Raw genomic sequence first — 57,671 nt, 5'->3', positions numbered from 1 at the left:
CGATATACTCGCGATGCAGTTCCGCCAGGTGCGGCTCATCCTCAACAATCACAACATCAAGTGCTCGGGTCGTGGTCATGCGTTAGCCCTGTCGAACGGGGAGTGGATTGGGAATAAACACAGAGAATATCGTGCCTTGAGGAGCGTTATCCGTTATCTCAATGCTGCCGCCCGCCTTGTTGATATAGCCTGCCACCAGAAACAGGCCAATACCGTGCTCTGTGCCCACAATGTCGTTCTCGCTTTCCGGCTTACTGCTGAATCCCTGGCGGAAAAGATGCGGTTTCATCGCCTCATCCACCCCGCAACCCCGATCGGCCACCTCTATCAGCAACTCCTGGTTGCGATCGGAAATGTAAAGCTCTACAGGTGCGGGAACCGGGGCTTTCAGGGTGGCGTCAACGGCGTTATCCAGCAGGTTGCCAATCACCGACACCAGCTCCGTTTCCGTGATGCTGGCAGGCATGCGGGTGAGCTGGCAGGCGGGATCAAACTGCAGTTCAACGCCCTTTTCCCGGGCGCTGACATATTTCCCTAGCAGCAATCCGCACAGGGCCGGCGAGACAAAATGGGCTGAGACGAAGTCCAGCACGCGCTGCGCTCCTTCTGACTGTGCCTGGATGTAACGGATCGCCTCGTCATAGTGTTTCATCTGCAGCAACCCCACCAGCGTGGCGGTCCAGTTCAGCTGTTCATGACGCATAATGCGCAGGTTATCCGCATAGCGTTTAATCTGGCTTAGCTGGCTGCTGAGAGTGTTGATATCATTCTTGTCGCGAAAGCTATAAACCCAACCGCTTTCAACACCAGGTTCAACCTCAATCGCCACGCGGTTCACAATCACCTCGCGCTGGTTAAGCACCGCAATCTGGTCGTGGCTGCCGCGGCTAACCGAGGCGTAGCGCTGAGATAAAAAACCGGGGGACGTTTGCAGAACGTCTTCCAGCGGTTTGCCGATAAGCGCTTTCTCACTTTGATGAATATCCAGCATCTCTCTGGCGGCACGGTTAATTAAAATCAGCTGCTTTTCTTCATTGACGGCAAATACCCCTTCATACATTGCTTCCAGCAGCGCGCGTTGCTGTAAGACCAGTTGCGCAATATCTTTTGGCTCAAGGCGGAACATCTGCTTTTTAAGATTGCGGGTAAACAACCAGGAAAAAATAAACAGTAACAGCAACAGACCCATACCGTATAACCCGGACTGCCAGAGAATACGCGCATTGATATTCGCAATGTACGACGTCAAATAACCGACCGAGACAATCCCAATCACCTGATGCTGCGCATTAAAGATGGGCGCTTTGCTGCGCAGTGAAACCCCAATCCCACCCTTACGCACCGAAATAATTGTTTTGCCTTGTAATACCTCCGCATTATCCCCGCCGATCATCGGTAAATTGATGCGTTCCGGTGATTCTGAATGATAGAGATGCTGTTCCCGGGTATCGCCAATGACAATATAACTGGCATCACTTTCGGCCCGTATAGGCTGAATTAAACGGGCGATGGCGGGGATATTTCTGGCCGCGACGTTTTCCGCCAGACCCGGCATCAACGCGATTTCGCTGGCCTGAACCCGGGCGCGCTGGCCGAGATCGTGATGCAATTGCCGGTCAATAAAATGAAACAGGATGGTTCCCAGCAGAACTAACAGCAGGCAGGAGAAGCACACCAGCGCTAAAAAAAGTTTTACCTGAAAAGAGAGTCTGCGTTTCATACGACCTGACGCGGGGAGTCTGATTAGAGCGGTCTGCGCAGACTGACATGAGGAAATGGGGGATGCAATCTGGCGAAAACAGAGTTGTGACCTGGCTTTTCGTTTTGGGGGTTATAGCTATCAGGATCGCGTAAGGCTATGCTTCATTCAGCACCCGAATAATTACAGAGGCAATGTCGTGGATAAAGCGCTACTGGATGCAGGCTACCGGGCCTATACCGGAGAGAAAATTGACGTTTACTTCAACACCGCGATCTGCAAACACTCAGGAAATTGCGTGCGCGGGAGCGCTAAGCTCTTCAACCTGAAACGTAAACCGTGGATTATACCGGATGAAGTGGACGTCGAAACGGTTGTACATGTGATTGATACCTGCCCGAGCGGTGCGCTGAAGTATCGCCAAAAATAAGCGAGGAACCATGGATATTCTGGAAGGCCATAACAAGTTTTACGTCAACGATGCTGACGGTAACCAGGTTGCAGAGATTGTCTTCGTACCGACCGGTGAACATCTGAGCATTATCGAGCACACCGACGTGGATCCGAGCCTGAAAGGGCAAGGTGTGGGTAAACAGCTGGTGGCAAAAGTGGTCGCGAAGATGCGCGGTGAAAACCGAAAAATTATCCCGCTATGCCCGTTTGCCAAACATGAGTTTGATAATACGCGGGAATATGACGATATTCGGGCGTAGAAACACACCGGCGATGGCCGGTGTTTTTTCATCTGATCTGTTCAAACAGCAGCACCACCGCAATCACTACCATCATTCCCCCTGATGCTCTGCTCACCAGACGCGCGGCCTGCGGGCGGGTGGCCAGGATGGCTTTTGAACCGTATCCCACCAGCAGATAGACCAGCGTACAGGTGATGAGGTGTAGCAAGCCCAGCGCGGACATCTGCATCGCAACCGACCAGCTTCCCTTCGGGTCAGTAAATTGTGGAAGCAGGGCCAGGAACAGCAAAAAAACTTTCGGGTTAAGGCCGCTGATACATAATCCCTTCACCGCCCACTGTTTCCAGTTTGCCGCCGAGGTTGTGGCGCTTTCCGGTGCGCCAGGAGCGCGTAACAGTGAGATACCAAGCCACAGCAAGTAAAGTGCTCCCGCTATCGTCAGCCCGGATAATGCCAGCGGATGTTGCGCCATCATGACGCCCACGCCCGCGACCACAATCAGTGTCGCCAGCAGATGCCCGGACATGAGGCCCATCACTGCGGGTACCACGCGCCGCCCGTGGATGCCGGCGCTAATGGCGTAAGCCCAGTCGGCGCCCGGCGTCATGATGAGCAGGAAAGACACCACCCAAAACCCAGCCACAATACTCATTTCCATCGTCTGTAAAACTCCAGAATTTCACCCGTCAACAGGGAGAAAGCATATCGGTATCCGGACGAAATGAGTTTTCAATGTTATGCTCAAAAGACGGTGAAATTGACAAAATCTTCCACATGGACAGCATTGATCGAAAAATTCTTGCGCAGTTGCAGGCTGATGGCCGTTTATCTCTTACGGAGCTGGCTGAACGGGTGAACCTGAGCCTCTCGCCGTGTCACCGGCGCGTGCGGGCACTGGAGCAGAGCGGGGCCATTACGGGATACCGGGCCAGTCTCGATCCCGCCAAAATGGGGTTTAACTTTCTGGCGATCGTGTTTGCAACGCTGAAAGAGGGCGACAGAAAAGCGGTGAGCGCCTTTGAGGAGGCGGTGGAAGAGATCCCGCAAATTGTGCTGGCGCAGCGTTTATTTGGCGATCCTGATTATCTGATGCACGTCGTGACCCGCGACCTGCCGGCTTTTCAGAAACTCTATGATGAGAAGCTCTCTGCGATGCCCGGCGTTCAGCATCTTCGCTCAACGCTGGTCATGAAAACGGTCGTGCAGGACAGGCCGTTTCCGCTCGACATCTCAGGGCGTGACGAATAACGCGCCCGGCAGAACGCCGGGCGCAGGGGCGTTTAGCCTACAAACATCACTGACACGCACAGTACGCCAACGATCAGCGTCAGCAGGTTGCCGACAGATCGGTACGGTTTCAGGGACGGGATCAGGTACGTCGACAGCGTCGGCATGATAAACAGGATCATGGCGATAAGCGGACCGCTGATGGCATAAATCATCGAAATGGCATTCGGATTAATGCAGCACACCGCAAAGGTGATTAACGACACCCCCATGATGGAGATCGCGCGGTTAAAGGCGCGGCTCTTTTTCACGCCCACCTGGTTCAGCGATGACTTCACAATCTCCGTCGCCCCTTCGATCACCCCAAAATAGGTGCCGAGGAACGATTTCGACATGGCGATAATCGCCACAATAATCCCGGAAATCCCCAGCCATGCCGGAGAAGAGGGCATCATCGACAGCGCCGACAGAATGGTTACCCCTTCCTGTTTTGCCGAAACGATATAGGACGGTGGAATAGAGAGCAGGCAGCTGAACACGAAGAACAGCACGCTCAGGCAGATAATCAGGTACGCCACCTTCATGATTTTCTTGCACTTGTCCATGGCGGCGTCGCCAAACTTCTCACGGCGGTCAACGGCAAACGTCGAGATAATCGGCGTATGGCTGAAAGCGAATACCATCACCGGGATCGAAATCCAGACCTGATGCAGCGTATGGCGGTCAAATGCCATCTGGCTTGTGAGCAGCGCGGGTTGCCAGCTTCCGGTCAGATAGAGCGAGACAAACAGAAAGTAGGCGATCAGCGGAAACACCAGGAAGCCCATCACTTTTATGGTGATATGCCGTCCCATCAGGAAGATCAGATTTAACACCAGCACCACGCCAAAACTGACCAGCACGCGAACGGCGGTATCCACCGTCATGTGTTTTGCCAGCTGCTCAGTTAACGAGTTGGTGATGGCCACTGCATAAATCTGCACCACCACGAAGAAGGCGATGAAATAGAGCGTGGTGATCAGGTTGCCTATCTTCCTGCCGTAATAATGGGAGACGGCGCCGGTGATCCCTTCATTGCCTTTTGTTTTCGACGACAGGATGAATTGTGCCAGCGCGCGGTGCGGCCAGTAGGTTAATGGGTAGGCCACAAGGGCAGTGATAAACAGGACGATAGCGCCTGCGGAGCCCAGCTGAATGGGCAAGAACAGCGTTCCTGCGCCCACGGCCGTGCCATAGAGAGCGAAACTCCAGAGAGTCTCATCTTTTGACCAAATTTTCGACATTAGAGCAACGTATCAACTATCAAACCAACAGAATGGAGCGCAATTTACCATAATTATGGGTTGAGAGCGCAGCTGCTTCGAAGGAGTTTGGCCGGAGCGGGCGTCCGGCCAGAGGGAATTAGCCTGCGAGGGCGCGTCGCTGCTGGCGACGTTTAAGGAATTTCTCGCGCAGCGTATCGTAAGCCCAGTTATAGAACATGGTGTACGGCAGGAAGAACAGGAAGAAACCAATTTCCAGTGTGAATGCCTGCAGCAGCGTGACGCCCAGCACCGCGGCGACTATCGACACGCCGATCACAATAAACCCGCATTCGAATCCCAGCGCATGCAGTGCGCGGATTTTTGCCGTGCGTGTGATGCGGTGAACCGGCCAGAAACGGTCGAAGCCGACGTTATAGATAATGTTCCAGAGCATGGCCGTGGTTGCCAGGATAATGGTCAATCCACCCATCTCCACCACGGAACGTTGCATAAGCCACGCCGCCGTCGGGGCGAGGATCGCCGTGGCAATCCCTTCGAAACAGACGGCATGAAAGATCCGCTCCGGCAGTTTACGTTGGAGTGCATCCTGATGTTGCATAGTTTTTGACCTCGTGAATACGCATTTTGGCGTTGATGCGGCCTATTGTTATCGCTAAAGGTGATATATTAAAGATGGTATCCATCGATAAAGTAGATAGTGCATGCGTTATTCACCTGAAGCCCTTACCGCATTCGTTGAGACCGTTGCGGCGGGCTCTTTTTCTGCCGCCGCGCGTCGGTTACGTAAAAGCCAGTCGACCGTGAGCACATCCATCGCCAATCTTGAAGCCGATCTGGGCTTCGATCTGTTTGACCGTTCGGCCCGTCAGCCGGTGTTAACAGCGCAGGGCGAACAGGTGCTGGGTTATGTGCAGGCGATCCTCGCGGCCAGCACGCGGCTTGACGAGCTGGCGGTGTCGTTAACGGCACAAACGGAGGCGCGCCTGACGTTTGTTCTTTCCGATACCCTCAACCCGGACGTGCTGGAAGACCTGATGAACCAGTTCGACCAGCGCTTTCCCCATACCGAATTTGAATGCCTGATTGGCGAGGAAGAGGACGTTATCGATCTGCTGCAGAAGTCGCGTGCGCAGGTTGGTCTCACGGAAGCGCGTGACAGTTATCCGACCGATATTGGGTTTACCCGGTTGCCGATACAGACCCGGATGGCAATCTATGTCGCGACCAACCATCCTCTGGCCGGGCAGCAAGAAATCCAGGCCGATGAGCTGCACGGCTGGCGGGAATTGCGGCTCAGCACCTATCTGGAGCGGGAGGCAACGCTCGCACGCGGACCCGTCTGGTCGGCACCCAACTACCTGTTACTGCTGAGTATGGCGGTTCAGGGGTTTGGCTGGTGCGTGCTGCCGTGCGCGCTGGTGGATGAATTTGCCGCCGCGAAATCGCTGGTGCAGCTGAATGTCCCCGGCTGGCCACGGGCGATCGGTATCGATCTGCTCTGGAATAAACGATCCCCTCCCGGCGTTGCCGGAAGCTGGCTGCGGCAGTATCTGCAGGATGCGCGCTAATCCTTGTGATTAAACTCACTATTTTTAAACAATTAAGATAATTGCCAATAACAATCCACTACTATCGTCATGTCATTTAACACAGAGGTTGTGATGAAAGATGTCGTTATAGTGGGTGCGTTGCGTACGGCTATCGGCTGTTTTCAGGGGGCGCTTGCACGCCACTCGGCTGTTGATTTGGGCAGCGTAGTGGTGAAAGCGCTGGTGGAACGCAGCGGGATTGCAGCACATGAAATTGATGAGGTGATCCTGGGACAGGTGCTGACCGCCGGTGCCGGGCAAAACCCTGCCCGTCAGGCGGCGCTCAAGGGTGGCCTGCCCAATACCGTCTCCGCTATCACCATCAACGACGTCTGTGGCTCAGGGTTAAAAGCGCTGCATCTGGCGACGCAGGCCATTCAGTGTGGTGAAGCGGATGTCGTGATTGCCGGCGGACAAGAAAATATGAGCCGGGCACCACACGTGCTGACCGACAGCCGTACCGGCGCGCAGCTGGGCAACAGCCAGTTGCTCGACAGTCTGGTGCATGACGGTCTGTGGGATGCGTTCAATGACTATCATATGGGCGTGACGGCGGAAAATCTGGCACGTGAGTATGGTATCAGCCGTGAGTTGCAGGACGCTTACGCGTTAAGCTCGCAGCAAAAAGCGCGCGCGGCGATTGATGCCGGGCGCTTTCGGGATGAAATCGTCCCGGTCAGCACGCAGCGTCAGAACGGTGAGGTTGCCGTGGTGGATACCGATGAGCAGCCGCGCACCGACGCCAGCGCTGAAGGGCTGGCGAGGCTCAATCCTGCGTTTGAAACTCAGGGCTCAGTGACGGCGGGAAACGCCTCCTCCATTAATGATGGCGCTGCGGCCGTGATGATGATGAGTGAAAGCAAAGCCCTCGAGCTGGATCTGCCCGTCCTGGCCCGCATTAAGGCATTTGCCAGCGTGGGTGTTGATCCTGCGTTAATGGGTATCGCCCCGGTTTATGCTACCCGTCGCTGCCTGGAACGCGCAGGGTGGCAACTCTCTGATGTGGATCTGATTGAAGTCAACGAGGCCTTTGCCGCACAGGCAATCTCGGTTGGCAAAATGCTGGAATGGGATCCCCTGCGGGTAAACGTGAACGGTGGGGCAATCGCACTGGGTCATCCTATCGGCGCGTCCGGTTGTCGAATTCTGGTATCGCTGGTGCATGAGATGAAAAAGCGCAATGCCCGCAAAGGCATTGCGACGCTCTGTATCGGTGGTGGACAAGGTGTCGCCCTCGCCATTGAACGCTAAAATCCGCCCGCATAAAAGAGCCTCCCTTCAGGAGGTTTTTTTTACATAACGTATGACGAATTAACCGTTATTAGCACATTCTCACTCTGTTATTGAATAATTACGGCCTTAATTATTATCGTTGTTAATGTCTTAGTGTGATCCCCCTCCGATAATTTCACGCTAATACACCCTGTTTGTTGATGGGTGTCACGTCCATCTTTGCCAAAAAAAATGAAACAAATAATTACGATCTTTGTCACTAAAATAATGTTCTTTAAAAAATAAACTTCAGTTTCATAAATAAGAAACATTATTTCAGTTGAGGGTTTTTTCATGTTTAAGAAATCTCTGGTCCTTACTTCCCTTATCGGTACGTCCTTCATGGCTCAGGCCGTTACCGTCGATCTGCGCCATGAATATATCGACAGTGGTGCCAATGCTGACCGTATCTCGGTCTCACATCGCTTTGCTAACGGGGTCGGTTTTTCTGTAGAAGCTAAATGGAAATCCGGCGGTGATAAAGCCGACCAGCCGTTTGCGGATGTGGTGGGTAACGGGCATGAAGATCAAATTAGCTGGCGCTGGAAAGCGACTGAGAATATTGCACTGACGCCGGCGTTTACCCTTGAAAGTAACGACAGCCGCACAATATATAAACCGAATCTGCATCTGCAATATAGTTTCGACAACGGCTTCTACGTTGCCGCGCGTTATCGTTATGAATATACCCGCTACCCGTCAAGCTCGAATAAAGATGACGACAAAGTTAACCGTGGTGATGCCTGGGTTGGCTGGGTAATGGGTGACTGGCGTACCGAACTCAATTATGTTTATGCGAAGAGTTCTGAAGGTATGGTTCGTAATAATAACAAAGATTATTCCAACGAATATAACGCCAAGCTGGCGTATAAATGGGATAAAAACTGGGCACCGTATGTTGAAGTGGGTAACATCGGCGTGAAAGACACCGATGAACGCCAGACCCGCCTTCGTTTAGGCGTGGCCTATTCTTTCTGATATCACGTTATTCCGATGAACATTGCCGGGTAGCGCCAGTGCCTACCCGGCTTACCCATGTCTGATAAGCGCCGCCCAACGGGCAAAAGCCCACTGAAAAAAAAGCCCTCCGAAACGGAGGGCAAGGCCAGTTACAGAAACACAAACTCAAATCATGCATGCAACATTTCAGGTTGCTCAGGAAGTTTCGCGATATAGAGGGCGGGTTGACCGTCTTTATCGGAACTGAACAGCACCGCTTTCTCGTCCGGAGTAAAGGAGGGATGCGGGTGGGTGACCTGGCGGCTATTTGCCACCGTTGCCCAGGAGGTGTCGTGACGGGCAATGCGGAAGTAGCTTTTTTTCGCCACGTCAAAGGCGTACAGATACGGATCGTTATCGATGGTGTAACCGTGCGTATCCTTCACATCAACCGGCGTGCCTGAACCGTCGCCCACCAGCAGGGAGCCATCAACGTTGCTCATCAGATGGGAACAGGCGGGCATTGGCATGACTGCCTCATTGACGCCCGTATCCGGATTGAAGCTGCAGATGGTGCGGCCCTTTTGGCCCTTCAGATAAGAGACATACACAAGGGCAGAACCGTTCGGCACCCAGAATTCATGGGTACAGCTTTCGCCTTCCGCATGCGTTTTCACTTTGCGCACGTGCGTACCATCTTCGTTGACCAGCCACATGCGGGCGTCAACCAGGTCGTGCGGCCCTTCATGGCAAAACGCCACCGTGTTGTCATCAAACGGACGATAGATAGGGTGGCCAAGCCAGTTTTTCTCTTCGTGGATTGTGGTGCTTAAACCGGTTTTCAGATCCACCCGCAGCAGTCGACAGTGCGGCCCCTTATGGAAGAAGTCGTGGAAAATTTTCCAGTCGTTGAGCGGCATCCAGTCACGTCGGGCAATTTCTATCCCAACCAGTTTGGTGCAGTCGCTGTTGGCGACCCAGGTACCGTAACCAACCCAGTCATCGGGGACACGGTACACCTCCCGTTCTACCAGGGTATGGAGATCCACCTCCAGCAGCGTGCGGTCGTTCTTCACATAGTAGAAGGATTTATCATCCGGAGAGAGGAACCCGCCAAAGGTATTATCCCCCGCGCCTTCCGTCAGCTGTACCGCTTCGGCCTTCTGCAGATCCAGCAGGTAGTAGTTCCAGTGACCGTCAAACGCTCCTGCGAACAGCAGGTGGCTGCCATCATTAAAGAAGCACTTCTGGTAGAAGTAGTTGCGGTGACAGGTCACGTCGGGTGGGGTCAGGCGGGTGACTTCCACGCCTGTATCCGGATCGTGGCTGACCTCGTAGTTCAGCTTGACCCGCATACCTTTAGCCATAATGCACTCCTTTGAACGATAAAAGTAGATTAAAAAGTGAGTATTAAATTATCAAAACAATGTTTCATTATGTGTGACTGATGGCGCACTTTGTCTGTTTCATTGGCGAGATTAATGTCTGGCTCTCTTTATCGTGATCCGAACGCCATTTCTGGTATAAACAAACAGAAAAAATGAAACGTTGTTTTAAATGTAATTGAAAACCCCCTTCTCTGGGGCTAGACTGTGCTCATCATGAAAACGGAACGTCGTTTCGTTAATTTTCTGCCTGCGGGCACGATCATTTCTGGAGGTTACGGTGGACGTCAGACAAAGCATCCACAGTGCGCACGCCAAAACGCTGGATACTCAGGGGCTGCGCAATGAGTTTTTAGTCGAGCAGGTGTTCGAGGCCGATAAGTACACCATGGTCTACAGCCATATCGACCGTATTATCATTGGCGGGATTATGCCGGTGACGCAGACCGTCTCCGTGGGCGGTGAAGTGGGTAAACAGCTTGGTGTGAGCTATTTCCTTGAGCGTCGCGAGCTGGGCGTGATTAACATCGGTGGCCCCGGCACCATCACCGTAGACGGACAGTGCTATGAGATAGGTCATCGCGACGCGTTGTATGTCGGTAAAGGGGCGAAAGAGGTCGTGTTCGCCAGCATCGACAGCGGTAAACCGGCGAAGTTTTACTACAACTGTGCGCCCGCACATACCCCGTATCCCACCAAAAAAGTGACCCCGGCGGATGTCGCCCCGGTGACGCTGGGTGACAACCTCACCAGCAACCGTCGCACCATCAATAAATACTTTGTTCCGGATGTGCTGGAAACCTGCCAGCTCAGCATGGGGCTGACCGAGCTTGCTCCGGGCAACCTGTGGAACACCATGCCGTGCCATACCCACGAGCGCCGTATGGAAGTGTATTTCTACTTCAACATGGACGAGGACGCCTGCGTGTTCCACATGATGGGGCAACCGCAGGAAACGCGCCATATCGTGATGCATAACGAGCAGGCGGTGATTTCGCCGAGCTGGTCTATTCATTCGGGCGTAGGCACGAAAGCGTACACCTTCATCTGGGGTATGGTCGGTGAAAACCAGGTCTTTGATGACATGGACCACGTCGCGGTTAACGATCTGCGCTAGCCGCAGGCAGTTAAGCATAAACCTGCCTGTTGGTGACAGGCGCTGAAAGATTAAGGAACAAACATGATTCTGGATGCATTTTCTCTGCAGGGTAAAGTGGCTGTGGTGTCCGGTTGTGACACCGGACTGGGCCAGGGTATGGCGTTAGGGCTGGCGGAAGCGGGCTGCGATATCGTCGGGATTAACATTGTTGAGCCTACTGAAACCATCGAGCGCGTCACCGCGCTGGGGCGTCGTTTTCTGAGCCTGACCGCCGATCTGCGTAAAATTGACGCCATCCCTGAACTGCTGGATCGCGCGGTGGCGGAATTCGGCCATATCGACATTCTGGTGAACAATGCCGGACTGATTCGCCGTGAAGACGCGATTAATTTCAGCGAGCGTGACTGGGACGACGTGATGAACCTGAACATTAAGAGCGTGTTCTTTATGTCCCAGGCGGCGGCGAAACATTTCATTGCCCAGGGGAAAGGCGGCAAGATCATTAATATCGCCTCTATGCTCTCCTTCCAGGGCGGTATCCGCGTGCCGTCTTATACCGCATCCAAGAGCGCGGTGATGGGCGTTACCCGTCTGCTGGCAAACGAGTGGGCGAAGCACAACATCAACGTCAACGCGATTGCGCCGGGGTACATGGCGACGAATAATACTCAGCAGTTGCGTGCTGACGAACAGCGTAGCGCGGAAATCCTCGACCGTATCCCGGCAGGCCGCTGGGGCCTTCCGGACGATCTCAAGGGGCCGATCGTGTTCCTGGCCTCTCCGGCATCCGATTACATCAACGGCTATACCGTGGCGGTCGATGGCGGCTGGCTGGCGCGTTAATTGCGTATTCCGTCTTAAACCTCTGCCGGTGGGTGGAGGTTTTTTTTGCCTAAAAATTGCCATTATCCATATGGCTCAAGACGAAAAATCCATACTAAAAAATCATAAATGATATGCATCACAGTTTTATTGCTTAAAAATTAAATGATTAATAAAAACTGGCGGTATTTCATCGTTAGTTGAAATTGTAATGTCCATCACAGATCGCTATGCCACAGCGAAATAATCCATATTTTCGCGAATTACGGCCTGACACTTTTCCGCGCTATCTCGTAATTTCAGTTAACGAATTTCGCTGTTCAGGCAGGAAAATATGACATCTATAAATGACTCTACCCTTATGCCCGCCGCGTTGCGTGATACCCGACGCATGAATCAGTTTGTCTCCATCGCGGCTGCAGTGGCCGGTTTACTGTTCGGTCTGGATATTGGTGTGATCGCCGGGGCGCTGCCCTTTATCACCGATCACTTTACGTTGAGTAACCGCCTGCAGGAGTGGGTGGTCAGCAGCATGATGCTGGGTGCGGCCATCGGCGCGCTGTTTAACGGCTGGCTTTCGTTCCGCCTCGGGCGCAAATACAGCCTGATGGTGGGGGCGATTCTGTTTGTCGCCGGCTCTATTGGGTCAGCATTTGCCACGAACGTGGAAATGCTGCTGCTCTCCCGCGTGCTGCTCGGCGTGGCGGTGGGGATTGCCTCTTACACTGCGCCGTTGTACCTCTCCGAAATGGCGAGCGAGAACGTGCGCGGCAAGATGATCAGTATGTACCAGTTGATGGTGACGCTGGGTATCGTGCTGGCGTTTCTGTCTGACACTTATTTCAGCTACAGCGGCAACTGGCGCGCGATGCTGGGCGTGCTGGCGCTCCCGGCGCTGGTGCTGATTGTTCTGGTGATTTTCCTGCCAAACAGTCCGCGCTGGCTGGCGCAAAAGGGCCGTCATGTGGAAGCGGAGGAGGTGCTGCGGATGCTGCGTGATACCTCAGAAAAAGCACGTGAAGAGCTGAACGAGATCCGCGAAAGCCTGAAGCTGAAGCAGGGGGGCTGGGCGCTGTTTAAGATCAACCGCAACGTACGTCGCGCGGTGTTCCTCGGCATGTTGCTGCAGGCGATGCAGCAGTTCACCGGGATGAACATCATCATGTACTACGCGCCACGTATCTTCAAAATGGCGGGGTTCACCACCACGGAACAACAAATGGTTGCCACGCTGGTGGTGGGGCTGACCTTTATGTTCGCCACCTTTATCGCGGTGTTCACCGTGGATAAAGCCGGACGTAAACCGGCACTCAAGATTGGCTTTAGCGTCATGGCGCTCGGTACGCTGATCCTTGGCTACTGCCTGATGCAGTTTGATAACGGCACGGCCTCAAGCGGTCTTTCCTGGCTCTCTGTTGGCATGACCATGATGTGTATTGCCGGATATGCGATGAGCGCTGCGCCCGTCGTGTGGATCCTGTGTTCCGAAATTCAGCCGCTCAAATGCCGTGACTTTGGCATCACCTGTTCCACGACCACCAACTGGGTGTCGAACATGATCATCGGCGCGACCTTCCTGACGCTGCTGGATTCAATTGGCGCGGCAGGAACCTTCTGGCTCTATACGGTTCTCAACGTCGCGTTTATCGGGGTCACGTTCTGGCTGATCCCTGAAACCAAAGGCGTCACGCTGGAGCATATCGAGCGCAGGCTGATGTCCGGCGAGAAGCTGCGTAATATTGGCGTGTAATCTGTTGCCGGGTGGCGAAGAGGCCACCCGGTTTTCGTTAGCGCATCGCGCGTTTCAGAATACGTTCAGCCTGACGCTGGAAGTCAGCGGCGGTCTCTTCCACGGATTTCTGTCCATAATCGATGTACTGCAGAGAGGTGCCGAACTGGGCCACAATCTGCGGATCGTCAAAGTAAGGTGACACGGAAAGTTTGGCCGGCAGAGACTGCGCCAGACGCAGCCCCGCAACCGACGGATCGCTCTCTTTGATGGTGCCGTCTTCGGTCAGGAACTGCACCGCGGCTTTACTCAGCGGCACGCCACGCTCCAGACCCAGCGTGTCTACTCCCTCTTTGCTGTTCAGCAGGAAGTTAATCAGTTTCGCCGCCGCTTCCGGGTTTTTGGTGGATTTACCAATCGAGAGCATCTGCGCCGGTTTGAAGAAAAGGCCCGCATCGGTTGCGCCCGGCAGCATCGGGTAACTGCCCAGCACCAGTTTTGCCGGTGGCTTCAGGTTATCGGAATACTTGTTGATGGTGGAGTTCCACATGTAGGTTCCCGCCCATTCTCCCTGGATCCACGGCTTCATCTCATACATGTTGCTCTTACCAAACGACGCATAGTATTTGGTGTCCGGCATGACGTGGCTATCCACCAGCATTTTGTAGGTCTGGAAGAATTCCACCCACTGCGCTTTGCTGTAGGCGAACTTCTTGGTTTTCTCGTCCACGGCAGGGATGTTGTACTTCTGAATCATGTACGAGTTCAGCAACGCCAGCGTGTCCTGATGCTCCAGCACGACCGGGTAGTACTGCTTGCCGAGTTTACTCTCGAAGGTTTTACCCGCCGCCATTAGCTCGTCCCAGGTTTTCGGGTATGCAATACCGGCTTTTTTCCAGGTCTCGTCGTTGAAGTAGAACACGCGTGCGGTGACGGAGATCGGAATGCCGTTCAGCTTGCCGTTGATGGTGGTGGACTGAAGTTCTTTGGGATCGAACTGGGTCAGGTCGATCACGTCTTTCATTTTGTTCAGGTCGTAGAACCCGTCACCGGTTTTCGAGAAGATTGGCAGCCAGTTCCAGTTGGTCTGCATCACATCCGGCTCGGTGCCGCCCGCAATTTGAGTGGTCAGGCGGGAGAGGTGCCCATCCCAGCCGGTGTACTCTGCTTTAACGTTGATATCCGGGTTCTGCTTATGGAATTCCTCCAGCGCTTTCAACGTCACCTGATGGCGGCCATTACCGCCCCACCAGGACATGCGTAATTCGACATCTTGCGCCATCGATGGCAAAGCGGTAAGGCCCAGCGTCGCGGAGATTGCTGCGCTTAAAAGCACTTTTTTCATTTTTATAAACTCCATCAGAGAGAGAGGTTCTGTTCAGTTTTTGCGTCAAAAATATGACATTTATTCATATCAAATTTGAAATACACCTTGCGATGAAGGCCTTTATCAATCATGGGTTTAGCTTCATCAGAAGGAATTCTGGCGGTCAGTTCGTAGTCTGCAACCTTCAGATAGACGAAGAATTCGTGGCCCATGTTTTCCACGCGAACCATTTCGCCACTGCAGCCCCCGTCAACGAATGGTGCGTCGGAGAGGGAAACGAATTCCGGACGTACGCCGTAGTAAATGGCCTGCCCGGCATAAGCGGAGACTTTCTCCTGCATCCCGGCGTTCAGCGGCATGGTTTCATTGCCGATGGCGATGTGCAGTTTCCCGGCGCTTTCCACCAGCTGGCTTTGACGAATATTCATCTCCGGCGCGCCGATAAAGCCTGCCACGAACATGTTTTTCGGCTTGTGGTAGAGGTTGTCCGGGGTATCAACCTGCATGATGTGGCCGAGCTTCATCACGCAGATGCGGTCGCCCATGGTCATCGCTTCGGTCTGGTCGTGGGTGACGTAGACGGTGGTCGCCGGTTTACCGGATTTCTTCAACTGCTTGTGCAGATCGGAAATACGAATGCGCATTGAGGCGCGTAGTTTGGCGTCGAGGTTTGACAGCGGTTCGTCGAACAGGAATACATCCGGCTTTTTCACAATCGCACGGCCTACCGCCACGCGCTGTGCCTGGCCGCCGGAAAGCTGGCGTGGCAGGCGGTCGAGTAACTCTTCCAGCTCAAGGATTTTGGCCGCTTCGTTGACCTGAGATTCAATCTGATCTTTTGGCAGTTTGCTCAGCTTCAGACCAAAGGCCAGGTTTTCGCGCACCGTCATGTGGGGATAGAGCGCGTAGTTCTGGAACACCATCGCAATCCCGCGCTCTTTCGGCGCGAGGTTGTTCACAATCTTATCGCCGATGCGGACTTCACCCCCACTGATGGTTTCCAGGCCGGCCAGCATGCGCAGGGTGGTGGATTTGGCGCAGCCGGAGGGGCCGACGATCACCATGAACTCTCCTTCAGCGATTTTCAGGTCAATGGCATGTACCGCTTTAAAGCCGTTGGAGTAGACCTTTTCCAGTTTGTTGAAGATAACTTCAGCCATAATATTTCCCTCTTAACCTTTAATTCCGCTGCTGGTGACGCCCTGGACGAAGTAGCGCTGTGCCAGGAAGAAGACAATGATGGATGGCAGAATGGAGATGCTCGCCATTGCCAGAATTTCGTTCCACGGCGCCCCTTCGGTGACGTCGATGGACATTTTCAGAGCCAGTGCAATCGGGTATTTATCCACGCTGTAGACATAAATCAGCGGCCCGATAAAGTCGTTCATTGACCACATGAACTGGAACAGGGCGACGGAGATAATGGCCGGTTTCAGGATCGGCACCACCACGTACCACAGCACCTGAAGCGAGTTACAGCCGTCAATTTGCGCCGCCTCCTCCATGTCACGCGGCACGCCGCGCAGGAACTGGATAAGCATGAAGACGAAGAACCCCTGGGTAGCGAAGGCCAACGGCAGGTACAGCGGCATATAGCTGTTGAGCATGCCCATTTCACGGAACATCAGGTACTGCGGGATCAGCAGCACGGTGCTGGGGAGCAGCATGGTGGTGATGAGGGTAGCGAACCAGAATTTCTTCCACGGGATTTCAAAGCGCGCAAAGCCGTACGCCACGATGGTGGAGGAGATAATGGTCAGGATCACTTTCGGGATCACATACTTAAAGGTGTTCAGCATGTAATGGCCGAAGTTGTATTCGGTACCGGTTTTCCAGCCATTCACAAAACCGTCCCAGGTCGCATGGGCAGGCCACAGGCTGAGAGTGGTGAAAATCTCGTGGTTCGGTTTGAACGACGCCGAGAACATCCACACCAGCGGATAAAGCATCAGCAGGCCGACAAACAGCAGGATCACGTAGCGCACAGCGGCGTTAATTTTCTCTCTGCGCAGCGTGCGGGCGACTTCACGCTCGGCAATCGTCCTCGCCGTGGAAAGTTGTTGGATATCAGCCATTTTTGCCTCCTTTATCGGCGGAGTAGAACACCCAATATTTCGATGACTTAAAGGCGATACCGGCAAAAATGGCCACCACCAGGAACAGGATCCACGCCAGTGCTGCGCCGTAACCCATGTCAAAGTATTTGAACGCGGTGTCGTAGATGTAGAGTGAGAACAGGTAAGTGGAATACGTTGGCCCGCCGCCGGTAATGACATACGGTCCGGTAAATTCCTGGAACGCCTGGGTGGTCTGCATAATGAAGTTGAAGAAAATCACCGGCGTGATCAGCGGCACGGTCACTTTCGTGAACATCTGCCATTTGGATGCCCCATCGATCATCGCAGCTTCATACTGCGACTGCGGTACGTTTTGCAGCGCGGCCAGGAAGATGACCATCGCGGAACCGAACTGCCAGACGCGCAGCAGGGTGACCGACATCAGGGCCAGCGAGGGCTCCCCCAGCCAGTTCACCGGGTCAAAACCAAATACGCCAATAAAGCTGTTCAGCAGACCATCAATGGCAAAGAGCGCGCGCCACAAAACAGCAATGGCCACGGAGCTGCCGAGGATCGACGGAATATAGTAGGCGGTACGGAAGAATCCAATACCGCGTAATTTAAAGTTCAGAACAAACGCAATCCCTAATGCAAAGGCGAGCTTCAGGGGAATGGTCAGAAATACATACGCAAACGTCACTCCCATTGATGTCCAGAAGAGCGTGTCTTCCGTAAACATGTAGCGATAATTTTCTATGCCGTTAAATACCGGCGGGCTCATCAGGTCGTAATCCGTAAAACTCAGGAAAAACGATGAGACGAAGGGGAAAGCCGTAAAGAGTATCAACCCAATGATGTAGGGTGATATCCACGCGAGCCCCAGCAGCTTGTTTTCATTCATACTTACCTACCTGGTAATCAATGGTTTAAAACGGAATCTGCGTCTGTAACAACCTTTCAGGCTGTCGAAACCGAGCCTGAACGGCGATATTCTGGGTAATACGTGTCACGGTTACTTCATGTCACTTTGTTTTATAAGACTTTTTCCGATTTCATCGTTGAGCGAAACGCCTGGGTTTCAATACGGTAGAACTCGTGTTCCTGGATAATAAAACGCCGTTTTATTTTATATTATTGCTATTTGTTTCTGCGTCATTCGCTTAATAGCGGAAATGTGATCAAAGTCGAAACGGTGTTTCAATAAGGTGATGAGGATGGCATTTTTGCGCTATTTCAGGCGTTCAAAGAAGAGAGAGGAGGGCGGGGCGGAAAGAACCGGATGATTAATAAAGACAATACCGTGGAGAAACTAACTACTAATTCTGATAGCAGGTCTACAGCTGGATCATTCTTTCGTTCAGATAATTCTTACTTTCTTGTATCATCGGACCACTGTAACCAATCAGGCAGAAATGGTCTGCACCCTCAAAAGAAGAATGGCTATGTCAGCAATGGATTTCAAAAAAAATACGGATCTCGACTTCCCCCATTACGCGGCCCCGGCAGTCAGTTCCAAAGAAATTGACCTTCTGGGACTGTTAGAAGTTCTTCTGGCGGCAAAAAAACGTATCATCGTGATTGCCTTCGCATTCGCACTGGTTGGACTGGCCATCGCGTTCTTACTGCCACAAAAATGGACCAGTAAAGCGGTGATCACACCGGCGGAACAGACGCAGTGGAACCCGCTGCGCCAGATGATGGTCGCCCTGCAGGTGCTCGACGTGGACGTGAAAATTACCCGTCCGGACGTGTTTAACCAGTTTATTAAAAAGTTCCAGTCGCAGTCGTTGCTTGAGGAGTACATGAAATCCTCACCTTACGTGATGGCACAGCTGGAAGGCACTGATGTGGATCCGCTTGAGCTGCATCGTGCGGTGGTCAATATCTCCGAAAAGATGAAAGCGGTAGATAACACCCTGGCAAAAGACGCGGATAAAGCGCCGTACGTCTCGTGGACATTGAGCTTCACCGCGCCGACGGCGGGGGATGCGCAAACGGTTCTTAAAGGTTATGTGGATTACATCTCGCAGATTGTTGAGCAGGAAACCATGGAGAATATCCGTAACCAGATCACCCTGAAAACCAAAGTGGTGGAGCAGCAGCTGGAGCTGGATCGGGTACGTCTGACGAATGTTCACAACACCAATCTGCAGCGTCTTAACTATTCTCTGGAAGTGGCCAACGCGGCGGGTATCAAAAAGCCGGTCTACAGCAACGGTCAGGCGGTTAAAGACGATCCGGATTACTCCGTCGCGCTCGGTGCCGACGGTATCGCGCAAAAACTGCAGATTGAAAAAAATCTCAAGGACATCGCTGAGCTGAACGCAGACTTCCAGAACCGGGAATACTACCTGGCGCAGCTGAAAAAGCTGTCTGTCGAAGACGTCAAACTTGAACCGTTCAAGTATCAGCTCTCTCCATCCATGCCGGTGAAAAAAGACGGTCCGGGCAAAGCCCTGATTGTGATCCTGGCGGGACTGCTGGGCGGGCTGTTTGCCTGTGGCAGCGTATTACTGCGTGAGGCCATGCTCAGCCGCAATCCTCTGGTCGAGCCTGTGACGGAATAAAAAACGCAGACGAGAAGGGCGCTGTCATCAGCGCCCTTTTTTTATTTCAAAAAATCCTCACGTACCGGCGTGAAGGTATCCAGCAGCGTGCCGGGTTTAAGACACACGCAGCCGTGCATCACATGTGGCTTTTTGTAGAGGGTATCCCCGGCCGTCACCACATGTTTTTCATCTCCAATCGTGAACTCAAACTCGCCGGACAGCACATAGGTTAACTGTTCATGAGGATGGTTATGCAGTGGGCCTGTCGCGCCCTGTTCAAAATTCACCTCCACCGCCATCATTTTACCGCCATGGGCAAGAATACGGCGCGTCACGCCGTTCCCCAGATCGTCAAGCGTGGTCTCGTTGTGGAAAATAAACATATCGTCTCCCCGGAATGTATTAAAACAATGTTTCATTTAATTTATATCACCAGGGTTTAAAAAGAAACGACGTGACAAAGAACTGGAAACACGATCACAAGTTTGCTTCACTGGGATAAACACATAAGGAGGGATGATGAAAACGATCGGCCTGTTAGGGGGGATGAGCTGGGAATCGACAATCCCCTATTACCGCCTGATTAATGAAGGGGTGAAGCAACGTCTGGGGGGCCTGCATTCTGCCAGCCTGCTGCTGCACAGCGTAGATTTCCATGAAATCGAAGCCTGCCAGTCGAGCGGTGAATGGGATAAAGCCGGGGAAATACTGGCCGAGGCCGCGCTGGGGCTGGAGCGTGCGGGAGCAGCGGGGATTTTGCTCTGTACCAACACCATGCATAAAGTCGCGTCCCATATCGAAGCGCGCTGTTCGCTGCCCTTCCTGCACATTGCCGATGCAACCGGGCGGGCCATCACCGCAACTGGATTACGTCGTGTGGCGCTGCTGGGAACGCGCTACACCATGGAGCAGGATTTTTACCGCGGTCGGTTGAGCAGCCAGTTTGGCATTGAAAGCCTGATCCCGGATGAGGCAGACCGGGCCCGCATCAACCAGATTATCTTTGATGAACTCTGCCTCGGCACCTTTAGCGAATCATCCCGGGCATATTACGTCAGCGTGATTGAAAAACTCGCGCAGCAGGGGGCGGAAGGGGTGATCTTCGGCTGTACGGAAATCGGTTTACTGGTGCCGGTTGAGCAAAGCCCGATTCCGGTCTTCGATACCGCCGCGATTCATGCCGCCGATGCCGTGGAGTTTATGCTGTCATAAACTTTGCCGATCGGATAAACGAAGCGCCACCTGACGGGCATGGGCTATCAGGTGCTCCGTAAACGCCTCCACCAGCGCTGAGACCGGGCGATGGAGGGGGCGGATCAGGCTCACGGTGAACGGGACTGACAGGCTAAACGGGCGGATGACAATATCGCGCCCGGCGTAATCCAGCGCCGTCAGTGGATTCACCACCGAAACGCCCACCCCGGCGCGCACCATGGCGCAAATGGAGGCCGCACTGTGGGTCTCGACCACCATCCTGCGCTTCACCTGATGCTCAGCAAACAGTGAATCCAGCAGCTGCCGGTAGCTGTCGGTTTGTGACAGGCTAATGTAGTTCTCACCGTGAAAATCCGCTGGCGTCAGAATCTGCTTGCGGGCAAGCGGGTGCCCGGCTGGCAGCACGCACACCTCATCTAAAGAGAGCAGTTCCGTGCGTTCCGTTCCAGCGGGCGTAGAGAGGGTTTCGGTCAGGCCTAAATCATGGCGCTGTGCGGAGAGCCACTCCTCAAGCAGCGGTGACTCCTGCGGGACAATCGTGAGATTCACCTCCGGATATCGGGCCAGAAAAGGCTGGAGCAGCGTCGGCAAAAAAGACTGTGAAAAGACGGGCAGGCAGACAATCGATAGCTCGCCCTGCCGAAACTCGCGCAGGCTTTCCGCCGCACTGACAATGCGATCCAGGCCGTACCATGAGCGCTGCACTTCCTCGAACAGGCGCAGCCCCTGTACCGTCGGGTGAAGCCTGCCCCGGGTGCGTTCGAACAGCTTCAGTCCCAGCACTTTCTCGAATCGCGCCAGCTCGCGGCTGACCGTTGGCTGCGAGGTATGGAGCATCTGCGCAGCCTCGGTGAGGTTGCCCGTGGTCATCACGGCGTGAAAAATCTCGATATGGCGTAAATTGACGGCGGGCATAGGTCACCTGAATACAAAGAACTGTCCATATCATTTTTGCATAGACTCGCGATAAAACGATATTTTTTATTCTGTTCCTGCTGTGGCGTAATCATAAAAAAATGTCACCCCGGAGAAAGACCATGCCACGCCCGCTTAACCAGACTGATACCGATTTGAATGCCGAAAACCTGCTACGCCTGCCTGCCGAGTTTGGCTGTCCGGTGTGGGTCTACGACGCGCAGATTGTTCGCGAAAAGATTGCTGCCCTGCATCAGTTTGACGTGGTGCGTTTTGCCCAGAAGGCGTGCTCCAATATCCACATTCTGCGTCTGATGCGTGAGCAGGGTGTGAAGGTCGACTCCGTCTCCCTGGGGGAGATTGAGCGCGCGCTGGCGGCCGGGTTTGATCCGAAAGCCGATCCTGACGCGATTGTGTTTACCGCCGATGTGATCGACGACGCCACGCTTGCTCGCGTCCATGAGCTGCAGGTGCCGGTAAACGCCGGGTCCGTGGATATGCTGGAACAGCTTGGGCAAGTTTCTCCGGGCCACCGCGTCTGGCTGCGCGTGAACCCTGGCTTTGGTCACGGTCATAGCCAAAAAACCAATACCGGCGGCGAAAACAGCAAGCACGGTATCTGGTATGCCGATATGCCCGCTGCCATGGACGTACTGCAGCGTTACAATCTGAAGCTGGTGGGCATTCATATGCACATCGGCTCCGGCGTGGATTACGCGCACCTTGAGCAGGTCTGTGGCGCAATGGTGCGCCAGGTGATCGAGTTTGGTCAGGATCTGGAGGCGATCTCCGCCGGGGGCGGTCTTTCCATTCCCTACCGTGAAGGGGAAGAGGCGATCGACACCGATCACTATTACGGCCTGTGGAGCGCCGCGCGTGACCAGGTCGCCGCGCATCTTGGTCATGCCGTGAAGCTGGAAATTGAGCCGGGTCGTTTCCTGGTGGCTGAATCCGGGGTGCTGGTGGCGCAGGTTCGCAGCGTGAAAGAGATGGGCTCGCGCCACTTTGTGCTGATTGACGCCGGCTTTAACGATCTGATGCGCCCGTCAATGTACGGCAGCTATCACCACATTTCGGCTCTGGCTGCCGATGGCCGCGATTTAACTCACGCGCCGCGTATCGAGACGGTTGTCGCGGGCCCGCTGTGTGAGTCTGGTGATGTCTTTACCCAGCAGGAAGGGGGGAAAGTGGAAACCCGCGCGCTGCCGGAAGTTAAACCAGGCGACTATCTGGTGCTGCACGATACCGGTGCCTACGGGGCGTCAATGTCCTCAAACTACAACAGCCGCCCGCTGCTGCCAGAAGTGTTGTTTGATAACGGCAAGGCGCGGCTGATCCGCCGCCGCCAGACCATTCAGGAACTGCTGGCGCTGGAACTCGTCTGAGTGAAGTACGGCCCCGTCGTGACCGAGTCGCGTAATACCAGCGTACCGGTGAACGGCGGGATCGCGTCGACCGGTTGGTTTTTTGCCAGCCGGATCGCCTGATCGATAGCCGTAACGATCATATTGTCGATAGGCAGGTAAACCGACGAGAGCGCAGGCTCCAGCCATTTCGCGCATGGGGCATCGTCAAAGCCAAACAGGGAAATATCCTGTGGGATCCGCAGCCCCGCCTGGTGTAGCGCCTTGGACGCACCCAACGCCATATCATCGTTACAGGCAAACAGAGCGCTAAACGCTATACCGTCGGCAATCAGCTCTTTGCAGAGCTCATATCCTCGCGTCATTCCCGCATCGCCATACTTAATCCGCCGCTCGTCCAGACGAATACCGTGCTTTTCCAGCGCCTTACGGTAGCCCATCAGCCTCGCTTTCCCGGTTGGCGTGTGGATCGGGACGGTGATACAAGCGATCTCCCGGTGGCCCTGGTTGATCAGGTAATCCACGGCCTTAAAGGCGGCATCCTGCTGTTCGAAGAACACGCAGCGATCGGGCGCCTGGCTGACTTCACGGTTGATGACCACCAGCGGGGTTTGCACCGAATGGATCAGCTTCATGATCGCTTTTTCGCTCATGTAGCGGGTGTAAAGCACGATGGCATCGCATTTGCGATCGGCCAGCATTTGTACCGCCTGCTCTTCCTGCTCCGGGGCGTCGTGACCATCCGTGACGATCAGCTGCTTGCCGTGGGTTTCCGTCTGTCGGGAGGCCTGCTGAAGAAGACGACCAAAGTAAAAACCATCAAAGGTAGAGACCACCAGACCAATGCTGTTGCTGGTCTGGTTTGCCAGCGAACGCGCAAGAAAATTTGGGCGGTAGCCCAGCTCTTCCATCGCATTAAACACCTGCTGACGCGTACTCTCTTTAACCTGACCTGTGCCGTTCAGCACGCGCGATACCGTGGCTTTCGACACGCCCGCGCGCAATGAGACATCCAGCATTGTTGCCATTAGACATTCCTGATTCCACGTAACGATCTGCAGTTTAACACAGACCATCCGGTGCATAAGCGATGCGGGAAGGGCAAAACTTCCAGCACGATCACGCTTTTAGGTAACGATCGGTCAGTTCGAAATACCGGGTTTTAAGTGGTATGCCAAAATCGATACAAACTGCATTTTGGAATACCTGTTACGTCCTTGAGAGCTTAATCACAGAACAAAACCCGACATGAAGCTATTTTTGGTATGCCAATAGTATCCGGCTGTACACCTTATCCAATAAAAGCCCTTTTACTGAGGTATTACCCTATGGCATTACAGGAAAAACTGATCGACGCTCTGGGCAGTTTTGCCACAAAATTCAACAGTTATCGCTATATCATGGCGATCAAGTCTGCCTTTATTACCTTAATGCCGGTCATCATCGTTGGGGCATTCTCTGTCTTGATCTCCAATATGGTACTGGATCCGAAAAATGGCCTGGCGAGCTTCCAGTCCCTCTCTTTTCTCGCCACGCTAAAACCCATCACCAGCGCGCTCAATTACGCTACCCTGAATTTCCTTAACATTGGCGCGGTGTTCTTAATCGGTATCGAACTGGGCCGCATCAACGGGATCAAATCCTTATTCCCTGGCCTGCTGGCGGTGATCTGCTTTATCTGCGTGACGCCGACAACCGTCGAGATGCTGGTGGATGGTGAAATGCACGTGGTGAAAGACGTGCTGCTGCGTCAGTTCTCTGATACCCGCAGCCTGTTCCTCGGCATGTTTATCGCGATTCTGTCGGTAGAAATTTACTGCTGGCTGGAAAACCGCAAGGGGCTGAAGATCAGGATGCCGGACACCGTACCGCCAAACGTGGCGGCATCGTTCTCCGCGCTGATCCCGGCGATCATCACCACTACCGCGATTGCCACATTGGGTTTCGTCTTCCATCAACTCACCGGCATGTATCTCTATGACGCGGTCTATCAGGTGGTGCAACAGCCGCTGGAGCGCGTGGTGCAAAGCCTGCCGGGCATTCTGCTGCTGATGTTTGTCGCACAGCTTTTCTGGGTGATTGGTATTCACGGCAACCAGATGATCAAGCCGATCCGCGAGCCGCTGCTGTTAGGCGCCATCACCGTTAATATGAGCGCCTTTGAGCAGGGCAAAGAGGTGCCGAATATCATCACCATGCCGTTCTGGGATGTGTATATGAGCATCGGCGGGTCGGGGCTGACCATCGGCCTGCTGATCGCGGTCATGATTGCCACCAAACGCAAAGAGATGAAAGAGATCGCCAAGCTTTCCATTGGTCCGGGGCTCTTTAACATCAACGAGCCGGTGATCTTCGGCATGCCAATCATGCTTAACCCGATCCTCGCCATTCCTTTCATTATCACGCCGCTGGTGACCGGCTCTATCGGTTACTTTGCCACCGTAACCGGCTTTGCCGGTAAAGCCGTGGTGATGGTGCCGTGGACCACGCCGCCGCTGATCAACGCCTGGCTCTCCACCGCCGGATCGATGGGGGCGGTCATCACTCAGCTTATCTGCATTGTGACTGCCGTCATTATCTACCTGCCGTTTGTGAAGATTGCTTCACGACGTGCCGAACAGGCCGCACTGCAACAGGCGACCGACAATGCATGAGGATGTGATGACGACAAAACAGATAACCATTCCGCAGGATTTCATTCTGGGCGCGGCCGCGTCAGCCTGGCAAACCGAAGGCTGGAGCGGCAAAAAGGCGGGGCAGGATTCGTGGATCGATCTCTGGTACAAAAACGATCGCCACGTCTGGCACAACGGCTATGGCCCGGCGGTGGCGACCGACTTTATCAACCGCTTTCGTGAGGATGTGGCGCTGATGAAGCAGGCAGGGCTAACGCACTACCGAACCTCGATTAACTGGTCACGTTTTTTAACCGACTATGAAAAAGTAACGGTGGACGAGGAGTACGCCGCCTATTACGACGCGTTGTTCGATGAGATGCACCGTCAGGGTATTGAGCCGATGATCTGCCTCGAGCATTACGAGCTGCCGGGCGTGCTGCTTGACACTTACGGCGGCTGGGCTTCAAAGCAGGTTGTCGACCTGTTTGTCCGCTATGCGGAAAAAGTCTTTGAACGCTACCACGGCAAAGTCACCCGCTGGTTTACCTTCAATGAACCGATCGTGGTACAGACCCGCGTTTATCTCGATGCGCTGCGCTGGCCCTACGAGCAGAATACCGGTAAATGGATGCAGTGGAACCACCATAAGGTTCTGGCGACGGCAAAGGTTGTGCAGCTGTTTCGCGCCAAAGGGTACCCTGGCTCGGTTGGCTGTATTCTCAACCCCGAAGTTACCTATCCTCGATCGTGCGCACCGCACGATGTTAACGCCGCAGAGAAGTACGATCTGTTCTATAACCGCGTATTTCTCGATCCGCTGGTGCACGGGCGCTACCCGCCAGAACTCTTTACGCTGCTGGAACAGCATCAGGTGGCGTGGGACTACACCGCAGAAGAGCTGGAACTGATTGCGCAGAACACCGTCGATGAGCTGGGGATAAACCTCTATTACCCGCATCGGGTGAAAGCGCCGTCTCGTGCCTGGCACCCGGAGACACCGTTCCACCCGGCGTACTACTACGAACCGTTTGAACTGCCAGGACGGCGAATGAATAAATCCCGCGGCTGGGAAATCTACCCCCGCATTATCTACGATATGGCGATGCGGATAAAAAATGACTACCGCAATATCGACTGGTTCGTGGCGGAGAGCGGGATGGGCGTGGAGAACGAAGCGCAGTTTCGCAACAGTGACGGGGTCATTGACGACGAGTACCGCATTGCGTTCATTCGCGAGCACCTCTATTACACGCTGCTGGCGCGGGAGGAGGGGGCAAACTGTCATGGCTATATGCTGTGGGCCTTCACGGACAACGTATCGCCGATGAACGCCTTCAAAAACCGCTACGGGCTGATTGAGATCGATCTCGATAACAATCGCGCCAGGCGGGCGAAAAGGTCGGCGAGCTGGTTCCGGCAGCTGTGCGATGCGCGCGTGCTCACGCTCCCGGTCGATGATGAATGGAAGTAAGCGAAAACCATGCTGGTTCTGGTAAAATAGCGCACAAACTGGCCGGGAGGACGCCCGGCCTGCGCATTAACTGAAAAAACAGGTGAAAACGTGGATAAGGCTGTCATCCTGCCGGAAAAAAAACAGTACCAGGAAATTGGCGAGGATTTACGGGCGCAAATTATCCAGGGGCACTATCCCGTAGGTTCCCGTCTGCCGCCCGAGCGTAATATTGCTGAGAAGTACGGCGTAAGTCGTACCATCGTGCGTGAGGCATTGTTGATGCTGGAGCTGCAGGGCACGGTGGATATCCGCCAGGGTTCTGGCGTTTATGTGATGCGCATTCCTGAAGAACACGAAAACGAAGAAGAGCGTTTTCTGAACAGCGACGTCGGCCCCTTTGAGATCCTGCAGGCGCGCCAGCTCCTCGAAAGCAACATCGCCGCGTTTGCTGCCAAAATGGCGACACGCGCAGACATCGACAATCTGCGCCGTATTATTGAGCAGGAGCAACGCGCCATTGCCGCCAACGATAACAGCCAGGACAACAATAAAATGTTTCACCTGGTGCTGGCGGGGGCAACGCAAAACCAGATGCTGCTGGCAACGGTAGAGAGTATCTGGCACCACATGGACAGCAGTCCGCTGTGGCAGCAATTCAATGGGCATATCGCCAGCCGTGCATACCGCCTGAAATGGCTGGGCGACAGACAAACCATCCTCGCGGCGCTTCGCCGTCGTGACGTGATGGGCGCCTGGCAGGCGATGTTCCAGCATCTGGAAAATGTGAAAAAGAGCTTACTTGAACTCTCCGATGAAGATGCGCCGGATTTTGACGGTTATCTTTTTGAATCTGTGCCCGTGTTTCAGGGGAAGCTGGTGTGACTATTCTGCCTCTCTATGCCGCGCCTCAGTATGCGGAACAGGTAACTGACTGGATCTGGCAGGCGTTCGGTGACGGGCTTACGCGGGCGTTTTTCCAGAGCATCGTTGAACATAGCCAGACGCCGGGCGCGTTACCGTTGACCTTTATTGCTCTGGAGGGCGAACAGCTTCTGGGTACGGTCGGGATCTGGCGCTGCGATTTAATCACCCGACAGGATCTTTGTCCGTGGCTGGCTGCGCTGTACGTTGATGAAGCGGCGCGTGGTAACGGACTGGCGGGAAAACTGCAGCAGCATGTTATCGCCTATGCCGCGCAGGCCGGGTATCACGAACTGCATCTGTGGTCTGCCTGCCGCGACTTCTACGAACGTTACGGCTGGCAGTACATTGGCGATGCGCTCGAATACCCGAACAAAACGGTACATCTGTATCGCTATTCCTCTCCCGCTTCTGCTGGCGAACCTACAGAGTGACGGCGGACTAAGGTGGGGCTGAACAGGTGGGTGATATCCGGTGGCTGGCGTTGTTCGGCCAGCGCCAGTGCCAGCTCCGCAGCCTGCGTTGCCATTGTGATAATCGGGTAACGTACGGTGGTCAGGCGGGGACGCACGTAGCGGGACACCAGCACATCATCGAAGCCAATGAGTGAAATTTCTCCCGGCACCTCGATTCCGTTGTCATTTAACACCCCCATTGCCCCGGCGGCCATCGAGTCGTTATAGCTGGCAACCGCCGTGAAATTCCGTCCACGCCCCAGCAGCTCTGTCATTGCCTGTTCGCCGCCACTCTCATCCGGCTCGCCGTAGGCCACCAGCCGGTCATTACACGGCAAACCGTTTTCGCGCAGGGCATCGTAGTAGCCCTGCAGGCGATCTTCGGCATCGGAAATCGGGTGATTGGAGCAGAGATAACCAATGCGGGTATGGCCCTGCTGAATCAAATGGCGGGTAGCAAGCCAGGCGCCGTAGCGGTCGTCGAGTGCCACGCAGCGTTTCTCAAAACCGGGAATAATTCGGTTGATGATCACCATGCCGGGGATCTGCTTCATCAGATGAATGAGTTCAGCATCGGGGATCATTTTGGCGTGAACAACCAGCGCAGCGCAGCGGTGGCGCATCAGCTGTTCGATAGCCTGGCGTTCTTTTTGTTCGTTGTGATAGCCATTGCCGATCAGCAGAAAATTGCCGGTCTGATAAGAAACCTGTTCAACCGCTTTTACCATGGCGCCAAAAAACGGGTCAGACACATCGCCCACCACCAGTCCGATGGTTTCAGTAGACTGTTGGGCAAGGGCGCGGGCGTTGGCATTCGGATGATAATTCAATGATTCCATGGCGTTTTGCACCGCCTGGCGTGATGCGTCACTGGCTTTAGGGGAGTCGTTAATCACGCGCGAGACGGTCGCCACGGAAACACCAGCCAGACGGGCCACATCCTTTATTGTCGCCATTACATACCTTCTTAGTGGGGGTAAGCGTTTACACACGAAATAGTGTTGCGGAAAAGCGCCGTGCATTCAAGGGGCGCGGGGGTTCGCCCTCCACAAACGTGACGCAGCACAACCCTGGCCGTGTAATCGTTACACGGCCAGTCATGTCTGAATAATGTCAATCTGAACCTTTAGTTACACTTTGCCTCAGGCTGTTGCGATTGTCCGATGGCGAGGATGAGGGGGAGATTGATAGAGTCGAGATCCCAGAGGTATTGATTGGTGAGAATTCTTAGTACGGTTTCGTACTCTTCTCTTGCACCAACCTGCGCGGATGCGCAGGTTTTTTTTCGCCTCAACTTTGCAGTCGCTCCCGTATCACTTCTCGTGTAATCTGCCACCATTTACTATCAACCCTTCACACTGGCTGGCAAAGGGAGTTGAGATGCTTTTTGGGTTCTTCCGTACACTCTTCCGTATTCTCTTTCGCATTCGCGTCACTGGCGATGCTCAGGCGCTTCGCGGCGAACGCGTTCTTATCACACCAAACCATGTTTCCTTTATCGACGGCATTCTGCTGGCACTATTTCTGCCCGTGCGTCCGGTGTTTGCGGTTTATACCTCCATCAGCCAGCAGTGGTACATGCGCTGGCTCACGCCGCTGATTGATTTTGTGCCGCTCGACCCGACCAAACCGATGATGATTAAACATCTGGTGCGTCTGGTGGAGCAGGGGCGTCCGGTGGTTATTTTCCCGGAAGGTCGCATCTCGGTGACCGGTTCACTGATGAAAATCTACGACGGCGCCGGGTTTGTCGCGGCGAAGTCAAAAGCAACTGTGGTGCCACTGCGTATTGAAGGAGCGGAGCGCTCCTATTTCAGCCGTCTGAAAGGGCTGGTAAAGCAGCGCGTGTTCCCAAAAATTACGTTGCATATCCTGCCGCCAACGTCGTTACCGATGCCTGACGCGCCCCGTGCACGCGATCGCCGTAAAATTGCCGGAGAGATGCTGCACCAGATTATGATGGAAGCGCGTATGGCGGTCCGCCCGCGCGAGACGCTGTATGAATCCCTGCTGTCGGCACAGCACCGCTACGGCGCGAAGAAAAACTGCATCGAAGACATCAACTTTACCCCGGATACCTATCGCAAGCTGCTGACCAAAACATTGTTCGTGGGCCGTATTCTTGAGAAGTACAGTCAGCAGGGCGAAAAGATTGGCCTGATGCTGCCCAACGCAGGCATCAGTGCGGCGGTGATTTTTGGAGCCGTTTCCCGTGGCCGTATTCCGGCGATGATGAACTACACGGCGGGCGTGAAAGGGCTGACCAGCGCCATCACGGCAGCGCAAATCAAAACCGTCTTTACCTCCCGCCAGTTCCTCGACAAAGGCAAACTGTGGCATCTTCCTGAACAGCTTACCCAGGTACGCTGGGTCTTCCTGGAAGATCTTAAAGCGGACGTGACGACAGGCGACAAACTGTGGATTTTTGCTCATCTGCTGATGCCGCGTCTGGCCCAGGTGAAACAGCAGCCGGAAGACGACGCGATTATCCTCTTCACCTCTGGCTCTGAAGGCAACCCGAAAGGTGTCGTCCACAGTCACAAGAGTATTCTGGCGAACGTTGAGCAGATCAAAAGCATTGCCGACTTTACCGCGAAAGACCGGTTTATGTCAGCGCTGCCGCTGTTCCACTCGTTTGGCCTGACGGTGGGGCTTTTCACGCCGCTGCTGACCGGTGCCGAAGTCTTCCTTTATCCAAGCCCGTTGCATTACCGCATTGTGCCGGAGCTGGTGTATGACCGTAACTGTACCGTGTTGTTTGGAACCTCAACCTTCCTCGGGAACTACGCGCGTTTCGCCAATCCGTATGACTTCTTCCGCGTGCGCTACGTGGTTGCTGGCGCGGAAAAACTGCAGGAGAGCACGCGACAGATCTGGCAGGACAAATTTGGTCTGCGCATCCTCGAGGGGTATGGCGTGACAGAGTGTGCGCCGGTGGTCTCTATCAACGTGCCAATGGCGGCGAAGCCGGGGACAGTAGGCCGAATTCTGCCTGGGCTGGATGCTCGTCTGCTGGCGGTGCCTGGTATTGAAGACGGCGGCCGGCTGCAGCTGAAAGGGCCAAACGTGATGAACGGCTATCTGCGCGTGGAAAACCCCGGCGTGCTGGAAGCACCGACCGCAGAAAACGTTAATGGCGAGATTGAAACGGGCTGGTACGACACCGGCGATATTGTACGTTTCGATGAGCAAGGCTTTGTGCAGATCCAGGGGCGTGCAAAACGCTTTGCCAAGATTGCGGGTGAAATGGTCTCTCTTGAGATGGTTGAACAGCTGGCATCGGGCGTCTCCGCCGACAAGATGCATGCCACGGTTGTGAAGAGTGATGCAAGTAAAGGCGAGGCGCTGGTGCTGTTCACCACCGACAGCGAGCTTAAGCGCGACCAGTTACTGAGCTATGCCCGCGAGCACGGCATCCCGGAGCTGGCGGTACCTCGTGATATTCGCTACCTGAAACAGCTTCCGGTGCTCGGCAGCGGTAAGCCCGACTTCGTGACCCTCAAGGGCATGGTTGAACAGGCGGAACAACATAATGCGTGAGTCAGTACACACTAACACCTCTCTGCGCTCAAAAGGCATGATGGCGGTGATTGCCGCCCAGTTCCTTTCCGCCTTTGGCGATAACGCGCTGCTGTTTGCCACGCTGGCACTGCTCAAGGCGGAGTTTTACCCCGACTGGAGTCAGCCGGTTCTGCAGATGGTGTTTGTGGGCGCTTACATTATCTTTGCACCGTTTGTCGGACAGGTTGCGGACAGCTTCCCGAAAGGCCGGGTAATGATGTTTGCCAACGGTCTGAAACTGCTGGGAGCGGCCAGCATTTGTTTCGGTTTCAATCCGTTTATTGGCTATACGCTGGTCGGCATTGGCGCCGCAGCCTACTCCCCGGCGAAGTATGGCATCCTCGGGGAGCTGACCACCGGTGATAAGCTGGTGAAAGCCAATGGGCTGATGGAGTCCTCCACCATTGCGGCAATCCTGCTTGGCTCCGTCGCAGGCGGTGTCCTCGCTGACTGGCACGTGCTGGCGGCCCTCGGCGTGTGTGCCGTGGTGTACGGTGGCGCGGTAGTCGCTAACCTGTTTATTCCGAAACTGCCGGTGGCGCGTCCGGGGCAATCCTGGCGCTTTAAGCCGATGACCGGCAGCTTCTTCAATGCCTGCCGCGTACTGTGGCGTAACGGTGAAACACGATTCTCTTTGATGGGCACCAGTATGTTCTGGGGCGCTGGCGTTACGCTGCGCTTCCTGCTGGTATTGTGGGTGCCGGTGGCGCTGGGGATCACGGACAACGCGACGCCAACCTACCTTAATGCAATGGTAGCGATCGGGATTGTGGTGGGCGCGGGGGCAGCGGCAAAACTGGTGACGCTCGACACCGTTGCTCGCTGCATGCCGGCAGGGATCCTGATTGGCGTTGCGGTGCTTTTTTTCGCGCTGCAACACGCGTTATTGCCAGCCTACGTACTGCTGATCCTGATTGGTATTCTGGGGGGCTTCTTCGTGGTGCCGCTGAATGCGCTTTTGCAGGAGCGTGGCAAGCAGACGGTCGGGGCGGGCAATGCTATTGCGGTGCAAAACCTCGGTGAAAACCTGGCGATGCTGCTGATGCTGGGCCTGTATTCGCTGGCGGTTAAAGCCGGTGCGCCTGTGGTAGGGATTGGCGTCGGGTTCGGTGGATTGTTCGCGCTGGCGATTGCCGGCTTGTGGGTCTGGCAGCGCCGCCGCTGATTCGGGTCGTCTTCAGCGCCTTTTCACAAGCGGGTGCAAACATTAAAAACGGCAACAGAGGTTGCCGTTTTGTTTTTTTACGGTGCCGGATAGGTATAAACCTGATGCACCGCGTCAATCTCCGCCAGCACGTCCTCGCTCAGGTCCAGATGGAAACTCTCAATGTTGGTTTTCAACTGTTCCATCGTCGTTGCGCCCAGCAGGGTGCTGGCCACAAACGGCTGACGGCGTACGAAGGCCAATGCCATCTGGGCAGGATCGAGCCCGTGACGCTTCGCAATATCAACGTAGGCCGCGATGGCTTTCTGCGTCTGCTCGCCGCTATAGCGGGTAAAGCGGCTGAAGAGCGTATTACGCGCGCCGGCTGGCTTCGCGCCGTTCAGGTATTTACCCGTCAGCGTACCAAAGCCCAGGCAGGAATAGGCGAGCAGCTCAACCTCTTCATATTGCGTCACTTCGGCCAGACCCACTTCGTAACTGCGGTTGAGCAGGCTGTAGGGGTTTTGGATGGTGACAATGCGCGGCAGATCGTGTTTATCAGCCAGGTGCAGGTAGCGCATAACGCCAAAAGCCGTTTCGTTAGACACGCCGATGTAGCGGATTTTGCCCGCTCGCTGGCATTCGGTCAGTGCTTCCAGCGTTTCAAGCAGCGTAACGGCGGGAGCACTTTCGTTCCAGCTGTAGCCGAGCTTACCAAAGCAGTTGGTTGGACGCTGCGGCCAGTGTACCTGGTAGAGATCAATATAATCGGTTTGCAGTCGCTTCAGGCTGGCATCCAGCGCGGCACGGATATTCTTGCGATCGAGGATCTGGTTTGGGCGGATCCCGGCATCGCTGTTACGCGCAGGGCCGCTGACTTTCGAGGCGATAACCAGTTTTTCGCGATTGCCGCGTTTTGCCAGCCAGTTGCCGACGTAGGTTTCGGTAAGCCCCTGCGTTTCCGGGCGTGGAGGAACAGGGTACATCTCTGCGACATCAATCAGGTTAATGCCCTGGCTGACGGCATAATCGAGTTGTGCATGGGCATCGGCTTCGCTGTTTTGTTCACCAAATGTCATCGTGCCCAACCCCAGTTGGCTTATCTCCAGAGAGCTGTGGGGGATACGGTGATAATGCATAGCCGGCTTCCTTCAATAGACATGTAGACCGCGTCAGGAACCTCCCGACAAAGGAATATAAACATGGCAGAGGGGAAGCAAAAGGGGAAGAAAAAAATCAAAAAGGCCAGCAAGGTACTGACCTCTCTCTGTTTATCGCTCGATAATTTGCGAGACTTCGTCGCGATTGATCTGCATTTTATTCCCGGACTGATCGCGGTAGCTGACCAGACCGGTGTCATCATCGACTTCCGGCTTGCCGTCTGTCAGGATCATCCGGCCATCTTTTGTCGCCATCACGTAATCGCTGCTACAGCCCGATACTGCAAACGCTAATCCGACTGCTGAAATTAACACTGCCCATTTTTTCATCGTTATCGTCCTCACCTGGCTCGTATCAAATCATAGTGTAGTAATAACCCGATATTTCGACAGGAGGAAGCGGTAAAATCTTAAAAACCAGGTGATTATGTTTGAGAGCTCTCAAAATAAGTAAAAAACTACGTTTTGAGTAAGAAATGGCGAGCAAGGAGCGCCCCGGTAAAGTTCTTTTTGAGATAAAAACCGCGTGGCAATGTCAGTATCGGCTCGCCCTGGGCACCGATCGCCTCCGTGAGCGCTTTACTGTTCGCCGCCTTTGGCCGCAGCTGTAACACCTCTCCGTGTCGGGCGGTGATGCGCTCGACCTGACCGAGGACAATCATATCCATCAGCTCTTCCCAGTCCAGACGCAGCTGATGCTCTTCATCTTCATCCGGACTCCACAGCAGCGGTGCGCCAACCCGGCGTTCAGCCAGCGGGATCTGACGTTCTCCTTCTACGGGAACCCAAAGCACGCGCTTCAGTTTATGGCGAACGTGACTGGTTTCCCACGTCACACCGGTATTCCCGGTTAACGGTGCAACGCAGACAAATGTCGTTTCCAGGGGCTTCCCAAGGCTATCGATGGGAATGGTTTTTAACTCTACGCCCAGGGCGGCGAAATCCTGCTCCGGTTTACTCCCTGCGCTTGCACCCAACCACAGCTCCAGCAGCATGCCGATCCAGCCTTTATCCCGCTTCAGATCCTGAGGGATCGGCAGGCCAGCCATTGCCGCCAGCTCGCCAAGCGAAAAGCCAGCCAGACGCTGCGCCTGCTGTAGCAACTGGGTTTCGCTGGACGGCGGTGAAAGCAAGGGTAAAAGCGAATGCATGAAGGTAACCTTTTGATTAAAAAATACACTAAGAAATTGTCCCCTGTGGATAGAGTTTAACTTTTTCTGTACGAATATGCCATGTGCATGATTTATAGGTTTTTTTGGTACACTAAAAATGGATGGCGAGGGACAAAAATTCGGTTGTTCAATTCTGGTCACTGACAATGAACAGGATCTTACACCATGTTATCCACAGAAAAGTGGGATAACTGGGCATAACCCTGACTACTGTTTCAATTTACAGCCTTGACGTGCGACGAAAATCCAATTTTCAAACAAATTGTGCCTAACTTATTGGCACAATCTGTGGATAAAACCGACGCTGTTCGATCTTTCATCAGCACAACGATCCCTGATGTGACGATCGTCACGCTTAAGCGGTGTGGGTTGGTTTTGTGGTGATTAACTTTATGAAAATAATGATTTTATTTTTTATTGGTAATGGAGGGAGATTGACGGCGGCTGAGGTTGTTCATCGGTAATCAGACACTTCTTCACAACTATATCCACAGAAAAGGTGAATAAAATTCCCCTCAGAGCTGCTCATCTGTTTATAACTCTGCCTGTATTTGTGAGTTATTCAAATGTTATTAGGTTGCAGCCCTGTAAGAGAGTGGTTTACCGCCTCCCTGTAGTGTGAAACAATCATTCATATATAAGGTTTAGTTTGGGGTAGTCCGGTGATTGATGACGATGGCTACCGCCCGAACGTAGGAATAGTAATTTGTAATCGTCAGGGCCAGGTGATGTGGGCCCGTCGATATGGTCAGCACTCCTGGCAGTTCCCGCAAGGCGGGATCAACCCGGGAGAGTCCCCAGAACAAGCGATGTACCGGGAGCTGTTTGAAGAGGTTGGTTTAAGCCGAAAAGATGTTCGCATCCTGGCTTCGACCCGCAACTGGTTGCGTTACAAGTTACCGAAACGTTTGGTGCGTTGGGACACAAAGCCGGTTTGTATCGGCCAGAAACAAAAATGGTTTCTACTGCAGTTGGTGGGCAACGATTCAGATATCAATATGCAAACCAGCAGTACGCCGGAGTTTGATGGCTGGCGTTGGGTGAGCTATTGGTATCCTGTTCGTCAGGTCGTGTCATTTAAACGCGATGTTTACCGTAGGGTGATGAAAGAGTTCGCAAGTGTTGTCATGCAGCTTCAGGAGATCCCGCCTAAGCCGCAGAGCGCACCTGCCTGGCGACGTAAAAGAGGTTAAGCTACGCAAATCATGCTCACCCGCTTGCGAGAAATAGTCGAGAAGGTGGCCAGTGCGCCGCGTCTGAATGAGGCGCTGAACATTCTGGTTACCGACATCTGTCTTGCGATGGAGACCGAAGTCTGTTCGGTGTATCTGGCCGACCACGATCGGCGTTGCTATTACCTGATGGCGACCCGTGGTTTGAAAAAGCCACGTGGACGCACCGTAACGCTCGCGTTTGATGAAGGTATTGTTGGTCTGGTTGGGCGACTCGCCGAACCTATCAACCTTGCCGACGCGCAAAAACACCCCAGCTTTAAATATATCCCCTCCGTAAAAGAAGATCGTTTCCGCGCCTTCCTGGGTGTGCCGATTATTCAGCGCCGTCAGCTGCTTGGTGTGCTGGTGGTACAGCAGCGTGAGTTGCGTCAGTACGATGAAAGCGAAGAGTCTTTCCTCGTCACGCTGGCCACGCAGATGGCCGCGATCCTCTCCCAGTCCCAGTTGACGGCACTGTTTGGTCAGTATCGTCATACGCGTATTCGCGCGCTTCCGGCGTCGCCGGGCGTCGCTATCGCCGAAGGCTGGATGGACGCCACTCTGCCGTTGATGGAGCAAGTGTACGAAGCCTCAACGCTTGATGAAGCGCTTGAGCGCGAGCGTCTCACCGCCGCACTGGAAGAGGCGTCGAATGAGTTTCGTCGCTACAGCAAGCGCTTTGCCGCTGGGGCGCAAAAAGAGACGGCGGCCATTTTTGACCTTTACTCGCACCTTCTCTCCGATGCACGTCTGCGCCGCGAGCTTTTTGACGAAGTCGACAAAGGTGCGGTTGCGGAGTGGGCGGTTAAAAAGGTCATCGAAAAATTTGCCGAACAGTTTGCGGCACTGACCGACGGTTACCTGAAAGAGCGGGCCGGTGATTTACGCGCCCTGGGGCAGCGTTTACTGTTCCATCTTGATGACACTATTCAGGGCGCGAATGCCTGGCCAAAACGTTTTGTGCTCGTTGCCGATGAACTCTCCGCGACAACGCTGGCTGAACTGCCTCATGACCGCCTGGCGGGCGTGGTGGTACGCGATGGCGCGGCGAACTCGCACGCGGCCATTATGGTGCGTGCGCTGGGAATTCCCACCGTTATGGGGGCGGATATCCAGCCATCGGTGCTGCACCGACGCACCCTGGTGGTCGACGGTTATCGCGGTGAGCTGTTGGTTGATCCTGAGCCGGTTCTGCTTCAGGAATACCAGCGCCTTATCAGCGAAGAGAATGAATTAAGCAAGCTGGCAGAGGATGACGTTAATCTGCCCGCGCAGCTCAAAAGCGGCGAGCGAATCAAAGTCATGCTCAACGCAGGTTTAAGCCCCGAGCATGAAGAGAAGCTCGGCAGCCGCATCGACGGTATCGGCTTATACCGCACCGAAATCCCGTTCATGCTGCAAAGTGGCTTTCCCTCTGAAGAGGAGCAGGTCGCGCAGTATCAGGGCATGCTGCAGATGTTTAACGACAAACCGGTCACCCTGCGCACCCTTGATGTCGGGGCAGATAAACAGCTGCCGTACATGCCGATCAGTGAGGAAAACCCGTGCCTGGGCTGGCGTGGGATACGCATTACGCTCGATCAGCCTGAGATCTTCCTGATCCAGGTGCGTGCCATGCTGCGCGCGAATGCGGCGACGGGTAACCTCAGCATTTTACTGCCGATGGTCACCAGCATTGATGAGATTGACGAGGCGCGGCGTCTGATTGAGCGTGCCGGCCGTGAAGTCGAAGAGATGATTGGCTATGCGATCCCCAAACCACGAATTGGGGTGATGCTTGAAGTGCCGTCAATGGTCTTTATGCTGCCGCAGCTGGCTAACCGTGTCGACTTTATCTCGGTCGGTACCAATGACCTGACGCAGTATATTCTGGCCGTCGACCGTAACAACACGCGTGTTGCCAGCATCTATGACAGCCTGCACCCTGCGATGATCCGGGCGTTAGCGATGATCGCGCGAGAAGCCGAACAGCACGATATTGATTTGCGCCTGTGTGGTGAAATGGCCGGGGATTCGATGTGCGTAGCAATCCTGATTGGGCTGGGGTACCGCCACCTCTCCATGAACGGCCGTGCGGTTGCCCGCGTGAAGTACCTGCTGCGGCATATCGATATTGAGGATGCCCGCGAGCTGGCTGAACGCAGTCTTGAAGCGCAGCTGGCCGCCGAAGTGCGTCATCAGGTGGCTGCTTTCATGGAACGACGCGGTATGGGCGGCCTGATTCGCGGCGGTCGCTAATACGTACTTATCCCCTCACTCCGTCCTCGTCCTTTGTGACAGGGCGGAGGTGAGGATATAACACACTCCTCTATACACATCTTTTACATCTCTGGCGCATCCTCCGCGTCCGCCTTATGCTATGATTCGCAACTTTGGAGCCTCTGCTAACAGCAGAATCGCATTTCTACCGCTGTCCACTTTCAGCGGAATAACAACATCTTGTGGTGACAGATGAACAGTGGTTATCTGCATTTTCCGGAATTTGATCCGGTCATTTTCTCAATAGGACCTGTTTCGCTTCACTGGTACGGTCTGATGTACCTGGTCGGCTTCATTTTTGCCATGTGGCTTGCTGGCCGTCGCGCCAGTCGTCCCGGCAGTGGCTGGACCAAAAACGAAGTCGAGAACCTGCTGTATGCAGGCTTCCTTGGCGTGTTCCTGGGCGGCCGTATTGGGTATGTTCTGTTCTATAACCTCCCGGTATTCCTGAACGATCCACTCTACCTGTTCCGCGTCTGGGATGGCGGCATGTCCTTCCACGGCGGGCTGATTGGTGTGATCCTGGTGATGGTGATTTTTGCCAAACGCACCAAACGCAACTTCTTCCAGGTGTCAGATTTTATCGCGCCACTGATCCCGTTTGGTCTGGGAGCAGGACGTCTGGGCAACTTTATCAATGGTGAGCTCTGGGGGCGTGTCGACCCGAGTGTCTCCTTTACCATGCTGTTCCCGGGCTCGCGTGCAGAGGACATGGCGCTGCTGCCGTCTCATCCTGAGTGGCAATCCCTGTTCGATACTTACGGTGTTCTGCCGCGCCACATGTCTCAGCTTTACGAGCTGGCGCTGGAAGGTGTGGTGCTGTTTATCATCCTGAATCTGTTTATCCGTAAACCGCGTCCGATGGGGTCTGTCTCCGGTCTGTTCCTGATTGGCTACGGTGCATTCCGTATCATCGTCGAGTTCTTCCGCCAGCCGGATGCACAGTTCACCGGCGAATGGGTACAGTACATCAGCATGGGGCAGATCCTCTCCATTCCGATGATTGTCGCGGGTGTCATTATGATGATTTGGGCGTATCGTCGTCGTCCACAGCAACAACTTTCCTGAGGAACCATGAAACAGTATCTTGAACTGATGAAAAAAGTGCTCGATGAGGGCACGCCGAAAAATGACCGTACCGGTACCGGCACGCTCTCCATTTTTGGCCACCAGATGCGCTTCAATCTGCAGGAAGGTTTTCCGCTGGTGACGACAAAGCGCTGCCACCTGCGCTCGATCATTCATGAACTGCTCTGGTTCCTGCAAGGCGATACCAACGTTGCGTATCTGCATGAAAACAACGTCTCTATCTGGGACGAATGGGCAGATGAAAACGGCAACCTGGGCCCGGTGTACGGTAAGCAGTGGCGCGCATGGCCTACGCCGGATGGCCGCCATATTGACCAGATCACCACCGTGATGAACCAGCTGAAAAACGATCCGGACTCGCGCCGTATTATCGTTTCCGCCTGGAACGTCGGCGAGCTGGACAAAATGGCACTGGCACCGTGCCATGCGTTCTTCCAGTTCTATGTGGCAGACGGTAAGCTCTCCTGCCAGCTCTATCAGCGCTCCTGCGACGTGTTCCTCGGCCTGCCGTTCAACATTGCCAGCTATGCGCTGTTAGTGCATATGATGGCGCAGCAGTGCGATCTGGAAGTGGGCGATTTCGTCTGGACCGGTGGGGATACCCACCTCTACAGCAACCATATGGAACAGACGCATCTCCAGCTGACTCGCGAACCGCGCGCCTTGCCTAAGCTGATTATCAAACGCAAACCGGAATCCATTTTTGATTACCGCTTTGACGATTTTGAGATTGAGGGTTATGACCCTCATCCTGGCATCAAAGCGCCCGTCGCTATCTGAGGCCGTCAATCGTGACATAACCGGTGCTGTTTAGCGCCGGTTTTTTTTCGCCTTCTTCCCGCTTTCCGACGCGTAATCCAGAACGTATGCAACACACTGCAACCGCTTAACTTTCCTTGATAAGGGCTCGTAAAACGGTCATCCGTTGCTCGTCAATTCCAGGCCATTTCGCCACACTCCCGGCATGAAAAAAGAGAACGGTTTTACGCTTATCGAAACCCTGGTGGCTATCTCGCTGGTGGTCATTCTCAGCGCCTCCGGGCTATACGGCTGGGACAACTGGCAACGGCAGCAACGGCTCTGGCAAACCGCCGGGCAGGTGCGTGATTACCTGGTATTTCTGCGTAATGACGCAAACCGGCACAACCGTGACCACCAGGTCACACTGCGACGCGACAGGGGTGTCACCTGTCTGATGAGCGCATTCGTGCAGGGCTGTGATAAGGGCAGTCCGTTTGTATTTATTTCCCTGTGGCCGGAGGTCACGGTAAGTGAAATAACGCCGTTATTTGGCTTCTATGGACTCAGGGATACGGCATGGGCAGGGCGAATACGCCTGCAAAGTCGTGCAGGAGAATGGCTCGTCATTGTCTCGAATGGAGGGCGAATCAGGATGTGCAATGTCACAGGAGAAGGTTCATGTCCCTAAACCAGCAGGGTTTCTCACTGATGGAAGTTCTGATTGCCACGGCGATCAGCAGTCTGTTACTGATAAGCGCCTCGCGCTTTTTACCGGGCTTGCAGCGGGCTGTTTTACAGCAGTCCGGTCAGCGGGAGCTTGAGGAGGAGGTGTGGCAACGCCTTTTATCCCTCGGCAAACAGCTTCAGCGTGCGGGGTATTGCGCCGGAAACTGTGCGGGGCAGGGACTGACGATCGGCAGGCAAGGTCGCTGTGTCATTGTACGGTGGGATGCAAACAGTAACGGTAACTGGGATAGCTCGTCTTCGGAAAACGACAGCACAGGTTTTCGTCTGGAATCAGGTGCACTGGAGACCCAGCATGGGGCGACCTCGTGTGAGGGTAAAGGATGGGAGAAACTCACTGACCCCAACAGGCTTCTCATCCAGCACTTTGTGGTGAGTCAAGTTGAGCATGCGGGGTTTGCCCCCCAGCTGAATATTGAAATGACCGCCCTTCGTCAGGGCGAGCAGGGGGCCCCCTGTCAGGCTTTTTATGGCGTCACGGGGTACAACCTGTGAACCGGCAGCGCGGGATGTCCTCGCTGGCGCTGGTGTTACTTTTACTGGTGTTGGGCACACTGATCCTCACCGGCCTCAATCAGCAGCTGGCCACGTTTAGCGCACTGGTGGGCGGTGAGAGCCGCTCGGTTCAACAGCAGGCATCCGTGCAGTCAGCGCTTGAATGGGGACGCGTTCAGAGCTGGTTATCTGAGCCTGAGATCCAGTGCAAAAAGGTATCGGCATGGCGAGTTTGCCTGCGGCTACTGAATGAAACGCGTGTGCTGCTTATCGCCGGGAGTGATGACCTGCTGCTATGGCGCAGAGGCGAAATCACCGACGGTAAGATCCATTTCTCGTCACACGGCTGGAGTGATTTTTGTCCGCTTAAGGAGAGTACGTTATGCCAGCTGCCGTGAGCAGAGAAAAAGGCTTTAGCATGGTTGAGGTACTACTGGCGATGATGCTGCTGGTGATGATCGTCACGGCACTGTCGGGTTATCAGCGGGCACTGGCGACGCGGTTCTCCATGTTTAATCAGTATCGTCAGCTCTGGCACCATGCCTGGAATCAGTCTCAGCTTTCAACAATTGCTCTCCCGGCAGGCTGGCAGGTCAGTCGGGGGCAGACAACACTCTCTGGATGTGTCAGCATCACGGTTACACTTATTTCTCCTCTGGGGCGGCGCGGCGAGATGACGCGTCTGCATTGCCCGGTTAGCCAGTAGTCGGGAGCGTCTATGTTAAGGGTCTACCACTCAAATCGTCTGGATGTGCTGGAAGCGCTGATGGAATTTATCGTTGAGCGCGAGCGGCTTGACGATCCTTTTGAGCCAGAAATGGTGCTGGTGCAGAGCACCGGTATGGCGCAGTGGCTGCAGATGTCGCTTTCGCGTAAATTCGGCATTGCCGCAAATATCGATTTCCCGCTGCCCGCGAGTTTTATCTGGGAGATGTTTGTCCGCGTGTTGCCGGATATCCCGGAGCAGAGTGCCTTCAACAAGCAAAGCATGAGCTGGAAGCTGATGGCATTGCTGCCGGACATGCTGCAGCATGATGAATTCGTCATGCTGCGCCACTACCTCAATGACGACACCGATAAACGCAAGCTGTTCCAGCTGGCATCGCGCACCGCCGATCTCTATGACCAGTATCTGGTGTATCGCCCGGAATGGCTGACTCGCTGGGAAGCGGGCGAGCGGGTCGACGGGTTACCGGAGGCGCAAGTCTGGCAGGCACCGCTCTGGAAAGCGCTGGTGGAACACACTGAGAAACTCGGCCAGCCGAAGTGGCACCGTGCAAACCTCTACCAGCGGTTTATCTCCATACTGGAAAACAGCGCTGAGCGACCAGCCCGGCTGCCCTCTCGCGTGTTTATCTGCGGCATCTCGGCGCTGCCACCGGTGTATTTGCAGGCGCTGAGTGCGCTGGGTAAACACATCGACATACATATCCTCTTTACCAATCCGTGTCGCCAGTACTGGGGCGACATTCAGGATGAACGCTGGCTTTCGCGGCTGGTGTCTCGCCAGAGACGACGCCTGTTTGAAGAGCGTACCGTGCCACTGTTTAAAGACAGCGCGTCTGCCGCACAGCTATTTGACGAGCACGGCATTCAAAATCTGCCGAACCCGCTGCTTGCCTCTTGGGGAAAGCTGGGCCGTGACTATATTCACATGCTCTCAGACATCACGTCGTCAGGCGAAGGGGATGTGGATGCCTTCGTCGAGATCGCTCCGGATAGCCTGCTGCATAATATCCAGCTCGACATTCTGGATCTCGAAAACCGCGCCGTCATGGGCGTTACGGCGAAAGAATTTGAGCGCAGCGACAGTAAGCGCAAGCTGGACGGCGACGATCGCAGCGTCACGATCCACGTTTGCCACAGCCCGCAGCGCGAGGTTGAAGTCCTTCACGATCAACTGCTGGCGATGCTGCAGGACGATCCTGAGCTGACGCCACGTGACATTGTGGTGATGGTGGCGGATATCGACAGTTACAGTCCCTTTATTCAGGCTGTTTTTGGGAGTGCGACGGGTGAATGCTACCTGCCGTACGCCATTTCTGACCGACGGGCCCGCCAGTCTCATCCGGCCTTGCAGGCCTTTATTACTTTGCTTTCATTATCGGATAGCCGGTTTATCTCCGAAGATGTCCTGGCATTACTGGATGTCCCAGTCCTGGCCGCACGTTTCAATATCAATGAAGAGGGGCTGCGTTACCTTCGTCAGTGGGTTAACGAGTCCGGCGTACGCTGGGGCATTGATGATGACAACGTTCAGGCGTTCGAGCTTCCTCCTACCGGCCAGCACACCTGGCGGTTTGGCCTGACGCGTATGCTGCTGGGCTATGCGATGGAAAGCAGCCAGGGCGAGTGGAATGAAGTCCTGCCCTACGATGAGTCCAGCGGGTTGATCGCTGAGCTGGTTGGTCATTTAGCTTCCCTGCTGATGCAACTTAACCGCTGGCGGCTTGAGTTGATGCAGCCGCGTCCGCTGGATGCGTGGCTCCCGGTTTGCAGGGCATTGCTCAATGATTTCTTCCTGCCGGACAGTGATACCGAAGCCGCTATGGCGCTCATTGAAACGCAGTGGCAGGCAATCGTCGAAGAGGGCGTGAGTTCCCACTATAACGAGGCTATCCCGTTGTCATTGCTGCGCGATGAGCTGACGCAACGGCTCGATCAGGAGCGAATTAGCCAGCGTTTCCTGGCAGGCCCAATCAATATTTGCACCCTGATGCCAATGCGTTCTATCCCGTTCAAAGTGGTGTGCCTGCTCGGAATGAATGACGGTATTTATCCACGCGCCCTGGCGCCGCTTGGTTTTGATCTGATGAGTGCGAACCCAAAGCGGGGCGATCGTAGCCGTCGTGACGATGACCGCTATCTCTTCCTTGAGGCGCTCATTTCGGCTCAACGTCAGCTGTATATCAGCTATATCGGCCGCTCTATCCAGGACAACAGCGAGCGCTTTCCTTCTGTTCTGGTGCAGGAACTGGTGGATTATATCGGGCAGAGCCACTATCTGGCGGGGGATGAAGCCCGTAACTGTGATGAAAGTGCGCAGCGAGTGAAAGCGCATATCACCCGCTTCCATAGCCGCATGCCGTTTGACCCGGTGAACTACGTGGTCAGCGATCATCAGAGCTATGCCCACGAATGGCTGCCTGCGGCAAAAAAAGAAGGGAGAGCGCATACCGATTTCATTCAGGAGCTTGATCCTCGCCCGATAGACACCCTGACCTTTGAACAGCTTCAGCGGTTTTGGGGGCATCCGGTACGCGCTTTCTTCCAGCAACGGTTGCAGGTCAATTTCCGTTCTGAAGAGAGTGAAATTCCTGATGCAGAGCCGTTTACGCTGGAAGGGCTGGAGCGTTATCAGTTAAACCTGCAGCTGCTGAACGCGCTGGTTGAAGAGGAAGATGCCGACAAGCTTTACCGCCGCTACCGTGCTGCGGGGCAGTTACCCTACGGGGCGTTCGGAGAAATTGTCTGGGAGGCGCAGCGCCAGGAGATGGAAGCTCTGGCAGAACGCGTGAGGGAATGCCGGCAACCCGGAACCAGTCTTGAAATCGATCTCAACTGCCAGGGTGTGCAGCTCACGGGCTGGCTAACTCAGGTACAGCCGGATGGGCTCCTGCGCTGGCGTCCTTCCATGCTTAGCGTTTCACAAGGTTTGCAACTCTGGCTCGAACATCTTGTCTACAGTGCTGGCGGCCATAAAGGCGAAAGCCGTATTTTTGTCCGCAAAGAGGGCGAATGGCGCTTTCCACCGATGGACGCAGAGCAGGCGTTACGTTATTTATCCTTGTACGTTGAAGGCTACCTGCGGGGAATGAATAAACCGCTCCTGCTACTGCCCGAGAGCGGTGGCGCCTGGATAAAAGCTTGTTATGACGCACAGAATGATGCCATGTTAACGGATGACGCTTCACTGCAGAAAGCACGGAGTAAATTCATGCAGGCGTATGAAGGTAACATGATGGTGCGCGGCGAAGGTGAGGATGTCTGGTATCAACGTTTATGGCGAACGCTTGAGCCTGAATACTTCGAGGCTATCACGGAAGAAGCACAACGCTACCTGTTACCGTTGTTCAAATTTAATCAGTCCTGAGCACTGTATAAAAATTGCGCAGTATGGGGTGTTCATTTATGATGCACTTCTTATCACGGACTGATGTACCCAAAGAAAGAGATGTTGGTGAGTCCAGCACGCAGTTTGTTAATGATGTAGCCGTGATAAAGAGGTCGTAATGCCAGGCAGCACCTTGTTCAAAGCGTTTGTTTTGTTTGTCGCCCTTTGGGCACCTTTCACTCAGGCAGGCTCCGGTTGGCAACCCATTCAGGAAACTATCCGTAAGAGCGAAAAAGATACCCGTCAGTATCAGGCTATTCGCCTTGATAACGGGATGACTGTGCTGCTGGTTTCCGATCCGCAGGCGGTAAAATCCCTGTCGGCACTGGTGGTGCCGGTTGGGTCGCTGGAAGATCCGGAAGCCCACCCTGGGCTTGCACACTATCTGGAACATATGACGCTTATGGGTTCCAAAAAATACCCACAGCCAGATAGCCTGTCCGAATTTCTCAAAATGCATGGCGGCAGCCACAACGCCAGCACGGCGCCGTACCGTACAGCCTTCTATCTCGAAGTAGAGAATGATGCGCTGGGAGGGGCAGTGGATCGTCTGGCGGATTCTATCGCGGCTCCCCTGCTGGATAAAAAATACGCTGACCGCGAACGCAATGCCGTTAATGCTGAACTGACCCTTGCCCGTACGCGAGACGGGATGCGCATGGCGCAGGTGAGTGCAGAAACCATTAACCCGGCGCACCCGGGATCGCGTTTTTCCGGCGGTAACCTGGAGACGCTGAGCGATAAACCGAACAGCCCGGTGCTGGATGCCCTGCATGCCTTTCGCGATAAATACTACTCCGCCAATCTGATGAAAGCGGTCATCTACAGCAACAAACCGTTGCCTGAGCTGGCAAGCATGGCGGCACAGACGTTTGGCCGGGTACCGAATAAAAATATCGACCTGCCGCAGATAAACGTTCCTGTGGTCACGGACGCGCAAAAAGGGATCGTTATCCACTACGTTCCTGCACTGCCGCGTAAAGTATTACGCGTTGAGTTCCGCATTGATAACAATATGGCGCAGTTTCGCAGCAAAACCGATGAACTGGTCACCTACCTGATTGGCAACCGTAGCCCGGGTACACTTTCTGACTGGCTGCAAAAACAAGGGCTGGTGGAAGGTATTCGTGCCGACTCCGATCCGGTTGTGAACGGCAACAGCGGCGTGCTGGCGATCTCCGCCACCCTGACTGACAAAGGTCTGGCTCATCGTGATGACGTCGTGGCGGCTATCTTCAGCTACCTCTCTTTGCTGCGCGATAAAGGCGTCGATAAACGCTACTTTGATGAACTGGCGCACGTGCTGGATCTCGATTTCCGTTATCCGTCCATTACCCGCGACATGGATTACGTTGAGTGGCTGGCGGATACCATGATCCGTGTGCCGGTGGAACATACCCTCGACGCGGTCAATATTGCCGACCAGTATGACGCCGACGCGGTAAAAGCCCGCCTGGCGATGATGACGCCGCAGAATGCCCGCGTCTGGTATATCAGCCCGAACGAACCGCATAACAAAATGGCCTATTTTGTCGAGGCCCCTTACCAGGTGGATAAAATCAGTGACCAGACCTTCGCCAACTGGCAGAAAAAGGCCGGTGAGATCGCGCTTAAATTGCCGGAGCTGAACCCCTACATTCCGGATGATTTCTCGCTGATTAAAACCGCGAAAGCCTATCCGCACCCGGAACTTATCGTTGATGAGCCGACGCTGCGCGTGGTGTATACGCCAAGCCGCTATTTCGCGAGTGAACCGAAAGCCGATGTGAGCGTGGTTCTGCGTAACCCAAAAGCAATGAACAGCGCTAAAAATCAGGTGATGTTTGCGCTCAATGACTATCTTGCCGGTATTGCACTCGATCAGCTTAGCAATCAGGCGGCCGTCGGCGGGATAAGCTTCTCGACCAACGCCAATAACGGTCTGATGGTCAATGCCAACGGCTACACCCAACGTCTGCCGCAGCTGTTCCAGGCGTTACTGGAAGGTTATTTCAGCTATACCCCGACGGAAGAGCAACTTGAGCAGGCCAAATCCTGGTATGCGCAGATGATGGATTCTGCTGAGAAGGGTAAAGCGTATGACCTGGCGCTCATGCCGACGCAAATGCTTTCGCAAATTCCCTATTTCCAGCGCGAAGATCGCCGGGCGCTGCTGCCCTCTATCACCTTAAAAGATGTGCTGGCGTATCGTGATGCGCTGAAAACGAACACGCGTCCGGAGTTCCTTATCGTCGGAAACATGAGTGACGTACAGGCTAAAACACTGGCAGAAAATGTCCGTACGCAGCTTGGTTCGAAAGGCGACGAGTGGTGCCGCAACCAGGACGTACTGGTTGAGAAAAAACAGAATGTGATTTTTGAAAAGGCGGGTAACAGCACGGATTCTGCCCTGGCCGCTGTGTTTGTACCCACGGGTTATGATGAATTCACCAGTACCGCGCAGAGTGCGGTGCTGGGGCAGATTATTCAGCCGTGGTTCTACAACCAGCTGCGTACAGAAGAGCAGCTTGGTTACGCGGTCTTTGCCTTCTCCATGAACGTGGGTCGCCAGTGGGGGCTGGGCTTCCTGCTGCAAAGCAGTGATAAACAGCCTGCTTATCTCTGGCAGCGTTATCAGGCATTCTTCCCACAGGCGGAAGCGAAGCTGCGGGCGATGAAGCCGGAGGAGTTTGCTCAGATTCAGCAGGCTGTCATCGCGCAGGTGATGCAGCCGCCGCAGACGCTGGGTGAAGAAGCATCACAACTGAGCAAAGATTTTGATCGCGGTAATCTGAAATTTGATTCGCGTGATAAAGTAGTGGCCGAGATAAAACAGCTGACGCCGCAGAAGGTTGCTGATTTCTTCCACCAGGCGGTGGTTAAACCGCAGGGAATGGCGATTCTGTCGCAGGTTTCCGGTAGTCAGAACGGGAAAACGGACTACGTTAACCCGAAAGGCTGGAAGATCTGGAAGAGCGTCAGCGCGCTGCAGCAATCTATGCCCTGGAGTAAGAAAGAATGACCGATACCGCTGAGCCCCTTAATCCCTTACGTTTACCTCTACAGGGTGAACGATTGATTGAAGCCTCAGCGGGAACGGGAAAAACCTTCACCATTGCCGCGCTCTATCTGCGTCTTCTGTTAGGGCTTGGTGGTAACGCCGCTTTTCCACGTCCGTTAAGCGTGGAAGAGCTGCTGGTGGTCACCTTCACCGAGGCCGCTACCGCTGAGCTGCGCGGTCGTATTCGTGCCAATATTCATGAGCTGCGCATCGCCTGCCTGCGCCAGACCACGGATAACCCTCTCTACGCCAGCCTTCTTGAAGAGATTGCAGATAAGCAACAGGCCGCCCAGTGGCTGCTGTTGGCGGAACGGCAGATGGACGAAGCGTCCGTTTTCACCATTCATGGTTTTTGTCAGCGCATGCTGAGCCTGAATGCGTTTGAATCCGGAATGCTGTTTGAACAGCAGCTCATTGAAGATGAATCTGTGCTTCGCTATCAGGCCTGTGCGGATTTCTGGCGTCGCCACTGTTACCCTTTATCGCGCGATATCGCTGAAGCGGTCCATGCGTTGTGGAAAGGTCCCGAAGAGCTTCTTCGCGCTATCGACCGTTATCTTCAGGGCGAAGCGCCGGTTATCAAATCCCCGCCACCTGCAGACGAAACGCTGGCTTCACGTCATGAAAAGATCGTCGGAAAAATTGCTGCGCTCAAGCAACAATGGAATGAGTCTGTCGGTGAGATTGAGGCGATCATCGAAAACTCCGGGATCGACAGACGTAAATTTAACCGCGGCAACCAGGGTAAATGGATCGAGAAGATCAGCGCCTGGGCGCAGGAAGAGACGCGCGGTTATCAGCTTCCGGACGCACTGGAGAAATTCTCGCAGCGTTTTTTGATTGAGCGGACTAAAGCCGACGGCATTGTGCCTGAGCATCCTCTGTTTGTTGCGATTGAATCGCTGCTTGCTGAGCCACTTACGCTCAATGACCTGATGATCACCCGCGCCATGACGGAAATTCGCGAAGCCGTATCACGTGAGAAACGTCGCCGTGGCGAACTGGGTTTTGACGATATGTTGAGCCGCCTTGATGCGGCGCTGTGCAGTGAAAACGGCGAAGCCCTTGCCTGCGCGATCCGTACCCGCTTCCCGGTAGCGATGATTGACGAATTTCAGGATACGGACCCTCAGCAGTACCGTATTTTCCGCCGCATCTGGCGACAACAGCCCGACACCGCGCTGTTGTTAATCGGCGATCCGAAACAGGCCATTTACGCCTTCCGCGGTGCGGATATTTTCACCTACATGAAGGCCCGCAGTGAGGTAGAGGCGCACTATACGCTGGATACCAACTGGCGCTCTTCCCCGGGCATGGTGCAAAGCGTCAATGCGCTGTTTAGCCGCATGGATACGGCGTTTATGTTCCGTGAGATCCCCTTTCAGCCGGTAAAGTTTGCCGCAAAAAATAGCTCGTTGCGTTTCGAATTCAACGGGGTGACGCAGCCAGCCATGAACTTCTGGCTGCTGGACGGTGAAGGCTGTGGCGTCGCGGACTATCAAAATGCCATGGCCCAGCATTGTGCCGCGCAGATCCGTGACTGGCTCAGCGCTGGTGCGCGTGGCGAGGCGCTGTTGTGGAAGGAAAATGAGTCAGCCCCCGTGAAGGCGTCTGATATCACGGTGCTGGTGCGCAGTCGTCAGGAGGCGTCGCTGATCCGCGATGCACTTACCCTGCTGAACATCCCGTCCGTGTACCTCTCAAACCGTGACAGCGTTTTTGAAACCCTGGAAGCACAGGAGATGTTGTGGCTGCTTCAGGCCGTGCTGTCTCCGGAGCGCGAAAGTACGCTTCGCAGCGCACTAGCCAGCGCAATGCTCGGTCTGAACGCCCGTGACATTGATGCACTCAATAATGACGAAGCCGCATGGGATGCGGTCGTCGAAGAGTTCGTTCACTACCGTGAGCGATGGCAGAAGCGCGGTGTGATGGCGATGGTGCGCGAGCTCATGGCGAAGCGACACCTTGCGGAGAATATGCTCGCGACAGCAGGCGGTGAACGCCGTCTGACCGACATTTTACATATCAGTGAGCTGTTGCAGGAGGCGGGCACGCAGCTTGAAAGCGAACATGCTCTGGTGCGTTGGCTGGCGCAACAGATTGCTGACCCAAACAGCAACGCCTCCAGCCAGCAGATGCGTCTTGAGAGTGATAAACATCTGGTACAGATCGTCACGATTCACAAGTCGAAAGGCCTGGAGTATCCGCTGGTCTGGCTGCCGTTTATCGCCAATTACCGCGTGCAGGATCAGGCCTTTTACCACGATCGCGAATCGTTCGACGCGGTGCTCGATCTCAGTAAAGCGGAGTCCAGCGTTGAGCTGGCCGAGGCCGAACGTCTGGCAGAAGATTTACGCCTGCTCTACGTGGCATTGACCCGTTCGGTCTGGCACTGCAGCCTGGGCGTGGCGCCGCTATTCCGCCGTCGTGGCGACAAGTCGGGGGAGAGCGATTTCCACCTGAGCGCGCTGGGGCGACTCATTCAGCTCGGTGAGCCCAAAGATGCTGCCGGATTGCGCCAGTGCATCGAGTCGCTGTGCGGCGAGCATGTTGCCCTGCACATTCCGTCGCCACCCGATAACAGCCGCTGGCAGATGCCGGACTGGCGGGAATCTGAACTGGAAGCCCGGCAGATTCTGCGCACCATTGCCGACGACTGGCGCGTTACCAGCTACTCCGGGTTACAGCAGCACGGGCAGAGCATTGCGCAGGACCTGATGCCAAAGCTGGATATTGATGCCGCCGGAGCCGGTAGCGTACCTGTTGAGCCTGCGCTTACGCCGCATCAATTTCCACGCGGCGCGTCACCGGGAACCTTTTTGCATAGCCTGTTTGAAGAGCTTGATTTTACCCAGCCTGTCTCTGACGAATGGGTCCTGAAGATGTTACAGAGTGGGGGCTATGATGCACAATGGCAGCCGGTCCTCACCGAGTGGATCCGCGCTATTCTGCACGCCCCGCTCACGGCAGAGGGCCTCTCTCTCAGCCAGTTGACCGCCAAAGATAAACAGGTGGAGATGGAGTTTTACCTTCCCATCGCCAGCCCGCTGCGGGCTGACGCGCTTGATGCGGTGATCCGCGAGTATGACCCGTTGTCTGCCGGTTGCCCGCCGCTGAACTTCCGCCAGGTGCAGGGGATGTTAAAAGGCTTTATCGACCTGGTTTTCCGTCACGAAGGGCGCTACTACCTGCTGGATTACAAATCAAACTGGCTGGGTGAGAACAGCGAAGCCTACACCCAGCAGGCGATGGCATCCGCCATGCAAATGCATCGCTACGATCTGCAGTACCAGCTCTACACTCTGGCGCTGCATCGTTATCTGCGCCATCGCATTGCTGACTACCGTTACGAAGAGCACTTTGGTGGGGTGATTTACCTTTTCCTGCGCGGTGTGGATGCGGCTGACCCGCGTTCAGGCATCTTTAGCACACGCCCGCATGCGGCACTGATTGAGAAAATGGATAACTTATTTGCAGCAAACACGGAGGAAGTGACATGACGATGCAGGAATTGTTGCTGGAAGCGGTAGAACAGCGACTACTGCGCCACCTGGACGTACAGTTCGCCATGATGGTGTCAGGTGATGAGCCTGCCGTGATGCTCGCCGCTGCCATCCTGAGTAAAGACGCAGGGGAAGGGCACGTTTGCCTGCCGCTTTCGCGTCTGGCGATGGATGAGAAAATGCCCGCGGCCCTGCAGTCCTGCTTTGCTCTGCTGGGAGAATCCGTGGACTGGCCGACGGTGTTGCACCGTTCGCCTGCCGTCAGCGCAGCCGATAGCCAGACACCCATGATCCTGACGGGCGATCGTTTGTATCTCAACCGACTGTGGCGTAATGAACTGGCGGTCGCGCGTTTTTTCAGCGAGACCAATGCGCCTCTTCCCTGCGATGAAGCCCAACTGCGGCAAACGCTGGATACCTTGTTTACCTCTGTTGAGGCGACTGACTGGCAGAAAGTGGCGGCGGCCGTGGCCTTAACACGGCGGATCTCCGTCATCTCTGGCGGCCCGGGAACCGGTAAAACCACCACCGTGGCCAAACTGCTTGCCGCCCTGATTCAGTTATCAGGTGAGCAAAAGTGCCGTATTCGTCTGGCGGCCCCTACTGGCAAAGCGGCGGCGCGCCTGACCGAGTCGTTAGGTGGTGCGCTGCAGAAGTTGCCACTCACCGGGGAGCAGCTTGCCCTTTTCCCAAACGAAGCCAGCACGCTGCACCGGCTGCTGGGCGCTCAGCCGGGAAGTCAGCGTCTGCGCTATCACGCCGGTAACCCGTTGCATCTGGATGTGCTGGTGGTGGATGAGGCGTCAATGATCGACCTGACGATGATGGCGCGGTTGATTGATGCTCTGCCAGCGCACGCCCGCGTCATTTTCCTGGGCGATCGCGACCAGCTTGCCTCGGTGGAAGCCGGGGCGGTGCTGGGAGATATCTGCACTTATGCAAGCCTGGGATATACCGCTGAACGCGCTGAGGAGCTGTCCCGTCTGACCGGCTGTTCGCTCGCCAGTGAAAACCATTCCCTGGCGGGGGCGCTGCGCGACAGCCTGTGCCTGCTGCAAAAAAGCTACCGTTTCGGCAGCGACTCGGGCATCGGTCAGCTGGCTTCGGCTGTGAACAGAGGCGACCGGCAGACGACCTGTGCGGTATTTGACGGTCAATTCACCGATATCGAGAAAAAATCGCTGCAAACCGGGGAAGAGTATCAGGCGATGCTTGATGACGCCCTGCAGGGGTATCAGCATTTCCTGACGGGTGTACAACAGCAATGCACGCCGGCACAGGCGCTCGCCGCCTTTGGCGAGTATCAGCTACTGTGCGCACTGAGGGAAGGGCCATTTGGCGTAAGCGGTCTGAACGACAGGTTCGAACAGCTCCTGGGCCAGAAACGCAAAATCCACCGCACCCCGCACTCGCGCTGGTATGAGGGACGCCCGGTGATGATCGCCCGCAACGATAGCGCGCTGGGGCTGTTTAACGGGGATATCGGGATTGCCCTCGATCGTGGACTGGGGCTGCGCGTCTGGTTCCAGATGCCGGATGGAAGCGTGAAATCCGTTCAGCCCAGCCGTCTGCCTGAACATGAAACGGCCTGGGCAATGACGGTGCATAAGTCTCAGGGCTCCGAGTTCAACCATGCGGCGCTGATCCTGCCGACACAGCTTTCGCCCGTCATTACCCGCGAACTGATTTATACCGCCATTACGCGCGCGCGTCAGCGCCTGTCGCTGTATGCCGATGAACGTGTGCTGCTACAGGCGATTGCCACCCGCACGGAACGTCGAAGCGGCCTGAGCGCGATATTTGAATCCCTTTAAGCGATAGCCCCCACCGGGTGGTGAGGGCTTCGTATTATCCCAGATCGGCCATCAGCACTTTTGATCGGCGCTGATAGTTGTACATCTCTTTCTTACTCTCCGGCAGTGATTCAATGTCCACCGGTGTAAATCCGCGCTCCTGGAACCAGTGAATGCTGCGCGTAGTCAGCACGAACAGCTTGTTCAGCCCCATCTGACGCGCCTGAGCCGCCACGCGCTCAAGCAGCATTTCACCCCGTGAAGAGCTCCGGTAGTCAGGATGCACCGCCACGCAGGCCATTTCTCCGATCTGCTCTTCCGGGAACGGGTAGAGGGCGGCGCAGGCAATGGTCAGGTTATCGCGCTGAATAATGGTGAATTTGTCGATCTCCATCTCCAGCTGTTCGCGGGAGCGCCGAACCAGAATGCCCTGCTGTTCCAGTGGGCGAATCAGCTCCAGAATTCCGCCGATATCATTGATGGTGGCGCGACGGATCTGCTCCGCGCTCTCCATCACAATCTGGGTGCCGATACCATCGCGGGAGAACAGTTCCTGCAGCAGGGCACCGTCTTCCTGATAGCTGATCAGGTGGCTACGACGCACGCCGCTGCGGCAGGCCTTCACGGCACCGCGCAAAAAACGCACGGTACCCGAGTGGTAATCCCCTTCGGCTTCCAGCGCTTCCACGCGAGCCTGGGCCTCATTCGGGAAGAGCTCTGGCACAATCACCCCTTCATCATTCACGACGCCCTGGGAAGAGCAAAACCCAATCATTTTCTCCGCCTTCAGCTTGATGGCCAACTGAGTGGCAATCTCTTCTGAGGTGAGGTTAAAGCTTTCACCGGTCACGGACACTGCCACAGGCCCCATCAGCACGATGGCACCGCTGTCCAGCTGGCGGTGAATGGCCTCTTCATCGATACGACGAATACGTCCGCTATGGCAATAGTCCACGCCATCGTCCACGCCGAGAGGCTGAGCGATGATAAAATTGCCGCTCACAACGTTGATGTGCGCGCCCTGCAGCGGTGTGTTGTTAAGGCTCATCGACAGGCGAGCGGTAATATCCAGCTGCAGCAAACCCGCCGCCTGTTTCACCAGCTCAAGGGTTTTCGCATCCGTGACGCGGGTATGTTTATGGTAAATCGGCTCGTGGTGATGCGCGGCCAGGTTGGCATCAATCTGCGGGCGCGCGCCATACACTACAACCAGGCGGATCCCGAGGCTGTGCAGCAGGCCAATGTCATTGACGATGCTGGAAAAGTTTTCATGCTCAATGGCTTCGCCGCCGAGCATGATAACAAACGTTTTCCCCCGATGGGCGTTGATATAGGGAACAGAATGGCGGAATCCCTGGACCAGTTCGGTTCTACGTTCCTTCACCATGACACAACCCTTAATGAATGTTTATTCGTAATTTCTGTATTTTTATTCGATTGTGGCCGTGTGTGCAAGCCTAAATTTTCTGCGACCCACAGAAATTGATAAGTAATCCGTGCGTTAGCGTATGAATGTTTACCCTTTTATAGATGACAGTTTATGCGTCATTCGTTAAAGTTTTCGGTCAATTTAGCGATTTTGTAAATCAATCACTTTTCTTGCTCGGGAGAAGCATGTCGGGATCCAATTCAGCAATAAGCCGCCGCCGGTTGTTAAAAGGGGCAGGGGCGATGTGGTTGCTTAGCGTCAGCCAGGTGGGTCTTGCCGCCACCAGTCAGGTGGTGGCGGTGCGCGTCTGGCCGTCGTCGACCTATACACGCGTTACGGTAGAATCCAATCGGGTGCTGAAATATAAGCAATTTGCCCTCAGCAATCCTGAGCGTGTGGTGGTGGATCTCGAAGGTGTTAACCTCAACTCTGTGCTTAAGGGAATGGCGGCGCAGATCCGCGGCGACGATCCGTTTATCAAATCGGCGCGCGTGGGTCAGTTTGATCCGCAAACCGTGCGCATGGTGTTCGAGCTGAAGCAAAACGTTAAACCGCAGCTGTTTGCCCTGGCACCTGTTGCGACGTTTAAAGAGCGTCTGGTCATGGATCTCTACCCGGCGAATGCGACGGATATTCAGGATCCGCTGCTGGCATTACTGGAAGACTACAACCAGGGTAACCTGGAGAAGCAGGTGCCACCGGCCCAGAGCGGTCCGCAGCCCGGAAAAGCAGGGCGCGATCGCCCGATTGTGATCATGCTTGATCCTGGCCATGGCGGCGAAGACTCGGGCGCAGTGGGGAAATATCGCACCCGGGAAAAAGATGTGGTGCTGCAAATCGCCCGCCGGCTGAAGGCGCTGATCGATAAAGAAGGCAATATGCGCGCCTACATGACGCGAAACGAAGATGTCTTTATTCCACTGAAAGTCCGCGTGGCGAAAGCCCAGAAGCAGCGTGCAGACTTGTTCGTCTCGATCCATGCCGATGCGTTTACCAGCCGCCAGCCGAGCGGTTCGTCGGTGTTTGCGCTCTCGACTAAAGGGGCAACCAGCACCGCCGCAAGATTCCTGGCTGACTCTCAGAACGCCTCGGACCTGATTGGCGGCGTGAGCAAAAGTGGCGACCGCTATGTCGATCACACCATGTTTGATATGGTGCAGTCGCTGACCATCACCGACAGCCTGAAATTTGGTAAAGCGGTGCTGGGCAAGCTAGGCAATGTTAATAAGCTGCACAAAAACAGCGTTGAACAGGCCGGGTTCGCGGTGCTGAAGGCCCCGGATATTCCGTCGATTCTGGTCGAGACCGCGTTTATCAGTAACGTGGAAGAGGAGCGTAAGCTCAGGACGGCAAAATTCCAGCAGGAAGTGGCAGAGTCGATTCTGGCAGGGATCCGGGCGTATTTCTCAGATGGGGCGACGCTGGCAAGGCTTGGGTAGTTGAGTGCGCCGGGTAAACGCCCGGCAGTTTCACACACCGCAGATACAAAAAAACACCCTGAAGGGTGTTTATTGTTTTTAGAAGTATTGGTTGCGGGGGCCGGATTTGAACCGACGACCTTCGGGTTATGAGCCCGACGAGCTACCAGGCTGCTCCACCCCGCGTCCGTCTTTCTACT

49 protein-coding genes, 1 tRNA gene and 1 pseudogene (1 of these 51 only partly in view) are annotated in these 57,671 nt (G+C 54.8%); 31 read left to right on the top strand and 20 right to left on the bottom strand.

Features of this window, described 5'->3' with window-relative positions; translation table 11 throughout:
- A protein-coding gene (locus JTA15_RS13370) for a response regulator (protein WP_193152310.1) crosses the window boundary here: on the bottom strand, positions 1-79 show its beginning. It extends 623 nt beyond the left edge of the window; only the first 79 of its 702 coding nucleotides appear in the window; its start codon is at positions 77-79; its stop codon lies beyond the left edge, outside the window.
- A gap of 3 nt (positions 80-82) precedes the next feature.
- On the bottom strand, positions 83-1,720 hold the full coding sequence (locus JTA15_RS13365; RefSeq protein ID WP_032678909.1) for a sensor histidine kinase: 1,638 nt from the start codon (positions 1,718-1,720) through the stop codon (positions 83-85).
- Positions 1,721-1,898: 178 nt separating this feature from the next.
- Here JTA15_RS13365 and yjdI point away from each other — a divergent pair, with 178 nt between their 5' ends.
- Together yjdI and JTA15_RS13355 are read left to right on the top strand one after the other, a co-directional pair.
- Complete coding sequence (gene yjdI, locus JTA15_RS13360; RefSeq protein ID WP_020883756.1) at positions 1,899-2,129, top strand: 4Fe-4S mono-cluster protein YjdI; 231 nt, start codon at positions 1,899-1,901, stop codon at positions 2,127-2,129.
- Between the two features lie 10 nt (positions 2,130-2,139).
- On the top strand, positions 2,140-2,412 hold the full coding sequence (locus JTA15_RS13355) for a GNAT family N-acetyltransferase (RefSeq protein WP_014171484.1): 273 nt from the start codon (positions 2,140-2,142) through the stop codon (positions 2,410-2,412).
- Between the two features lie 28 nt (positions 2,413-2,440).
- On the opposite strand, the gene JTA15_RS13350 is transcribed toward JTA15_RS13355, so the two are convergent.
- Positions 2,441-3,052: a LysE family translocator gene (locus tag JTA15_RS13350; protein WP_032680350.1), complete on the bottom strand. Its 612-nt coding sequence runs from the start codon at positions 3,050-3,052 to the stop codon at positions 2,441-2,443.
- Positions 3,053-3,168: 116 nt separating this feature from the next.
- Between JTA15_RS13350 and JTA15_RS13345 the strand changes: the two genes are divergently transcribed.
- Positions 3,169-3,642 carry an Lrp/AsnC family transcriptional regulator gene (locus tag JTA15_RS13345; protein ID WP_032670215.1) on the top strand — a complete coding sequence of 158 codons (474 nt, stop codon included), beginning with the start codon at positions 3,169-3,171 and terminating at the stop codon, positions 3,640-3,642.
- A 32-nt stretch (positions 3,643-3,674) separates the two neighbouring features.
- On the opposite strand, the gene JTA15_RS13340 is transcribed toward JTA15_RS13345, so the two are convergent.
- Both JTA15_RS13340 and JTA15_RS13335 read right to left on the bottom strand, forming a co-directional pair.
- A complete protein-coding gene (locus JTA15_RS13340) occupies positions 3,675-4,904 on the bottom strand; it encodes an amino acid permease (protein WP_032678908.1) in 1,230 nt (409 codons plus the stop codon).
- A 118-nt stretch (positions 4,905-5,022) separates the two neighbouring features.
- Positions 5,023-5,484, bottom strand: coding sequence for a multidrug/biocide efflux PACE transporter (locus JTA15_RS13335; RefSeq protein WP_014171480.1), 462 nt, complete (start codon positions 5,482-5,484; stop codon positions 5,023-5,025).
- A 103-nt stretch (positions 5,485-5,587) separates the two neighbouring features.
- Here JTA15_RS13335 and JTA15_RS13330 point away from each other — a divergent pair, with 103 nt between their 5' ends.
- The 3 genes from JTA15_RS13330 to JTA15_RS13320 all read left to right on the top strand — a co-directional run bounded on the left by JTA15_RS13330 (position 5,588) and on the right by JTA15_RS13320 (position 8,725).
- Complete coding sequence (locus tag JTA15_RS13330; protein ID WP_014171479.1) at positions 5,588-6,454, top strand: LysR family transcriptional regulator; 867 nt, start codon at positions 5,588-5,590, stop codon at positions 6,452-6,454.
- A 93-nt stretch (positions 6,455-6,547) separates the two neighbouring features.
- Positions 6,548-7,726: an acetyl-CoA C-acetyltransferase gene (locus JTA15_RS13325; protein ID WP_020883759.1), complete on the top strand. Its 1,179-nt coding sequence runs from the start codon at positions 6,548-6,550 to the stop codon at positions 7,724-7,726.
- 315 nt (positions 7,727-8,041) lie between these two features.
- Positions 8,042-8,725, top strand: coding sequence for an oligogalacturonate-specific porin KdgM family protein (locus JTA15_RS13320; RefSeq protein WP_219372392.1), 684 nt, complete (start codon positions 8,042-8,044; stop codon positions 8,723-8,725).
- A gap of 152 nt (positions 8,726-8,877) precedes the next feature.
- Here JTA15_RS13320 and JTA15_RS13315 read toward each other — a convergent pair whose 3' ends face one another.
- On the bottom strand, positions 8,878-10,053 hold the full coding sequence (locus JTA15_RS13315) for an oligogalacturonate lyase family protein (protein ID WP_219372391.1): 1,176 nt from the start codon (positions 10,051-10,053) through the stop codon (positions 8,878-8,880).
- A 298-nt stretch (positions 10,054-10,351) separates the two neighbouring features.
- Here JTA15_RS13315 and kduI point away from each other — a divergent pair, with 298 nt between their 5' ends.
- The 3 genes from kduI to JTA15_RS13300 all read left to right on the top strand — a co-directional run bounded on the left by kduI (position 10,352) and on the right by JTA15_RS13300 (position 13,742).
- Positions 10,352-11,188 (top strand): 5-dehydro-4-deoxy-D-glucuronate isomerase, encoded by an 837-nt coding sequence (kduI, locus tag JTA15_RS13310; RefSeq protein ID WP_032680355.1) that lies wholly within the window; start codon positions 10,352-10,354, stop codon positions 11,186-11,188.
- A gap of 63 nt (positions 11,189-11,251) precedes the next feature.
- The gene (gene kduD, locus JTA15_RS13305; protein WP_014171473.1) at positions 11,252-12,013 is read left to right on the top strand and encodes a 2-dehydro-3-deoxy-D-gluconate 5-dehydrogenase KduD; all 762 of its coding nucleotides are present in this window, start codon (positions 11,252-11,254) and stop codon (positions 12,011-12,013) included.
- 295 nt (positions 12,014-12,308) lie between these two features.
- A complete protein-coding gene (locus JTA15_RS13300; protein ID WP_226777985.1) occupies positions 12,309-13,742 on the top strand; it encodes a sugar porter family MFS transporter in 1,434 nt (477 codons plus the stop codon).
- A 37-nt stretch (positions 13,743-13,779) separates the two neighbouring features.
- Here JTA15_RS13300 and JTA15_RS13295 read toward each other — a convergent pair whose 3' ends face one another.
- Genes JTA15_RS13295 through JTA15_RS13280 form a run of 4 tightly spaced genes read right to left on the bottom strand, consistent with a single transcriptional unit; the run spans position 13,780 to position 18,006 of the window.
- Positions 13,780-15,066, bottom strand: a complete 1,287-nt coding sequence (locus JTA15_RS13295) for an ABC transporter substrate-binding protein (RefSeq protein ID WP_086532911.1) — start codon at positions 15,064-15,066, stop codon at positions 13,780-13,782.
- Between the two features lie 14 nt (positions 15,067-15,080).
- Positions 15,081-16,208, bottom strand: a complete 1,128-nt coding sequence (locus JTA15_RS13290; RefSeq protein WP_014171470.1) for an ABC transporter ATP-binding protein — start codon at positions 16,206-16,208, stop codon at positions 15,081-15,083.
- 12 nt (positions 16,209-16,220) lie between these two features.
- The gene (locus tag JTA15_RS13285; RefSeq protein ID WP_025203331.1) at positions 16,221-17,123 is read right to left on the bottom strand and encodes a carbohydrate ABC transporter permease; all 903 of its coding nucleotides are present in this window, start codon (positions 17,121-17,123) and stop codon (positions 16,221-16,223) included.
- A complete protein-coding gene (locus JTA15_RS13280; protein ID WP_014171468.1) occupies positions 17,116-18,006 on the bottom strand; it encodes a carbohydrate ABC transporter permease in 891 nt (296 codons plus the stop codon). Before JTA15_RS13280 ends, JTA15_RS13285 begins: the two co-directional genes overlap by 8 nt.
- Positions 18,007-18,547: 541 nt before the next feature.
- Here JTA15_RS13280 and wzz(fepE) point away from each other — a divergent pair.
- Complete coding sequence (wzz(fepE), locus tag JTA15_RS13275) at positions 18,548-19,672, top strand: LPS O-antigen length regulator Wzz(fepE) (RefSeq protein ID WP_073396462.1); 1,125 nt, start codon at positions 18,548-18,550, stop codon at positions 19,670-19,672.
- 41 nt (positions 19,673-19,713) lie between these two features.
- Here wzz(fepE) and JTA15_RS13270 read toward each other — a convergent pair whose 3' ends face one another.
- Positions 19,714-20,037, bottom strand: coding sequence for a cupin domain-containing protein (locus tag JTA15_RS13270; RefSeq protein WP_020883766.1), 324 nt, complete (start codon positions 20,035-20,037; stop codon positions 19,714-19,716).
- A 136-nt stretch (positions 20,038-20,173) separates the two neighbouring features.
- On the opposite strand from JTA15_RS13270, the gene JTA15_RS13265 reads away from it, so the two are divergent.
- Positions 20,174-20,866, top strand: a complete 693-nt coding sequence (locus JTA15_RS13265; RefSeq protein WP_219372390.1) for an aspartate/glutamate racemase — start codon at positions 20,174-20,176, stop codon at positions 20,864-20,866.
- On the opposite strand, the gene JTA15_RS13260 is transcribed toward JTA15_RS13265, so the two are convergent.
- Complete coding sequence (locus tag JTA15_RS13260) at positions 20,861-21,784, bottom strand: LysR family transcriptional regulator (RefSeq protein WP_014171464.1); 924 nt, start codon at positions 21,782-21,784, stop codon at positions 20,861-20,863. The two genes, JTA15_RS13265 and JTA15_RS13260, sit on opposite strands and share 6 nt — an antisense overlap.
- A 122-nt stretch (positions 21,785-21,906) precedes the next feature.
- On the opposite strand from JTA15_RS13260, the gene lysA reads away from it, so the two are divergent.
- Complete coding sequence (lysA, locus tag JTA15_RS13255; protein WP_219372389.1) at positions 21,907-23,169, top strand: diaminopimelate decarboxylase; 1,263 nt, start codon at positions 21,907-21,909, stop codon at positions 23,167-23,169.
- On the opposite strand, the gene JTA15_RS13250 is transcribed toward lysA, so the two are convergent.
- The gene (locus tag JTA15_RS13250; RefSeq protein WP_032678896.1) at positions 23,139-24,176 is read right to left on the bottom strand and encodes a LacI family DNA-binding transcriptional regulator; all 1,038 of its coding nucleotides are present in this window, start codon (positions 24,174-24,176) and stop codon (positions 23,139-23,141) included. The genes lysA and JTA15_RS13250 overlap by 31 nt on opposite strands.
- A gap of 300 nt (positions 24,177-24,476) precedes the next feature.
- Here JTA15_RS13250 and JTA15_RS13245 point away from each other — a divergent pair, with 300 nt between their 5' ends.
- The 4 genes from JTA15_RS13245 (at position 24,477) to JTA15_RS13230 (ending at position 28,574) form a co-directional block, all read left to right on the top strand.
- Positions 24,477-25,802: a PTS sugar transporter subunit IIC gene (locus JTA15_RS13245; RefSeq protein WP_020883770.1), complete on the top strand. Its 1,326-nt coding sequence runs from the start codon at positions 24,477-24,479 to the stop codon at positions 25,800-25,802.
- A 7-nt stretch (positions 25,803-25,809) separates the two neighbouring features.
- Positions 25,810-27,237 (top strand): glycoside hydrolase family 1 protein, encoded by a 1,428-nt coding sequence (locus JTA15_RS13240; protein WP_219372388.1) that lies wholly within the window; start codon positions 25,810-25,812, stop codon positions 27,235-27,237.
- A gap of 90 nt (positions 27,238-27,327) precedes the next feature.
- Positions 27,328-28,101 carry a GntR family transcriptional regulator gene (locus JTA15_RS13235; protein ID WP_014171459.1) on the top strand — a complete coding sequence of 258 codons (774 nt, stop codon included), beginning with the start codon at positions 27,328-27,330 and terminating at the stop codon, positions 28,099-28,101.
- The gene (locus tag JTA15_RS13230) at positions 28,098-28,574 is read left to right on the top strand and encodes a GNAT family N-acetyltransferase (protein ID WP_014171458.1); all 477 of its coding nucleotides are present in this window, start codon (positions 28,098-28,100) and stop codon (positions 28,572-28,574) included. The genes JTA15_RS13235 and JTA15_RS13230 overlap by 4 nt, the downstream gene beginning before the upstream one ends.
- Here the strand turns inward: JTA15_RS13230 and galR are convergent.
- Complete coding sequence (galR, locus tag JTA15_RS13225) at positions 28,535-29,551, bottom strand: HTH-type transcriptional regulator GalR (RefSeq protein ID WP_020883772.1); 1,017 nt, start codon at positions 29,549-29,551, stop codon at positions 28,535-28,537. The two genes, JTA15_RS13230 and galR, sit on opposite strands and share 40 nt — an antisense overlap.
- A gap of 424 nt (positions 29,552-29,975) precedes the next feature.
- On the opposite strand from galR, the gene aas reads away from it, so the two are divergent.
- On the top strand, positions 29,976-32,135 hold the full coding sequence (gene aas, locus JTA15_RS13220) for a bifunctional acyl-ACP--phospholipid O-acyltransferase/long-chain-fatty-acid--ACP ligase (RefSeq protein ID WP_020883773.1): 2,160 nt from the start codon (positions 29,976-29,978) through the stop codon (positions 32,133-32,135).
- A complete protein-coding gene (gene lplT, locus JTA15_RS13215; RefSeq protein WP_025203340.1) occupies positions 32,128-33,321 on the top strand; it encodes a lysophospholipid transporter LplT in 1,194 nt (397 codons plus the stop codon). Before aas ends, lplT begins: the two co-directional genes overlap by 8 nt.
- Positions 33,322-33,398: 77 nt before the next feature.
- Here lplT and JTA15_RS13210 read toward each other — a convergent pair whose 3' ends face one another.
- From JTA15_RS13210 to JTA15_RS21840, 4 genes and pseudogenes are all read right to left on the bottom strand, one after another.
- On the bottom strand, positions 33,399-34,439 hold the full coding sequence (locus tag JTA15_RS13210; protein ID WP_219372387.1) for an NADP(H)-dependent aldo-keto reductase: 1,041 nt from the start codon (positions 34,437-34,439) through the stop codon (positions 33,399-33,401).
- A 132-nt stretch (positions 34,440-34,571) separates the two neighbouring features.
- Positions 34,572-34,790: a YgdI/YgdR family lipoprotein gene (locus tag JTA15_RS13205; protein WP_020883776.1), complete on the bottom strand. Its 219-nt coding sequence runs from the start codon at positions 34,788-34,790 to the stop codon at positions 34,572-34,574.
- A gap of 128 nt (positions 34,791-34,918) precedes the next feature.
- Positions 34,919-35,611 (bottom strand): DNA mismatch repair endonuclease MutH, encoded by a 693-nt coding sequence (mutH, locus tag JTA15_RS13200; RefSeq protein WP_047956048.1) that lies wholly within the window; start codon positions 35,609-35,611, stop codon positions 34,919-34,921.
- A gap of 154 nt (positions 35,612-35,765) precedes the next feature.
- Positions 35,766-35,831: pseudogene (locus JTA15_RS21840) on the bottom strand (hypothetical protein); the annotation flags it as partial.
- A gap of 463 nt (positions 35,832-36,294) precedes the next feature.
- Between JTA15_RS21840 and rppH the strand changes: the two are divergent.
- The 12 genes from rppH to recD all read left to right on the top strand — a co-directional run bounded on the left by rppH (position 36,295) and on the right by recD (position 54,645).
- Positions 36,295-36,825 (top strand): RNA pyrophosphohydrolase, encoded by a 531-nt coding sequence (gene rppH / locus JTA15_RS13195; protein ID WP_013098553.1) that lies wholly within the window; start codon positions 36,295-36,297, stop codon positions 36,823-36,825.
- 12 nt (positions 36,826-36,837) lie between these two features.
- On the top strand, positions 36,838-39,084 hold the full coding sequence (ptsP, locus tag JTA15_RS13190; RefSeq protein ID WP_014171450.1) for a phosphoenolpyruvate--protein phosphotransferase: 2,247 nt from the start codon (positions 36,838-36,840) through the stop codon (positions 39,082-39,084).
- Positions 39,085-39,297: 213 nt separating this feature from the next.
- On the top strand, positions 39,298-40,173 hold the full coding sequence (lgt, locus tag JTA15_RS13185) for a prolipoprotein diacylglyceryl transferase (protein ID WP_014171449.1): 876 nt from the start codon (positions 39,298-39,300) through the stop codon (positions 40,171-40,173).
- 6 nt (positions 40,174-40,179) lie between these two features.
- Positions 40,180-40,974: a thymidylate synthase gene (gene thyA, locus JTA15_RS13180; RefSeq protein WP_013098550.1), complete on the top strand. Its 795-nt coding sequence runs from the start codon at positions 40,180-40,182 to the stop codon at positions 40,972-40,974.
- A 184-nt stretch (positions 40,975-41,158) separates the two neighbouring features.
- Positions 41,159-41,623, top strand: a complete 465-nt coding sequence (locus tag JTA15_RS13175; protein ID WP_063214020.1) for a prepilin peptidase-dependent protein — start codon at positions 41,159-41,161, stop codon at positions 41,621-41,623.
- Positions 41,614-42,174, top strand: coding sequence for a prepilin peptidase-dependent protein (locus JTA15_RS13170; RefSeq protein ID WP_219372386.1), 561 nt, complete (start codon positions 41,614-41,616; stop codon positions 42,172-42,174). Before JTA15_RS13175 ends, JTA15_RS13170 begins: the two co-directional genes overlap by 10 nt.
- Positions 42,171-42,572: a DUF2509 family protein gene (locus JTA15_RS13165; RefSeq protein ID WP_219372385.1), complete on the top strand. Its 402-nt coding sequence runs from the start codon at positions 42,171-42,173 to the stop codon at positions 42,570-42,572. The genes JTA15_RS13170 and JTA15_RS13165 overlap by 4 nt, the downstream gene beginning before the upstream one ends.
- Positions 42,557-42,880 (top strand): prepilin-type N-terminal cleavage/methylation domain-containing protein, encoded by a 324-nt coding sequence (locus JTA15_RS13160; RefSeq protein ID WP_014171443.1) that lies wholly within the window; start codon positions 42,557-42,559, stop codon positions 42,878-42,880. The genes JTA15_RS13165 and JTA15_RS13160 overlap by 16 nt, the downstream gene beginning before the upstream one ends.
- Positions 42,881-42,892: 12 nt before the next feature.
- Positions 42,893-46,267: an exodeoxyribonuclease V subunit gamma gene (gene recC, locus JTA15_RS13155; protein WP_219372384.1), complete on the top strand. Its 3,375-nt coding sequence runs from the start codon at positions 42,893-42,895 to the stop codon at positions 46,265-46,267.
- Between the two features lie 139 nt (positions 46,268-46,406).
- Entirely contained in the window at positions 46,407-49,289 is a 2,883-nt protein-coding gene (gene ptrA / locus JTA15_RS13150; protein WP_219372383.1) for a pitrilysin, read from the top strand.
- Positions 49,286-52,828 (top strand): exodeoxyribonuclease V subunit beta, encoded by a 3,543-nt coding sequence (gene recB, locus JTA15_RS13145; RefSeq protein WP_047956044.1) that lies wholly within the window; start codon positions 49,286-49,288, stop codon positions 52,826-52,828. Before ptrA ends, recB begins: the two co-directional genes overlap by 4 nt.
- The gene (gene recD / locus JTA15_RS13140; RefSeq protein ID WP_079231712.1) at positions 52,825-54,645 is read left to right on the top strand and encodes an exodeoxyribonuclease V subunit alpha; all 1,821 of its coding nucleotides are present in this window, start codon (positions 52,825-52,827) and stop codon (positions 54,643-54,645) included. Before recB ends, recD begins: the two co-directional genes overlap by 4 nt.
- A 34-nt stretch (positions 54,646-54,679) precedes the next feature.
- Here recD and argA read toward each other — a convergent pair whose 3' ends face one another.
- Entirely contained in the window at positions 54,680-56,011 is a 1,332-nt protein-coding gene (argA, locus tag JTA15_RS13135; protein WP_020883786.1) for an amino-acid N-acetyltransferase, read from the bottom strand.
- A 227-nt stretch (positions 56,012-56,238) separates the two neighbouring features.
- On the opposite strand from argA, the gene amiC reads away from it, so the two are divergent.
- Positions 56,239-57,492 (top strand): N-acetylmuramoyl-L-alanine amidase AmiC, encoded by a 1,254-nt coding sequence (amiC, locus tag JTA15_RS13130; RefSeq protein WP_020883787.1) that lies wholly within the window; start codon positions 56,239-56,241, stop codon positions 57,490-57,492.
- An 88-nt stretch (positions 57,493-57,580) separates the two neighbouring features.
- Here amiC and JTA15_RS13125 read toward each other — a convergent pair.
- Positions 57,581-57,657 (bottom strand) — tRNA-Met (locus JTA15_RS13125).
- Positions 57,658-57,671 lie beyond the last annotated feature (14 nt).

Source organism: Enterobacter sp. BIDMC 29 (assembly GCF_019378755.1).
Lineage (GTDB): Bacteria > Pseudomonadota > Gammaproteobacteria > Enterobacterales > Enterobacteriaceae > Enterobacter > Enterobacter ludwigii.
This window is presented reverse-complemented; position numbering and strand designations above follow the sequence as displayed.

Bases quoted from the DNA above. Each gene is read 5' to 3' on its own strand.
- JTA15_RS13365 (WP_032678909.1), bottom strand. From the start codon at position 1,720: ATGAAACGCAGACTCTCTTTTCAGGTAAAACTTTTTTTAGCGCTGGTG.
- JTA15_RS13355 (WP_014171484.1), top strand. From the start codon at position 2,140: ATGGATATTCTGGAAGGCCATAACAAGTTTTACGTCAACGATGCTGAC.
- JTA15_RS13350 (WP_032680350.1), bottom strand. From the start codon at position 3,052: ATGGAAATGAGTATTGTGGCTGGGTTTTGGGTGGTGTCTTTCCTGCTC.
- JTA15_RS13345 (WP_032670215.1), top strand. From the start codon at position 3,169: ATGGACAGCATTGATCGAAAAATTCTTGCGCAGTTGCAGGCTGATGGC.
- JTA15_RS13340 (WP_032678908.1), bottom strand. From the start codon at position 4,904: ATGTCGAAAATTTGGTCAAAAGATGAGACTCTCTGGAGTTTCGCTCTC.
- JTA15_RS13335 (WP_014171480.1), bottom strand. From the start codon at position 5,484: ATGCAACATCAGGATGCACTCCAACGTAAACTGCCGGAGCGGATCTTT.
- JTA15_RS13330 (WP_014171479.1), top strand. From the start codon at position 5,588: ATGCGTTATTCACCTGAAGCCCTTACCGCATTCGTTGAGACCGTTGCG.
- JTA15_RS13325 (WP_020883759.1), top strand. From the start codon at position 6,548: ATGAAAGATGTCGTTATAGTGGGTGCGTTGCGTACGGCTATCGGCTGT.
- JTA15_RS13320 (WP_219372392.1), top strand. From the start codon at position 8,042: ATGTTTAAGAAATCTCTGGTCCTTACTTCCCTTATCGGTACGTCCTTC.
- JTA15_RS13315 (WP_219372391.1), bottom strand. From the start codon at position 10,053: ATGGCTAAAGGTATGCGGGTCAAGCTGAACTACGAGGTCAGCCACGAT.
- kduD (WP_014171473.1), top strand. From the start codon at position 11,252: ATGATTCTGGATGCATTTTCTCTGCAGGGTAAAGTGGCTGTGGTGTCC.
- JTA15_RS13295 (WP_086532911.1), bottom strand. From the start codon at position 15,066: ATGAAAAAAGTGCTTTTAAGCGCAGCAATCTCCGCGACGCTGGGCCTT.
- JTA15_RS13290 (WP_014171470.1), bottom strand. From the start codon at position 16,208: ATGGCTGAAGTTATCTTCAACAAACTGGAAAAGGTCTACTCCAACGGC.
- JTA15_RS13285 (WP_025203331.1), bottom strand. From the start codon at position 17,123: ATGGCTGATATCCAACAACTTTCCACGGCGAGGACGATTGCCGAGCGT.
- JTA15_RS13280 (WP_014171468.1), bottom strand. From the start codon at position 18,006: ATGAATGAAAACAAGCTGCTGGGGCTCGCGTGGATATCACCCTACATC.
- JTA15_RS13270 (WP_020883766.1), bottom strand. From the start codon at position 20,037: ATGTTTATTTTCCACAACGAGACCACGCTTGACGATCTGGGGAACGGC.
- JTA15_RS13265 (WP_219372390.1), top strand. From the start codon at position 20,174: ATGAAAACGATCGGCCTGTTAGGGGGGATGAGCTGGGAATCGACAATC.
- JTA15_RS13260 (WP_014171464.1), bottom strand. From the start codon at position 21,784: ATGCCCGCCGTCAATTTACGCCATATCGAGATTTTTCACGCCGTGATG.
- lysA (WP_219372389.1), top strand. From the start codon at position 21,907: ATGCCACGCCCGCTTAACCAGACTGATACCGATTTGAATGCCGAAAAC.
- JTA15_RS13250 (WP_032678896.1), bottom strand. From the start codon at position 24,176: ATGGCAACAATGCTGGATGTCTCATTGCGCGCGGGCGTGTCGAAAGCC.
- JTA15_RS13245 (WP_020883770.1), top strand. From the start codon at position 24,477: ATGGCATTACAGGAAAAACTGATCGACGCTCTGGGCAGTTTTGCCACA.
- JTA15_RS13240 (WP_219372388.1), top strand. From the start codon at position 25,810: ATGACGACAAAACAGATAACCATTCCGCAGGATTTCATTCTGGGCGCG.
- galR (WP_020883772.1), bottom strand. From the start codon at position 29,551: ATGGCGACAATAAAGGATGTGGCCCGTCTGGCTGGTGTTTCCGTGGCG.
- aas (WP_020883773.1), top strand. From the start codon at position 29,976: ATGCTTTTTGGGTTCTTCCGTACACTCTTCCGTATTCTCTTTCGCATT.
- lplT (WP_025203340.1), top strand. From the start codon at position 32,128: ATGCGTGAGTCAGTACACACTAACACCTCTCTGCGCTCAAAAGGCATG.
- JTA15_RS13210 (WP_219372387.1), bottom strand. From the start codon at position 34,439: ATGCATTATCACCGTATCCCCCACAGCTCTCTGGAGATAAGCCAACTG.
- JTA15_RS13205 (WP_020883776.1), bottom strand. From the start codon at position 34,790: ATGAAAAAATGGGCAGTGTTAATTTCAGCAGTCGGATTAGCGTTTGCA.
- mutH (WP_047956048.1), bottom strand. From the start codon at position 35,611: ATGCATTCGCTTTTACCCTTGCTTTCACCGCCGTCCAGCGAAACCCAG.
- ptsP (WP_014171450.1), top strand. From the start codon at position 36,838: ATGCTCACCCGCTTGCGAGAAATAGTCGAGAAGGTGGCCAGTGCGCCG.
- lgt (WP_014171449.1), top strand. From the start codon at position 39,298: ATGAACAGTGGTTATCTGCATTTTCCGGAATTTGATCCGGTCATTTTC.
- thyA (WP_013098550.1), top strand. From the start codon at position 40,180: ATGAAACAGTATCTTGAACTGATGAAAAAAGTGCTCGATGAGGGCACG.
- JTA15_RS13175 (WP_063214020.1), top strand. From the start codon at position 41,159: ATGAAAAAAGAGAACGGTTTTACGCTTATCGAAACCCTGGTGGCTATC.
- JTA15_RS13170 (WP_219372386.1), top strand. From the start codon at position 41,614: ATGTCCCTAAACCAGCAGGGTTTCTCACTGATGGAAGTTCTGATTGCC.
- JTA15_RS13160 (WP_014171443.1), top strand. From the start codon at position 42,557: ATGCCAGCTGCCGTGAGCAGAGAAAAAGGCTTTAGCATGGTTGAGGTA.
- recC (WP_219372384.1), top strand. From the start codon at position 42,893: ATGTTAAGGGTCTACCACTCAAATCGTCTGGATGTGCTGGAAGCGCTG.
- ptrA (WP_219372383.1), top strand. From the start codon at position 46,407: ATGCCAGGCAGCACCTTGTTCAAAGCGTTTGTTTTGTTTGTCGCCCTT.
- recB (WP_047956044.1), top strand. From the start codon at position 49,286: ATGACCGATACCGCTGAGCCCCTTAATCCCTTACGTTTACCTCTACAG.
- recD (WP_079231712.1), top strand. From the start codon at position 52,825: ATGACGATGCAGGAATTGTTGCTGGAAGCGGTAGAACAGCGACTACTG.
- argA (WP_020883786.1), bottom strand. From the start codon at position 56,011: ATGGTGAAGGAACGTAGAACCGAACTGGTCCAGGGATTCCGCCATTCT.
- amiC (WP_020883787.1), top strand. From the start codon at position 56,239: ATGTCGGGATCCAATTCAGCAATAAGCCGCCGCCGGTTGTTAAAAGGG.